Source organism: Sinisalibacter lacisalsi (assembly GCF_014640115.1).
GTDB classification, from domain to species: Bacteria; Pseudomonadota; Alphaproteobacteria; order Rhodobacterales; family Rhodobacteraceae; genus Sinisalibacter; species Sinisalibacter lacisalsi.
Genome location: NZ_BMGI01000006.1, coordinates 1 through 55,543 on the forward strand (window position 1 = coordinate 1; position 55,543 = coordinate 55,543).

Annotated in this window: 52 protein-coding genes and 1 tRNA gene (1 of these 53 cut by a window edge); 26 read left to right on the plus strand and 27 right to left on the minus strand. The window is 68.2% G+C overall.

The window, feature by feature from the left end; genetic code table 11:
* Nucleotides 1-547: 547 nt before the first annotated feature.
* Nucleotides 548-637, minus strand: a tRNA-Ser gene (locus IEW01_RS15810).
* A gap of 221 nt (nucleotides 638-858) precedes the next feature.
* Between IEW01_RS15810 and IEW01_RS15815 the strand changes: the two genes are divergently transcribed.
* From IEW01_RS15815 to IEW01_RS15845, 7 genes are all read left to right on the plus strand, one after another.
* Nucleotides 859-1,713, plus strand: coding sequence for an SPOR domain-containing protein (locus tag IEW01_RS15815; RefSeq protein ID WP_188529583.1), 855 nt, complete (start codon nucleotides 859-861; stop codon nucleotides 1,711-1,713).
* Between the two features lie 60 nt (nucleotides 1,714-1,773).
* Nucleotides 1,774-2,994 carry a D-alanyl-D-alanine carboxypeptidase family protein gene (locus tag IEW01_RS15820; RefSeq protein ID WP_188529585.1) on the plus strand — a complete coding sequence of 407 codons (1,221 nt, stop codon included), beginning with the start codon at nucleotides 1,774-1,776 and terminating at the stop codon, nucleotides 2,992-2,994.
* A 5-nt stretch (nucleotides 2,995-2,999) separates the two neighbouring features.
* A complete protein-coding gene (gene tmk, locus IEW01_RS15825; protein WP_188529587.1) occupies nucleotides 3,000-3,620 on the plus strand; it encodes a dTMP kinase in 621 nt (206 codons plus the stop codon).
* Between the two features lie 102 nt (nucleotides 3,621-3,722).
* A complete protein-coding gene (locus tag IEW01_RS15830) occupies nucleotides 3,723-4,859 on the plus strand; it encodes a DNA polymerase III subunit delta' (protein WP_188529589.1) in 1,137 nt (378 codons plus the stop codon).
* Nucleotides 4,856-5,659 (plus strand): TatD family hydrolase, encoded by an 804-nt coding sequence (locus IEW01_RS15835; protein ID WP_188529591.1) that lies wholly within the window; start codon nucleotides 4,856-4,858, stop codon nucleotides 5,657-5,659. The genes IEW01_RS15830 and IEW01_RS15835 overlap by 4 nt, the downstream gene beginning before the upstream one ends.
* Entirely contained in the window at nucleotides 5,659-6,456 is a 798-nt protein-coding gene (locus tag IEW01_RS15840) for an MBL fold metallo-hydrolase (protein WP_188529593.1), read from the plus strand. Before IEW01_RS15835 ends, IEW01_RS15840 begins: the two co-directional genes overlap by 1 nt.
* 1 nt (nucleotide 6,457) lies before the next feature.
* Nucleotides 6,458-7,387, plus strand: coding sequence for an AEC family transporter (locus tag IEW01_RS15845; protein WP_188529595.1), 930 nt, complete (start codon nucleotides 6,458-6,460; stop codon nucleotides 7,385-7,387).
* Nucleotides 7,388-7,393: 6 nt separating this feature from the next.
* On the opposite strand, the gene IEW01_RS15850 is transcribed toward IEW01_RS15845, so the two are convergent.
* From IEW01_RS15850 to IEW01_RS15860, 3 genes are read right to left on the minus strand one after another with little or no spacing between them, the layout of a single operon-like run.
* The gene (locus tag IEW01_RS15850; RefSeq protein WP_188529597.1) at nucleotides 7,394-8,185 is read right to left on the minus strand and encodes a metal ABC transporter permease; all 792 of its coding nucleotides are present in this window, start codon (nucleotides 8,183-8,185) and stop codon (nucleotides 7,394-7,396) included.
* Nucleotides 8,178-8,924, minus strand: coding sequence for an ATP-binding cassette domain-containing protein (locus IEW01_RS15855; RefSeq protein WP_188529599.1), 747 nt, complete (start codon nucleotides 8,922-8,924; stop codon nucleotides 8,178-8,180). The genes IEW01_RS15850 and IEW01_RS15855 overlap by 8 nt, the downstream gene beginning before the upstream one ends.
* Nucleotides 8,921-9,412, minus strand: a complete 492-nt coding sequence (locus IEW01_RS15860; protein ID WP_188529601.1) for a transcriptional repressor — start codon at nucleotides 9,410-9,412, stop codon at nucleotides 8,921-8,923. Before IEW01_RS15860 ends, IEW01_RS15855 begins: the two co-directional genes overlap by 4 nt.
* Before the next feature lie 82 nt (nucleotides 9,413-9,494).
* Between IEW01_RS15860 and IEW01_RS15865 the strand changes: the two genes are divergently transcribed.
* Nucleotides 9,495-10,472 (plus strand): zinc ABC transporter substrate-binding protein, encoded by a 978-nt coding sequence (locus IEW01_RS15865; protein WP_188529604.1) that lies wholly within the window; start codon nucleotides 9,495-9,497, stop codon nucleotides 10,470-10,472.
* Between the two features lie 48 nt (nucleotides 10,473-10,520).
* Here IEW01_RS15865 and IEW01_RS15870 read toward each other — a convergent pair whose 3' ends face one another.
* On the minus strand, nucleotides 10,521-14,111 hold the full coding sequence (locus IEW01_RS15870; protein ID WP_188529606.1) for a hydantoinase B/oxoprolinase family protein: 3,591 nt from the start codon (nucleotides 14,109-14,111) through the stop codon (nucleotides 10,521-10,523).
* Between the two features lie 117 nt (nucleotides 14,112-14,228).
* Between IEW01_RS15870 and IEW01_RS15875 the strand changes: the two genes are divergently transcribed.
* Nucleotides 14,229-15,215: a hypothetical protein gene (locus IEW01_RS15875; RefSeq protein ID WP_188529608.1), complete on the plus strand. Its 987-nt coding sequence runs from the start codon at nucleotides 14,229-14,231 to the stop codon at nucleotides 15,213-15,215.
* Here the strand turns inward: IEW01_RS15875 and IEW01_RS15880 are convergent.
* From IEW01_RS15880 to IEW01_RS15890, 3 genes are all read right to left on the minus strand, one after another.
* The gene (locus tag IEW01_RS15880; RefSeq protein ID WP_188529610.1) at nucleotides 15,193-16,503 is read right to left on the minus strand and encodes an NAD(P)/FAD-dependent oxidoreductase; all 1,311 of its coding nucleotides are present in this window, start codon (nucleotides 16,501-16,503) and stop codon (nucleotides 15,193-15,195) included. The genes IEW01_RS15875 and IEW01_RS15880 overlap by 23 nt on opposite strands.
* Nucleotides 16,504-16,602: 99 nt before the next feature.
* The gene (locus tag IEW01_RS15885) at nucleotides 16,603-18,000 is read right to left on the minus strand and encodes an aspartate aminotransferase family protein (RefSeq protein ID WP_188529612.1); all 1,398 of its coding nucleotides are present in this window, start codon (nucleotides 17,998-18,000) and stop codon (nucleotides 16,603-16,605) included.
* Between the two features lie 78 nt (nucleotides 18,001-18,078).
* Nucleotides 18,079-18,738 carry a GntR family transcriptional regulator gene (locus IEW01_RS15890; protein WP_229738313.1) on the minus strand — a complete coding sequence of 220 codons (660 nt, stop codon included), beginning with the start codon at nucleotides 18,736-18,738 and terminating at the stop codon, nucleotides 18,079-18,081.
* Nucleotides 18,739-18,903: 165 nt separating this feature from the next.
* On the opposite strand from IEW01_RS15890, the gene IEW01_RS15895 reads away from it, so the two are divergent.
* From IEW01_RS15895 to IEW01_RS15920, 6 genes are all read left to right on the plus strand, one after another.
* Complete coding sequence (locus IEW01_RS15895) at nucleotides 18,904-19,998, plus strand: polyamine ABC transporter substrate-binding protein (protein WP_188529616.1); 1,095 nt, start codon at nucleotides 18,904-18,906, stop codon at nucleotides 19,996-19,998.
* Nucleotides 19,999-20,069: 71 nt separating this feature from the next.
* Entirely contained in the window at nucleotides 20,070-21,218 is a 1,149-nt protein-coding gene (locus tag IEW01_RS15900; RefSeq protein ID WP_188529618.1) for an ABC transporter ATP-binding protein, read from the plus strand.
* Nucleotides 21,215-22,105 carry an ABC transporter permease subunit gene (locus IEW01_RS15905; RefSeq protein ID WP_188529620.1) on the plus strand — a complete coding sequence of 297 codons (891 nt, stop codon included), beginning with the start codon at nucleotides 21,215-21,217 and terminating at the stop codon, nucleotides 22,103-22,105. The genes IEW01_RS15900 and IEW01_RS15905 overlap by 4 nt, the downstream gene beginning before the upstream one ends.
* Nucleotides 22,106-22,223: 118 nt before the next feature.
* The gene (locus IEW01_RS15910) at nucleotides 22,224-23,036 is read left to right on the plus strand and encodes an ABC transporter permease (protein ID WP_188529622.1); all 813 of its coding nucleotides are present in this window, start codon (nucleotides 22,224-22,226) and stop codon (nucleotides 23,034-23,036) included.
* Nucleotides 23,033-24,385, plus strand: a complete 1,353-nt coding sequence (locus IEW01_RS15915; protein WP_188529624.1) for a glutamine synthetase family protein — start codon at nucleotides 23,033-23,035, stop codon at nucleotides 24,383-24,385. Before IEW01_RS15910 ends, IEW01_RS15915 begins: the two co-directional genes overlap by 4 nt.
* Nucleotides 24,382-25,704, plus strand: a complete 1,323-nt coding sequence (locus IEW01_RS15920) for an NAD(P)/FAD-dependent oxidoreductase (protein WP_188529626.1) — start codon at nucleotides 24,382-24,384, stop codon at nucleotides 25,702-25,704. Before IEW01_RS15915 ends, IEW01_RS15920 begins: the two co-directional genes overlap by 4 nt.
* Here IEW01_RS15920 and IEW01_RS15925 read toward each other — a convergent pair.
* The 3 genes from IEW01_RS15925 to IEW01_RS15935 form a co-directional block, all read right to left on the minus strand.
* On the minus strand, nucleotides 25,701-26,354 hold the full coding sequence (locus IEW01_RS15925; protein WP_188529628.1) for an SOS response-associated peptidase: 654 nt from the start codon (nucleotides 26,352-26,354) through the stop codon (nucleotides 25,701-25,703). The genes IEW01_RS15920 and IEW01_RS15925 overlap by 4 nt on opposite strands.
* A 30-nt stretch (nucleotides 26,355-26,384) precedes the next feature.
* Nucleotides 26,385-26,855: a GFA family protein gene (locus IEW01_RS15930; RefSeq protein WP_188529630.1), complete on the minus strand. Its 471-nt coding sequence runs from the start codon at nucleotides 26,853-26,855 to the stop codon at nucleotides 26,385-26,387.
* Nucleotides 26,856-27,004: 149 nt separating this feature from the next.
* Entirely contained in the window at nucleotides 27,005-28,579 is a 1,575-nt protein-coding gene (locus tag IEW01_RS15935; protein WP_188529632.1) for a bifunctional metallophosphatase/5'-nucleotidase, read from the minus strand.
* 150 nt (nucleotides 28,580-28,729) lie between these two features.
* Between IEW01_RS15935 and IEW01_RS15940 the strand changes: the two genes are divergently transcribed.
* The 3 genes from IEW01_RS15940 to arsC are packed head-to-tail and all read left to right on the plus strand — an operon-like array spanning nucleotide 28,730 to nucleotide 30,479.
* Nucleotides 28,730-29,071: a DUF952 domain-containing protein gene (locus IEW01_RS15940; protein WP_188529634.1), complete on the plus strand. Its 342-nt coding sequence runs from the start codon at nucleotides 28,730-28,732 to the stop codon at nucleotides 29,069-29,071.
* Nucleotides 29,068-30,132 carry a quinone-dependent dihydroorotate dehydrogenase gene (locus IEW01_RS15945; RefSeq protein ID WP_188529636.1) on the plus strand — a complete coding sequence of 355 codons (1,065 nt, stop codon included), beginning with the start codon at nucleotides 29,068-29,070 and terminating at the stop codon, nucleotides 30,130-30,132. Before IEW01_RS15940 ends, IEW01_RS15945 begins: the two co-directional genes overlap by 4 nt.
* Nucleotides 30,129-30,479, plus strand: a complete 351-nt coding sequence (gene arsC / locus IEW01_RS15950; protein WP_229738314.1) for an arsenate reductase (glutaredoxin) — start codon at nucleotides 30,129-30,131, stop codon at nucleotides 30,477-30,479. The genes IEW01_RS15945 and arsC overlap by 4 nt, the downstream gene beginning before the upstream one ends.
* Here arsC and IEW01_RS15955 read toward each other — a convergent pair.
* The 4 genes from IEW01_RS15955 to IEW01_RS15970 all read right to left on the minus strand — a co-directional run bounded on the left by IEW01_RS15955 (nucleotide 30,476) and on the right by IEW01_RS15970 (nucleotide 34,471).
* On the minus strand, nucleotides 30,476-32,152 hold the full coding sequence (locus IEW01_RS15955) for a Na/Pi cotransporter family protein (protein WP_188529638.1): 1,677 nt from the start codon (nucleotides 32,150-32,152) through the stop codon (nucleotides 30,476-30,478). The genes arsC and IEW01_RS15955 overlap by 4 nt on opposite strands.
* A 63-nt stretch (nucleotides 32,153-32,215) precedes the next feature.
* Entirely contained in the window at nucleotides 32,216-33,541 is a 1,326-nt protein-coding gene (locus IEW01_RS15960; RefSeq protein ID WP_188529640.1) for an MATE family efflux transporter, read from the minus strand.
* Entirely contained in the window at nucleotides 33,534-34,037 is a 504-nt protein-coding gene (locus tag IEW01_RS15965) for a PaaI family thioesterase (RefSeq protein WP_188529642.1), read from the minus strand. The genes IEW01_RS15960 and IEW01_RS15965 overlap by 8 nt, the downstream gene beginning before the upstream one ends.
* On the minus strand, nucleotides 34,034-34,471 hold the full coding sequence (locus IEW01_RS15970) for a PaaI family thioesterase (RefSeq protein ID WP_188529644.1): 438 nt from the start codon (nucleotides 34,469-34,471) through the stop codon (nucleotides 34,034-34,036). Before IEW01_RS15970 ends, IEW01_RS15965 begins: the two co-directional genes overlap by 4 nt.
* Before the next feature lie 173 nt (nucleotides 34,472-34,644).
* Here IEW01_RS15970 and IEW01_RS15975 point away from each other — a divergent pair, with 173 nt between their 5' ends.
* The 8 genes from IEW01_RS15975 (at nucleotide 34,645) to IEW01_RS16010 (ending at nucleotide 42,931) form a co-directional block, all read left to right on the plus strand.
* On the plus strand, nucleotides 34,645-35,013 hold the full coding sequence (locus tag IEW01_RS15975; protein ID WP_188529646.1) for a MerR family transcriptional regulator: 369 nt from the start codon (nucleotides 34,645-34,647) through the stop codon (nucleotides 35,011-35,013).
* A 139-nt stretch (nucleotides 35,014-35,152) separates the two neighbouring features.
* Complete coding sequence (locus tag IEW01_RS15980) at nucleotides 35,153-35,551, plus strand: MerR family transcriptional regulator (protein ID WP_188529648.1); 399 nt, start codon at nucleotides 35,153-35,155, stop codon at nucleotides 35,549-35,551.
* Nucleotides 35,552-35,594: 43 nt separating this feature from the next.
* Complete coding sequence (locus IEW01_RS15985; RefSeq protein ID WP_188529649.1) at nucleotides 35,595-37,373, plus strand: acyl-CoA dehydrogenase C-terminal domain-containing protein; 1,779 nt, start codon at nucleotides 35,595-35,597, stop codon at nucleotides 37,371-37,373.
* The gene (locus tag IEW01_RS15990) at nucleotides 37,373-37,585 is read left to right on the plus strand and encodes a hypothetical protein (RefSeq protein ID WP_188529651.1); all 213 of its coding nucleotides are present in this window, start codon (nucleotides 37,373-37,375) and stop codon (nucleotides 37,583-37,585) included. The genes IEW01_RS15985 and IEW01_RS15990 overlap by 1 nt, the downstream gene beginning before the upstream one ends.
* A 327-nt stretch (nucleotides 37,586-37,912) precedes the next feature.
* Nucleotides 37,913-39,118, plus strand: a complete 1,206-nt coding sequence (locus IEW01_RS15995; protein ID WP_188529652.1) for an acetyl-CoA C-acetyltransferase — start codon at nucleotides 37,913-37,915, stop codon at nucleotides 39,116-39,118.
* 12 nt (nucleotides 39,119-39,130) lie between these two features.
* Nucleotides 39,131-41,329 carry a 3-hydroxyacyl-CoA dehydrogenase NAD-binding domain-containing protein gene (locus IEW01_RS16000; RefSeq protein ID WP_188529654.1) on the plus strand — a complete coding sequence of 733 codons (2,199 nt, stop codon included), beginning with the start codon at nucleotides 39,131-39,133 and terminating at the stop codon, nucleotides 41,327-41,329.
* Nucleotides 41,330-41,414: 85 nt separating this feature from the next.
* On the plus strand, nucleotides 41,415-42,077 hold the full coding sequence (gene pdeM, locus IEW01_RS16005) for a ligase-associated DNA damage response endonuclease PdeM (RefSeq protein ID WP_188529656.1): 663 nt from the start codon (nucleotides 41,415-41,417) through the stop codon (nucleotides 42,075-42,077).
* 62 nt (nucleotides 42,078-42,139) lie between these two features.
* On the plus strand, nucleotides 42,140-42,931 hold the full coding sequence (locus tag IEW01_RS16010) for a crotonase/enoyl-CoA hydratase family protein (RefSeq protein WP_188529658.1): 792 nt from the start codon (nucleotides 42,140-42,142) through the stop codon (nucleotides 42,929-42,931).
* An 86-nt stretch (nucleotides 42,932-43,017) separates the two neighbouring features.
* On the opposite strand, the gene folD is transcribed toward IEW01_RS16010, so the two are convergent.
* The 12 genes from folD to ybgC form a co-directional block, all read right to left on the minus strand.
* The gene (gene folD, locus IEW01_RS16015) at nucleotides 43,018-43,917 is read right to left on the minus strand and encodes a bifunctional methylenetetrahydrofolate dehydrogenase/methenyltetrahydrofolate cyclohydrolase FolD (RefSeq protein WP_188529660.1); all 900 of its coding nucleotides are present in this window, start codon (nucleotides 43,915-43,917) and stop codon (nucleotides 43,018-43,020) included.
* A 10-nt stretch (nucleotides 43,918-43,927) separates the two neighbouring features.
* Nucleotides 43,928-44,824, minus strand: a complete 897-nt coding sequence (locus IEW01_RS16020) for a bifunctional 5,10-methylenetetrahydrofolate dehydrogenase/5,10-methenyltetrahydrofolate cyclohydrolase (protein ID WP_188529662.1) — start codon at nucleotides 44,822-44,824, stop codon at nucleotides 43,928-43,930.
* 67 nt (nucleotides 44,825-44,891) lie between these two features.
* Nucleotides 44,892-46,568, minus strand: coding sequence for a formate--tetrahydrofolate ligase (locus IEW01_RS16025; protein ID WP_188529664.1), 1,677 nt, complete (start codon nucleotides 46,566-46,568; stop codon nucleotides 44,892-44,894).
* Nucleotides 46,569-46,811: 243 nt separating this feature from the next.
* Nucleotides 46,812-48,734, minus strand: coding sequence for an ATP-dependent zinc metalloprotease FtsH (gene ftsH / locus IEW01_RS16030; RefSeq protein ID WP_188529666.1), 1,923 nt, complete (start codon nucleotides 48,732-48,734; stop codon nucleotides 46,812-46,814).
* Between the two features lie 76 nt (nucleotides 48,735-48,810).
* Nucleotides 48,811-50,079, minus strand: coding sequence for a tRNA lysidine(34) synthetase TilS (tilS, locus tag IEW01_RS16035; RefSeq protein ID WP_188529668.1), 1,269 nt, complete (start codon nucleotides 50,077-50,079; stop codon nucleotides 48,811-48,813).
* Nucleotides 50,070-50,927: a tol-pal system protein YbgF gene (gene ybgF / locus IEW01_RS16040; RefSeq protein ID WP_229738315.1), complete on the minus strand. Its 858-nt coding sequence runs from the start codon at nucleotides 50,925-50,927 to the stop codon at nucleotides 50,070-50,072. The genes tilS and ybgF overlap by 10 nt, the downstream gene beginning before the upstream one ends.
* Nucleotides 50,928-50,952: 25 nt before the next feature.
* On the minus strand, nucleotides 50,953-51,459 hold the full coding sequence (gene pal / locus IEW01_RS16045; protein ID WP_188529670.1) for a peptidoglycan-associated lipoprotein Pal: 507 nt from the start codon (nucleotides 51,457-51,459) through the stop codon (nucleotides 50,953-50,955).
* Between the two features lie 84 nt (nucleotides 51,460-51,543).
* Entirely contained in the window at nucleotides 51,544-52,869 is a 1,326-nt protein-coding gene (gene tolB, locus IEW01_RS16050; protein WP_188529672.1) for a Tol-Pal system beta propeller repeat protein TolB, read from the minus strand.
* Between the two features lie 112 nt (nucleotides 52,870-52,981).
* Nucleotides 52,982-54,055, minus strand: a complete 1,074-nt coding sequence (gene tolA, locus IEW01_RS16055) for a cell envelope integrity protein TolA (protein ID WP_188529674.1) — start codon at nucleotides 54,053-54,055, stop codon at nucleotides 52,982-52,984.
* A 9-nt stretch (nucleotides 54,056-54,064) separates the two neighbouring features.
* The gene (gene tolR / locus IEW01_RS16060) at nucleotides 54,065-54,532 is read right to left on the minus strand and encodes a protein TolR (RefSeq protein ID WP_188529676.1); all 468 of its coding nucleotides are present in this window, start codon (nucleotides 54,530-54,532) and stop codon (nucleotides 54,065-54,067) included.
* 1 nt (nucleotide 54,533) lies between these two features.
* Entirely contained in the window at nucleotides 54,534-55,229 is a 696-nt protein-coding gene (tolQ, locus tag IEW01_RS16065; protein WP_188529678.1) for a protein TolQ, read from the minus strand.
* 119 nt (nucleotides 55,230-55,348) lie between these two features.
* Nucleotides 55,349-55,543, minus strand: the 3' portion of a protein-coding gene (gene ybgC / locus IEW01_RS16070) for a tol-pal system-associated acyl-CoA thioesterase (protein ID WP_188529680.1). The gene runs 195 nt beyond the window's last position; 195 of the gene's 390 nt are visible here — the last part of the coding sequence; its start codon lies beyond the right edge, outside the window; its stop codon occupies nucleotides 55,349-55,351.

The following is a 55,543-nucleotide window of genomic DNA, read 5'->3' on the forward strand; positions in this document are numbered from 1 at the left end:
CAAGCACACGAACAACGGCATGCTGTCGCCCGTTGACTTCGAGATCAGACAGCAGAAACTCAACGAGGCAGGTGTCTAGGAAACTAGGGGCACCTCACTACCAGTTTCTTAGCGACCTGATCGGTGCTCAATAAGATGAGCCTGAGAGTTTCCGAACCCGTCCAAGGCTCTGTCACCCGCAGTCCCCTGATTAGGCTTGGGGCTTCCCGAAAGTGGGCATTCCCGCCACACTGACGGGGCATTATCGATCCAGAAGACGCGATCTGAAGCCCAACGCAGGGACAATGGCATCTTGAAACCCGAAATCAGAATGGCCTTCGATCTACGACCGAAAATACCACGAAACATCTTGGAGGCAGCCCAGACCTACGGCCCAAATCGGCCGGGGGGGAGATTTCCATCTCTGCTGAGTTGAAGCGTTGCTTCCATGCTGACAGCCATCTAACCGCCGACCGCCACCTCAACGTCAGAAATGTATCCAGAATTGTATCTCCACGCACTCTAGATCTGGGAAACCATTTAACAACAAAACACTAATCAAAATTAGTGGCGGAGGAGGAGGGATTCGAACCCCCGGAACGCTCTCGCGCTCAACGGTTTTCAAGACCGCCGCATTCGACCACTCTGCCACTCCTCCGGGCCGAAACATGCGATAGCGCGCCGCGCGCGATTCTGAAAGCGTTCAAGTTTCCGGCCCCGCGCCCGGCGCGCCCGTCCGGTTTCGCGCGAAACCGCCCACCGCGCCCGCGAGGCTTTTCATGTCAGCGGCTTGTGGTTATTGTCCCCCCTAAAGCGCGACAAAGCGCAAACGGGGGCCGTGCGGAGGATCTCCGCACAACAAGGGGCATAGGCACAGACATGGCGAGCAGGTTCCAAAAAGGGTTCATTGCGCTGCTCGGCGCGCTCGCGCTGGCGGCATGCGAGGACGGCGAAGGCCCTGCCTTCCTGCAGGGCGGCGGATCGGACGGCGCGCCTGCGGCCAGCGCCACGACCCGAACGGTCGAGCGCGAGGTCGAGGCGCCGGAAGTGTTCCAGGTGACCGACACGGGGTTGTGGGACGGGCGCCCCTCGCTCGGCGGCGTCTGGGTGGCCCACCCGGATGTGAAGGATCCCGAGCGGGTGATCATCCGCAACGATGAGAACAACACCTTCGTGATCGGCGTGGTCTATCGCCCCGAACGGCAGACGCCGGGGCCGAAGATCCAGGTGTCGTCCGACGCGGCCGAGGCGCTCGAGATGCTTGCCGGCAAACCGGCGCGGCTGAATGTCACCGCGCTGCGCCGCGAGGCAGTGCCGGAGGACGGCCCGGCGGACCCCGACGCCGAAACCGGTACGCTCACCGCCGCCCCCGCCGTAGCCGCGACCACGCTCGACGATCCGATCCTCGCTGCCACCGCCGCGCTCGATGCCGCCGAGGGCAAACCCGCGGCGACCGCCGCGCCGGCCCCGTCGCGGCCTGCCGCCGCCAGCAGCGGCGGGCTCGACAAACCCTTCATCCAGATCGGGATCTTCTCGGTTCAGGGCAACGCCGACAACACCGCCGAGGCCCTGCGCCGCGCCGGCATGGTGCCGACGATCAAGCCGGGCAAGATGAACGGCAAGGATTTCTGGCGCGTGATCGTCGGTCCGTCGGGAAGCACCGCCGAGCGCGCCGCGCTGTTGAAGAAGATCAAGGACCTCGGCTTCAACGACGCTTATTACGTCACCAACTGATCCGGCCGCGCGCCCCGCTCCGCCCGGCCGGAACCAGACAAGCAAAGGACCGACCCGCCCATGCCAAGCTGCCGCGTGTTCGCCACCCTGCTCGCCGTGCTACTGCTTGCCGCTCTGCCCGCGCGCGCTTTCGAAACCGGCGCCACGGGCGCGATCGTCTACGATGTCACCACCGACACGATCCTCCTCGACAAGAACGCCGACGTGCCGCTCCCACCGGCCTCGATGTCGAAGTTGATGACGGTCAACATGCTGTTCGAGGCGCTGCGCGATGGCCGGGTGACGATGGACACGCGCTTCGGCGTCTCCGCCCGGGCGCAGGCGATGGGCGGCTCGACGATGTTTCTCAACACCTCCGACCGGCCCACGGTGGAGGAGCTGATCAAGGGCATCGTGGTCAATTCCGGCAACGATGCCTGCGTTGTGGTCGCCGAGGGGCTCGCGGGCACCGAGGAAGCCTTCGCGGCGATGATGACGGAGCGGGCCCGGGCGCTGGGGATGACGAATTCCAGCTTCGCGAACGCCTCGGGCTGGCCCGATCCCCGCCAACGCATGTCGATGCGCGATCTCGCCATCATCGCCACGCGGCTGATCACCGAGTTTCCCGAGTATTATCCCTATTTCGCGATGACCGAATACCCGTTCGACGGCCGCGCCCCCGACAACCGGTTCAACCGCAACCCGCTGCTGAATCTCGGCATCGGCGCCGATGGCCTGAAGACCGGCCACACCTCGGAGGCGGGTTACGGGCTGGTCGGATCGGCGCTGCAAGGCCAGCGGCGCATCGTCTTCGCGATCACCGGGCTCGACAGCGAGCAGGCCCGCGCCAGCGAGGCGGAAGGCATCGTCAACTGGGCGTTCCGGCAATTCGCGATGAAAAACCCGGCGCGCGCCGGCGATCGGGTGGCGGAGGTGCCGGTGTTTCTCGGGGCGGAAGAGACGGTGGGGCTGGTGCCGCAGACCGACCTGGAATTCCTGATGCCGGTGACCGCGAACAGCGCGCTCAGCGCCGAGATCACCTGGACCGCGCCGCTGCAGGCCCCGATCAGCAAGGGCGACGTGGTGGCGCAGATGAAGATCGAGCGTCCCGGGCTCGCGCCGATCGAGGTGCCGCTCCTCGCCGAGAACAGCGTGGCGAAGGCGGGCTTCCTGCCCCGGTTCAAGGCGGCGGCCGGAAAGGCACTGGCGCTGGCACAGGAGATGACGACGGGCGCCCCCCCGGCCCCGTCGCCGGCCCCCGCCCCGGCGGACGAAACGCCCGGCAACGCGCTGACCAACTGACGCGGATGGCGGGACTGTTCATCACCTTCGAGGGCATCGACGGCTCGGGCAAGTCGACCCAGGCCCGGATGCTGGCCGAGGCGCTCGGCGAAGCGGGCCACGCGGTGCGCTCGACGCGCGAGCCCGGCGGCAGCCCCGGCGCCGAGGAAATCCGCCGCCTGGTGCTCGAAGGCGACCCCGACCGCTGGTCGGCCGAAACCGAGATCCTGCTGTTCACCGCCGCCCGGCGCGATCACCTCGAGCGGGTGATCGAACCGGCGCTGGCCGCGGACGAAGTGGTGGTCTGCGACCGTTTCGCCGATTCCACCCGGATGTATCAGGGTTTGCGCGGCCCGGGCCTGCGCGACGCCGTAGACGCGCTGCACCGGCTGATGATCCGCCGCGAGCCAGATCTCACCTTCATCATCGACATGGACCCTGCCAAGGGACACGCCCGGGCCAAGGGCCGGGGCGGGCACGAGGAACGGTTCGAGGATTTCGGCGCCGGGCTTCAGGAACAGATGCGCGCAGGCTTCCTCGCGCTGGCGGAGGAATTCCCCGACCGTTGCGTGGTGGTGGACGGCGACCGGGCCGAGGGCGACGTGGCCGCCGATGTGACCCGGATCGCGCTGGAGCGCCTGGCATGAGCCGGGCCGTTTTCCGCAACGGAAAACGATCCGGTTTTCGCCGCGAAAACCGTTGCGAATTCCGCCACGGAATTCGCCCCCCCGCCGCGACGGTGCGCCGCCATGGCTGAGCCCGACGACCTTCCCGAACCCGACCGGATCGAGGGTGCCCCGCATCCGCGCGAGACCGGGCAACTCGTCGGACATGCCGCCGCCGAGGCCGCGTTCCTCGATGCCTACAATGCCGGGCGTCTGCACCACGCCTGGCTGATCACCGGCCCACGCGGGGTGGGCAAGGCGACGCTGGCATGGAAGATCGCCCGCTTCCTGCGCGCCGCACCTGCGCCGGGCGAGGTCGGCCTGTTCGGCGAAGCCCCCACCCCCGCCACGCTGGAGATCGCCGCCGACCACCCCGTCGCCCGCCGCAGTCGGGCGCTGGCGGAGCCGGGGATCTTCCTCTTGCGCCGGGGGCCGCGCGACAAGCCCAACGACGACAAGATCGCGGCGGAAATCCTGGTGAAGGAAGTGCGCCGCATGCGGGCGTTTTTCGACCTGTCGGTGATCGACGGCGGCCGGCGCGTGGTGATCGTCGATGCCGCCGACGAGATGAACCCGCAGGCGGCCAACGCGCTGTTGAAAAGCCTCGAGGAGCCGCCCTCGGGCACCGTTTTCCTCCTCGTCTCGCACCAGCCTTCGCGCCTCCTGCCCACGATCCGTTCGCGCTGCCGCGCGCTGCGGCTCGATCCGCTCGCCGCGCCCGATCTCGCCCGTGCGCTCGAAGGCGCCGGCCTGGACGGGGTGGAGAATACCGAGGCCTTGGGCGAACTGGCCGGCGGTTCGGTGGGCGAGGCCCTGCAACTCTTTCACCAGGGCGGGCTGGAAGCCTATCGCGAGATCGTCGCCACCTTCGCCAATGCCCCGCGCTACGACCGGCTGCGCGCCATCGCGCTCGCCAATTCCGCCACCGGCGCGGCCAATGCCACGCGTTTCGATCTGGTGTTGCGGCTGTTCGCGCTGTTTCTCGCCCGGCTCGCGCGGGCCGGCGCGGGCCACCTGCCGGCCTTCGAGGCCGCACCCGGCGAGGCCGCCCTGCTCGGCCGCCTCGCACCCGACGCTCGCGCCGGGCGGGTCTGGGCCGGGCTTCAGCAGGAGTTGACCGCGCGCGCCGCACACGGAAGGGCGGTCAACCTTGACCCTGCGGCGGTGATCCTCGATATGGTCTTCAGGATCAACGAAGCAGCAGAAGCCCGCGTCGCATGACTACCCCCCGGATCACCGACAGCCATTGCCACCTCGACTTTCCCGATTTCGAGGGCGAGCGCGAAGCGATCGTGGCGCGCGCCGCCGAGGCGGGCGTGGCGCGGATGGTGACGATCGCCACCCGGCTGCGCAACGTGCCCGCCGTGCAGGCGATCGCCGAGGCGCACGCGCCGGTGTTCTTCGCCGCCGGCACCCACCCGATGAGCGCCGCCGAGGAGCCGATGGCGACGGTGGAGGATCTGGTGCGGCTCGCCGCGCACCCGAAGTTCGTCGGCCTGGGCGAAACCGGGCTCGATTATCACTACACCGCCGAGAGCGCCGAGGTGCAACAGGAGAGCCTGCGCATCCACATCGAGGCGGCGCGGCAAACCGGGCTGCCGCTGATCATCCACGCCCGCGACGCCGACGACGACATGGCGCGCATCCTCGCCGAGGAACACCGCGCCGGGGCCTATTCCTGCGTGATGCACTGCTTCTCGTCGGGCCGCGCGCTGGCCGAAGCGGCGCTCGATCTAGGCTTCTACCTTTCGATGTCGGGGATCGCGGCTTTCCCGAAGTCCGGCGCGCTGCGCGAGATCTTCGCGGCCGCCCCGGTCGATCGCATCCTCGTCGAGACCGACAGCCCCTATCTCGCACCCCCGCCGCATCGCGGCAAGCGCAACGAACCCGCCTTCACCGCCCATACCGCCCGGGTGGGCGCGGAGGTGTTCGGCATGGATTACGGCGATTTCGCGGCCCGGACGGAGGCGAATTTCGACCGGCTGTTCTGGAAGGTGCCCGCCTACGAGGCCGCCGCCTGATGGCGCGGCTGAGCTTCACCATCCTCGGCTGCGGCTCCTCCGGCGGCGTGCCGCGCATCGGTGGCGATTGGGGCGATTGCGACCCGGCGAACCCGAAGAACGCCCGCCGCCGCTGCTCGCTGCTGGTCACCCGCGAAACCGACGCGGGCGCCACCCGCGTGCTGATCGACAGCTCGCCCGACCTGCGCGTGCAGCTGCTCGACGCGGGCGTGGCCGAGCTCGACGCGGTGGTCTACACCCATTCCCACGCCGATCATGTCCACGGGCTCGACGATCTGCGCCAGGTGGTGTTCAACACCAAGCGCCGCCTGCCGGTCTGGGCCGATGGCGCCACGCAGGACGCGCTGCTCTCGCGCTTCGGCTATGCCTTCGTGCAGCCCGAGGGCTCGTCCTACCCGCCGATCCTTGATCTGCACACGATCCGCGGGCCGCTCGAGATCGACGGCGTGGGGGGCACGATCACGCTCAAGCCCTTCGAGGTGGAGCATGGCAGCATCGACTCGCTGGGCTTCCGGATCGAGGATCTGGCCTACCTGCCCGATGTGTCCGAGATCAAACCCGACTGCTGGCCGCTGCTCGAAGGGCTCGACTGCTTCGTCATCGACGCGCTGCGCCGGACCCCGCACCCGACCCATGCGCATCTTGCCAAGGCGCTGGAGTGGCTTGAAAAATCAGGTGCGAAGCGGGGTGTGCTCACGAATATGCACATTGATCTCGATTACGACACCGTGGCGGCTGAAACGCCCGACCACATCACCCCGGCGCATGACGGGCTGACGATCTCCTACGACCTCTGACATGTCGGTTCTGATCGAGGTCATCCTGCCGGTGTTCCTGGTGATCGGCTTCGGCTTCGGCGCGCGCCGCTTTCTCGGCGCGTCGGACGCCCTGTTCGAGGGCGCGATGGGCTTCGCGACGGGTTTCGCCTTCCCGGTGCTGCTGTTTCGCGGCATCTCGCGGCTCAACCTCGGCGAAACCTTCGATCCCTTCATGCTCACCGCCTTCTATACCGGCGTCGTGGCGGGGTTTTTCGCGGGCCTCCTCGGGGCGCGGCTGATCTTCCGCAGGCCCTGGCCCGACAGCGTGGCGGTGGCCTTCGCGGCGGCCTTTTCCAACGGCGGGCTTCTTGGCCTGCCGATCACCGAACGCGCCTATGGCAGCGAGGCGCTGGCCTACAACTTCGCGATCATCGCCTTCCACGCCCCCTTCGTCTACCTGATCTCGACCACGGCGATGGAGATCGTGCGCGCGGGTGGCCGCAGCCTCGCCGCCACCGTCGCGCAGGTGGGCCGCTCGATGAGCCGCAACCCGATGCTGATCGGGATCGCGCTCGGCGCGCTGTGGAACGTCTCGGGCCTGGCCATGCCGGGGGCTTTGGCCAGCGCCGTCGACCTCGTGGCCGGCGCGGCGATCCCAACCGCGCTGTTCGCGCTCGGCGGCATCCTCGCCGCCTACAAGCCCGAGGGGGACATGCGGCTGGTGATCTGGGTCACAGGCGTGTCGCTGCTCCTGCATCCGGCGATCACCTGGGGCCTCGGCCACGCCTTCGCGATCTCCGAGGGGGCGATCCGCTCCTCGGTGCTGATGGCGGCGATGGCGCCGGGGGTGAACGCCTATGTCTTCGCCTCGATGTATGGCGTCGCCAAGCGGGTGACCGCCACGGCGGTGCTGGTCGGCACGGCGGCGTCGATCCTCACCGCCTGGGGCTGGCTCACCGTGCTGGGCTGAAGCCGCTCACCGGCCGCGCAGACGCCCCAAAAGGGCGGTGACGAGGAAGAACGCGGCGGCGGCGGTGACGATGCTTGGGCCCGCCGGCGTGTCGAATTGCCAGGAGGCGCCGAGGCCCGCCAGCGCCGAGGCCGCGCCGATCCCAATGGCCCCCACCGCCATGCCCTCGGGGGTGCGCGCAAGGCCGCGCGCAGCGGCGGCGGGGATGATCAGCATCGCCGCGATCAGCAACGCCCCCACCACCTTCAGCGCCACCGCCACCACCACCGCGAGCGCCAGCGTCAGCACCAGCCCCTCGCGGTCGGGGTCGATCCCCGAGGCCGCCGCCAACTCGCGCGAAAGCGTCGCGGTGAGCAACCGCGACCAGCGCCAGACGATCAGCGCCACGACAAGCAGCGCGCCGCCCCAGATCACCGCCAGGTCGGACTTGCCCACGGCGAGGATATCGCCGAACAGGAAGGCCGAGAGATCGACCCGCACCGCCGGCACGAAGGAGATCGCCACCAGCCCGAGCGCCAGCGCGGAATGGGCGAGCACGCCCAACGTAGAATCCATCGCGTGACCGCGCGCGGCAAGCCAGCTCACCGTGGCCGCCATCGCCAGCGCGACGATGAGCGTGCCCAGCGTGACCGGCATCGACAGGATCAGTGCCAGCGCCACGCCAAGGATCGCCGCATGGGCGGTGGCATCGCCGAAATAGGCCATCCGCCGCCAGATCACGAAACTGCCGAGCGGCCCCGCCGCCAGCGCCACGCCCACCCCGGCGATCGCCGCGCGCACCAGAAAATCGTCAAGCATGGCCGCCTCCGTGGTCGTGGCCGGTGACAGGATCATGGCTGTGATCGTGATCGTGCTGGTAGAGCGCGAGCGCGCCGTGGGTGCCGTGGCCGAACAGCGCCCGGTATTCCGGCGCGTCGCGCACCACCTTCGGCGTGCCCTGGCAACAGATGTGGTGATTGAGGCAGACCACCCGGTCGGAGGCGCTCATCACCACGTGCAGATCGTGGCTGACCATGAAAACCCCAACGCCGGTTTCCCGCCGCACGGTTTCGAGCAATTCGTAGAAGGCCGCCTCGCCGGGCTGGTCGAGCCCCTGGGTGGGTTCGTCGAGCACGAGGATCTGCGGGTCGGTGAGCAGCGCGCGCGCCAGCAACACCCGCTGGAACTGCCCGCCAGAGAGCGCCGTCATCTGCTGCGCCTCCAGCCCCGGCACGCCCGCCCGGGTCAGTGCCGCCGACACCTTGTCGTCCGGCTGGCGCTTGGGCAGCGACAGGAAGCGCGCCACCGTCATCGGCAGGTTGGCGTCGATGTGCAGGCGCTGCGGCACGTAGCCGATGCGCAGCCCCTTCGCCCGGATCACCCGCCCCCGGTCGGGCGCGATCACCCCGAGCAGCACCTTCACCAGCGTCGATTTGCCCGAGCCATTGGGGCCGACGAGGGTGACGATCTCGCCCGGTTCGATGGCGACGCTCACGCCGTCGAGCACCTTCACCCCCCCGTAGGAAACCTGCAGGTCTTGTGCCGAGATCAGGCTCATGGCCGCGCCTCCCGGCAGCCGGGGCACATTCCCAGCGCCTCGACATTCGCACGCTCGACGCTGAAACCGATGCCTGCCGCAGCCGTTTCCAGTTCCGCGCGCACGTTCTTGCCCGGCGCCTCGGCCACCGCGCCGCAGCCGTCGCAGATCAGGAACACCGGCGCATGGGCATCGCCCGGGTGGGTGCAGGCGGTGAAGGCATTGAGCCGCCGGATGCGGTGCGCAAACCCCTGTTCAACAAGGAAATCGAGCGCCCGGTAGGCCACCGGCGGCTGATGGCCGAAGCCCTCGGCGGCAAGCCGTTCGAGCACGTCATAGGCGCCCAGCGCGCGATGTTCCTCGAGCAGGATTTCCAGCACCCGGCGGCGCACCGGCGTCAACCGCGCGCCCGATGCCGCGCAAAGCTTCTCGGCCTGCGCCATCGCCTCGCTGGTGCAGCGGTTGTGATCGTGCGGCGCGAAGGCACGGGCGGGATCGGGAGAAGACATGGCGCTTGCGGTTCCTGTTTTGTGATGTTATCACTTTGCATTGTGATAATATAACATTACCCAACTCCACGCAAGGTGCCCCATGTTCCGTCTCTCCGCAATCCTTTCCCTCGTCGCCCTGCCCGCCTTCGCCGAGGCGCCGAAGGTGGTGGTCGACATCGCCCCGGTACACGCCCTCGTCTCGCAGGTGATGGCGGGCGTCGGCGTGCCCGATCTCCTGCTCGACCAGGACACCAACCCCCATTCGGTGCAACTGCGCCCCAGCCAGGCGCGGATGCTGTCGGACGCCGACCTCGTGGTCTGGGTCGGGCCGGGCCTGAGCCCCTGGCTCGAACGCGCGCTCGAGGGCCTCGACGTGACCGACCAGATCGTGCTGATGGACCATCCGGCGACGACGCTGCGCCCCTTCGTGCGCCCGAACCCGGCCGAGGATGAACACGGCCACGAAGATGGCGACCACAACGCGCAGGATGACCACGGGCACGACGAGCACGGTGCGGAGGAACACGATGAGCCCGCCCATGACGATCACGACCACGGCGATTACGATCCGCACCTGTGGACCTCGATCGACAACGCCCGCGCCTGGCTGCCCGCCTTCGCCGAAGACCTCGCGGCGCGCGACCCAGAGAACGCCGCCACCTACCGCGCCAATGCCGAAAGCGGCGTGGCGGGGCTGGACGACCTCGCCGCCCGGATCGAGGCGCGTCTCGCCCCCCACCAAGGCACGGAGATCGTGACCTTCCACGCGTCTTGGGGCTATTTCGCCGACCGTTTCGGCATCGAGATCGCCGGCACCGTGCGCCCCGGCGACGCCTCCACCCCCTCGGCCGCCGCGCTCGCCGAGTTGCGCGACATCATCGCCGATCACGGGGTGAAATGCGCCTTCGCCGAACCGGCCTTCGACCCGGCGCTGCTCGAAGCGATCTCGGGTGAAACCGGCCTGCGCATCGGCGTGCTCGACCCGACCGGCACGCTTCAGGAAATCGGCCCCGGTCACTACGAAACCACCCTGATGGCCGCTGCAGGCTCGATTGCCGACTGCCTCGAATCGGAGTGATCCAAACCCGAGACCAATCCCCGCGCCGCGCCAAGAGGCGCGGGGCGGTCACGCCTTGCGCGACCAGTCCCAGCCGCCGCCGCCCGGGGTGCGGATCTCGAACACCCCGCCCACCGGCAAGGCCACCTCGGCGTTTCCGGCGAGAACCTCGCGCCGCCCGTCCGGCCATTCGGCGATGTTCTCGCCCAGCGCCCCCGGTGCACCGCCTTGGCCCCCAAAGGGCGGCACCACGCGCGAGAGCGACAGGGTGGTGACGGTCACCGGTTCGAGGAAGCGCAGCCGCCGCACCATGCCGTCACCGCCATGCCAACGCCCTGCCCCACCCGAGCCGCGCCGGATCGACATTTCCTCCAGCCGCACCGGGAACCGCTTCTCCAGCACCTCCGGGTCGGTCATCCGGGTGTTGGTCATGTGGCTCTGCACCGCGTCGGCGCCATCGAACCCGGGGCCCGCACCACTGCCGCCGCCGATGGTCTCGTAGTTCTGGAAAGCATCGTTGCCCCAGATGAAATTGTTCATCGTGCCCTGGCTCGCGGCCATCGCGCCGAGTGCCCCCATCAGCGCGTTGCACAGCGCCTGGCTCACCTCGGTGTTGCCCGCGATCACCGCCGCCGGCGGCACGGGGTTCAGCATCGAGCCTTCTGGCACGATGATCTCGATCGGTTTCAGGCAGCCCTCGTTGAGCGGGATCTCCGTGCCCACCAATGTTCGAAAAACATAAAGAACCACCGCGCGAGAGATCGAAAGCGGGGCGTTATAGTTGCCTTTGTGCTGTTTTGACGTTCCGCTGAAATCCACCGTCGCAGCCCGCGCCACGCGGTCGACGGTTATCTTCACGCAGATCTGCGCGCCGTGGTCGAGCAGCAGGGTGAATTGCCCATCCACCAGCTTGTCGATCACCCGGCGCACGCTTTCCTCGGCGTTGTCCTGCACGTGCCCCATGTAGGCGCGCACCACGTCGAGCCCGTAACGTGACACCACGCCCAGCAATTCGCGCCGCCCGGTCTCGTTCGCCGCTACCTGCGCCTTGAGATCGGCGATGTTCTGGTCCGGCTGGCGCGCGGGCCAGCGCCCCGAGGCGAGCACCGCGCGCGCTTCGGCGTCGAGAAAACGGCCGCCATCGACGAGCTGCACGTTGTCGATCAGCACCCCCTCCTCCTCGATCCGCGTCGAATCGGGCGGGCCGGACCCCGGCGTGCGCCCGCCGATATCGGCATGGTGCCCGCGCGAGCCGAGCCAGAAGGCGATCTCATCGCCAATGAAGACCGGGGTCACGACAGTCACGTCCGGCAGGTGCGTGCCGCCGTTGTAAGGCGAATTGAGCATGTAGGCGTCGCCCCGTTTCAGCCGCCCCTCGGTTTCACGCATCACCGTGCGGATGCTTTCGGCCATCGAGCCGAGGTGCACCGGCACATGCGGCGCGTTCGCTACCAGATCGCCCGCCTGATCGAAGATCGCGCAGGAAAAATCGAGCCGTTCCTTGATGTTGACGCTCCACGAGGTATTGGCGAGCGTCGCGCCCATCTGGTCGGCCACCGACATGAACAGGTTGTTGAACACCTCGAGCAGCACCGGGTCGGCCTCGGTGCCCGCCGCCAGCGCGCGGGCCATCGGCACGGCGCGCTCCAAGATCAGGTTGCCGGCCGCGTCCACCCGCGCCGCCCAGCCCGGCTCGACCACGTTGGTGCCGGTGGCCTCCGACACGATCGCCGGGCCACGCACCCGCGCGCCCTCGGGCAGCCGGGCGCGATCATGGAGCGGCACGTCGCACCAGCCGTCGAACCAGGCCCGCACCTCGGCCACCGGCGCGCCATCGCCCGAAGGCGCGCGCGCCTCCGCTGCGGCCCCGGTCTCGCCCACCGCCTCGACCGCCAGCATCTCGAACACCACGCCGCGCTCGGGCGAGGCGAAACCGAAGCGTGCCCGGTGCGCCTCTTCGAAGTCCTCCCGCATCGCCCCGGCGCTGGCGAAGTCCACGTCGAGCGGCTGGTGCGAGCCCTCGTAGCGCAGGAACGCCCGCCGCACGAGCCGCACATTGCTTATCCCCTGCGCCCGCACCTCCGCCTCGGCCTCCGCCGCCGGCGCCTCCAGCCGCGCGCCGGCGGCATCCACGTCGGCCAGCGGCGCGTCAAACTGCGCCTCGCGCAAGGCGCGGATGTCGGCCAGCCCCATGCCATAGGCCGAGAGCACGCCCGCCTGCGGGTGCAGAAACACCCGCTCCATCCCCAGCGCATCGGCCACCCGGGCGGCATGTTGCCCGCCCGCGCCGCCGAAGCATTGCAGCGTGTAGCCGGTCACGTCATGGCCGCGCTCGACGCTGATCTTCTTGATCGCGGCCGCCATGTTGTCGACGGCGATCCGCAGGAACCCTTCCGCCACCTCCTCCGGCGCCATCTCGGGCTGGCCGGTGGCCTCGGCAATCTCGCGCGCCATCGCCGCGAAGCCTGTGCGCACCGCCTCGGCATCGAGCGGCGCGTTCGCTTCGGGGCCGAAGACGGCGGGAAAGTGCTCCGGCTGCAAGCGGCCCAGCATCACATTGCAATCGGTCACCGTGAGCGGCCCGCCGTTGCAATAGGCCGCCGGCCCCGGGTCGGCCCCCGCGCTCTCCGGGCCAACCTGGAACCGGCCATCGCGGAAGCTCAGGATCGAACCGCCCCCGGCGGCGATGGTATGGATATCCATCATCGGCGCGCGCATCCGCACGCCCGCCACCTCCGTCTCGAAACTGCGCTCATAGGCCCCGGCGTAATGGCTCACATCCGTCGACGTGCCGCCCATGTCGAAGCCGATCAGCCGGTCGAACCCGGCCGCCTCGGCGGTGCGCACCATGCCGACGATCCCGCCGGCAGGCCCCGAGAGGATCGCGTCCTTGCCCTGAAAACGATGCGCATCGGTCAGCCCGCCGTTCGACTGCATGAAATAGAGCCCGCCGGTGGCGCGCCCGAGATCGAGCGCCGCCTCCACGCGGGCGAAGTAGCGGCGCAGGATCGGCGAGAGATAGGCATCGACCACGGTGGTGTCGCCCCGGCTCACCAGCTTGGCCAGCCGCGACACCTCGTGGCTGGTGCTCACCTGGGAAAACCCCGCCGCCCGGGCGAGATCGGCGGCGCGCAACTCGTGCACCGGGTTCGCATGGCCGTGCAGAAAGGCGATGGCCACCGCCGCGACGCCCTCTGCGCGCGCTTCCGCCAGAGCCGGCGTCAGCGCCGCCTCGTCGAGCGCCGCGATCACCCCGCCGTCCGCATCGAGCCGCTCATCCGCCTCCACCACGCTCTCATAGAGCAGATCGGGCCGCCGGATCGCGAGATCGAACAGCCGGGGGCGGGCCTGGTAGCCGATCCGCAACAGGTCGCCGAACCCCTTCGTGATCACCAGCAGGGTGCGCTCGCCCTTGCGTTCGAGCAGCGCGTTGGTGGCCACCGTGGTGCCCATCTTCACCGCCCGGATCGCGCCATCGGGGATCGGCGCGTCACCTGTAAGCCCGAGACAGCGGCGAATGCCCTCGACGGCAGCGTCATCGTAGTGCCCGGGGTTTTCCGACAGCAGCTTCAGCGTCTCGATCGCGCCATCGGGGCGCCGCGCCACCACGTCGGTGAAGGTGCCGCCCCGGTCGATCCAGAATTCCCACTGCCCGGTCATGCCCGTCTCCCGCTGATGCGGCGCCAAGCTTTGCGAGGGGGGCGGCCGTGTCAAGCACCGAGCTTGATCCGGCCCGGCACCTCGTGCCGTAATCGGGACAACGGGAAAGGACACGCCATGTCGCCAGTGCTTCGCCTCACCTGGGGCCTCGCCATCGCCGCCGCCGTGCTGGCAACGCTGGGCCTGCTCACGATCCGGCCCTTCATCGACCACGTGGCCTTCGCCCCCGACCAGGGCTTCAACTGGTATTACTGGAAACGCCCTGACCCGGACGCTATTTCACGCGCGAGCATGTGGGCGAGCTACATCGCCCACCAGGTCTTCATCTGGGGCGTGATCGCCTGGGCGCAGGCCAACCGCGAGCGCTTGCGCGACCGAAACCGGATGCACCCGGTGAACTGGATCGCGCTCGGCGGCACCGCCGCCTTCGTCGCGCTGCACTACGGCCAGACCGCGCTGTTCTACGACGGGCTGGGGCAAGATCTGCCGGTCATCACCTCGCAGGGTTCGGTGATCCTGCTGCTGGTGATCGTGCTGCTGATGGAAGCGCCCCGGCGCGGGCTGTTTTTCGGCACCGGGCGCGGCTGGTTCGCCTCGATCAAGCCGATCCTGATCCGCTACCACGGCTATTACTTCGCCTGGGCGATCACCTTCACCTACTGGTATCACCCGATGGAAACCACCGCCGGCCACCTGCTCGGCTTCCTCTACACCTTCCTTCTGTTCCTGCAGGCCGCCTTCATCTTCACCCGGGTGCACACCAACCGCTGGTGGACCTTCACGCTCGAAGCCTCGGTGCTGATCCACGGGGTGGTGGTGGCGCTGGTGGCGGGGCAGGAATTCTGGACGATGTTCTTCTTCGGCTTCCTGTTTCTCGTGGTGGTCACGCAAATGCACGGGCTGGGGCTCACGCGCCGCGCCCGCTGGGCCATCGCCGCGCTCTCGGTCGCGCTCATGCTGGCGGTCTATTCGCAGAAGGGCTGGGGTGCGATCAACGAGGTGATCCGCATCCCCGCGATCGACTACCTGCTGGTCTTCGCGATCGGCGGCGCACTTCTGGCCATGCGCAAACTGGGCGTGTTCAAAGCCGGTCGCGCAGACTGAACCAGACCATCGCGAGCACCAGCAGCGGCGTGCGCAACGCCACCCCGCCGGGGAACTTGTGCGTCGGCACCCGGGCCATCAGGTCGAAGCGCCCGGCCTGCCCCTTGATCGCCTCCGCCGCGATCTTGCCGCCCAGCGTCGCCATCGCCACGCCGTGGCCGGAATAGCCCCCGGCGGTGAGGATATTGCCCGCGATCCGCTCGAAATGCGGCATCCGGTTCACCGTGATCCCCAGGGTGCCGCCCCAGGCATGGTCGATCCGCGCGGCGGCGAGCTGCGGAAAGATCTCCAGCATCGGCTTTCGCGCCTTGGCGGCGATGTCGGCGGGAAAGCGGTAGCCATAGCTCTCGCCGCCGCCGAACAGCATCCGTCGATCCTGCGACAGGCGGAAATAGTTGATCACGAACTTTGAATCCGACACCGCCTCGTTACCGGGGATCAGGCTTTGCACCATGGCATCGTCGAGCGGTTCGGTGGCGAGGATGAAATTGTTGATCGGCATCACCTTCGCCGCGATCCGCCGATCCATGTGCCCGAGGTAGCCGTTGGCGGCCCAGAGCAGGTGGCGCGCGGTGATCTTCGCACCGTTCGCGCCAAGCCGCACCGGGTCGGTCTCGGCCACCCAATCCACCCGGCTGTTCTCGAAGATCCGCGCGCCCGCGTCGCGCGCCGCCCGGGCCAGCCCGAGCGCATAGTTGAGCGGGTGCAGATGCCCGCCGCCCATGTCGATCACCCCGCCGAAATAGGCATCCGATCCCACCTTCTCGCGGATCTCGGCCTGCCCGAGCGGGCGAATCCGGTCATAGCCGTAGTCGCGCGCGAGCTTCTCGGCGTAGTCGTGCGAATGGCGCACGAAGCGCGCCTTGTGATCGGCGTGGATCAGGCCGGGCACGAAACCCGCCCCGGGCGCGTGTTTCCCGGCAAGATCCACGGCAAGATCGACGCTCTCGACCGCCAGGTCCCAAAGCCCGCGCGCCATCTCGCGGCCGACCATCCGCTCCAGCCCGTCCTGGTCGACGCGCTGGCCCGGATGCACCTGCCCGCCGTTGCGGCCCGAGGCACCAAAACCCACCCGGTGCGCCTCCAGCACCACCACGTCGAGCCCGGCCTCGGCCAGGTGCAGCGCCGCCGACAGCCCGGTGTAGCCGCCGCCGATCACCGCCACGTCGCAGGAGATCTCGCCCTCGGCCTTCGGGAAGGGCGCCAGCGCCTCCGCCGTCGCGGCGTAGTAGGACTGCGGGTATTCGCCCGGGCGATCGTTCGCGGTGAGAATATCGAGCCGAGCCATCCTGCCCTTCATCCTGGTCCAAATACCTCGGGGGGCGTCACGCCGAAGGCGTGCCTCCGGCACGACGGGCAGAGCCCCCCACCCTGCGCGCCGCAGGCGTTACCCGGCGGTCTTGAGCAGGCCCGCCGCCTTCACGTTGGCATAGCCCTCGTCGAGCGACTTCACCGCGCGCTCGAACAGATCGTCGATGTCGGATTTCGTCATCACCAGCGGCGGCGAAATCACCATCCGGTCGCCGACGTGGCGCATGATCAGGTTGTTGGCGAAGCAGCGCTCGCGCACCATGTAGCCCACCGTGCCCGCCGGTGCCTCGAACGGCTTGCGCACCGACTTGTCGGCGGTCAGCGCCAGCGAGGCCATCATGCCGACGATCTTGGTCTCCCCGACGAAGGGGTGGTCGGCCAGCTGGTGCCACTTCTCGGCGAGGTAGGGCGCGGCCTCGTCGCGGACGTGGTCGACGATCTTTTCCTCTTCGATGATGCGCAGGTTTTCCAGCGCCACGGCGGCGGCCACGGGATGGCCCGAATAGGTGTAGCCGTGGGTGAATTCCTCGCGCCCGATCACGTCGGCCACCTTGTCGGAAACCAGCGAGCCGCCGATCGGCGCGTAGCCCGACGAGAGCCCCTTGGCGATGGTCATGATGTCGGGCTTGAGGTCGTAGGTCTGGCTGCCGAACCAGTTGCCGGTGCGCCCGAACCCGGTGATCACCTCGTCGACGATGAGCAGGATATCGCGTTCGGCGCAGATCCGGCTGACCTCGGGCCAGTAGCTTTCGGGCGGCACGATCACCCCGCCCGCCCCCTGGATCGGTTCGGCGATGAAGGCGGCGACGCGGCCTTCGCCCAGTTCGTCGATCTTCGCTTCCAGCTCGCGGGCCCGGGCGATGCCGAACTCCTCGGGGCTCATCTCGCCGCCCTCGAGATACCAGTAGGGCTGGTTGATGTGCACCACGTCGGGAATCGGCAGCCCGCCCTGGGCGTGCATTCCCTGCATGCCGCCGAGCGAGGCCGAGCCCACCGAGGTGCCGTGGTAGGCGTTCTTGCGGCTGATGATGACCTTCTTGTCGGGCTTGCCCATCAGGTCCCAGTAGCGCCGCACGAGACGGATGTTGGTGTCGTTCGCCTCGGAGCCGCCGGAGGCGAAGAAGACGTGGTTGAGATCGCCGGGCGCGAGTTCGGCCAGCTTGTCGGCCAGCGCGATCGCGGGCACATGCGTCGACATGAAGAAGGTGTTGTAATAGGGCAGTTCCTTCATCTGGCGATGCGCCACCTCGGCGAGTTCGTCACGGCCATAGCCGATGTTCACGCACCACAGCCCCGCCATCGCGTCGAGAATTTCCCGCCCCTCGCTGTCGGTCAGCCGCACGCCGTTGGCGCGGGTGATGACGCGAACGCCCTTTTCGGCAAGCTCGTGGTTGGCGGTGAAGGGGTGCATGTGATGGGCGGCGTCGAGCGCCTGAAGCTCGGCGGTCGGCATGTGATTCGTGATCTTGTTCATCGGGGGCTCCTTTGGGCGCAATCGCGCTTCACAATATGATCAAAAGTTGGGCTGTCAACGCAGAGACCGGGCATTTGATCAATCTCCGCCCGTGCCGAGACCGCGCTGCACCTGGGCGATTCCCTGCTCGATGTCGTCGCGGATCGCCTGCGCCACGCCCTCGGCATCGCGCGCGCGCATCGCCACCAGCGCCTCCTGGTGCTTGTCGGGCAGGTTGGCGGTGCCGTGGCGTCCGAGCATGATCCTGAGCGAGGGTCCCGAGCGCAGCCAGAGCATCTCCGAAATCGCCAGCAGCACCTCGGCGCCCGACAGTGCGTAGAGCCGGGCGTGGAACAGGTGGTTGTTCTCCAGGTAGCCCCGCACGTCGCCGCGCTCGATCGCCAGATCGACCGCGCGGTCAATCGCCGCGAGGGCGGTTACGTCTTCATCGCCCATGTTTTCAACGCCGCGTCGGGCCAGCTCCGGCTCCACCGCAAGCCGCGCGAACGCCAGTTCGCCGTATTCGTCGAGGCTCATCTGCGGCACCTCGACCCGGCGGTTGCCCTTGAACACCAGCGCGCCCTGGCTGGTGAGGCGACGGATCGCCTCGCGCACCGGCGTCATCCCGAGCCCCAGCGCCTCGACCAGCCCCTGGATCGTCACCGGCTGGCCCGGCGCCAACTCGCCGTAGAGCACCATTTCACGCAGGCCGCGGTAGGCGCGCTCGTGGTCCGGCAGTTTGACGGCGGACGGTTTCACCAATCGGCCTTTCCCAGGGAAGTCCATTGCGCTCGCCTCGCGAGTGGATAATCTTGATGCGTAGGGTAGCCCGGCACGGAGGGTTTGACCATATCCGACGAACGGGTTAGTTTTGATCAAAAGTCAAACAGGGCTTCGGCCCAGACCAACGGGAGAAAAAACATGATGACCACCGCGAAAACGAACGCGACGCTGCTGGCCTCCGCGCTCGCCCTCGTCGCCGGCGGCGCGCTCGCACAGGAAGTCCGGGTCTACAACTGGTCCGACTACATCGACGAGGATCTGCTCGCCAAGTTCCAGGAAGAAACCGGGATCACGCTGATCTACGACGTGTTCGATTCCAACGAGGTGCTCGAAACCAAGATGCTCGCGGGCGGCTCGGGCTATGACGTGGTCGTGCCGTCCGGCACGTTCCTGCAGCGCCAGATCACCGCCGGCGCGTTCCAGAAGCTCGACAAGTCGAAGCTGCCCAACCTGGAAAACATGTGGGACGTGGTTTCCGAGCGCACCGAGCAATATGATCCGGGCAACGAGTATTCGATCAACTACATGTGGGGCACCACCGGCATCGGCGTGAACGTCGGCATGGTGACCGAGCTGCTCGGCGAGGACGCCCCGATCGACTCCTGGTCGCTGGTCTTCGATCCGGCCAACATGGAAAAGCTCGCCAGCTGCGGCGTGCATTTCCTCGACGCCCCGGCAGAGATGATCCCCGCCGCGCTGAACTACATCGGCGAAGATCCCGACGACCATGACCCGGACGTGATCGCCAAGGCCGAAGAGGTGTTCGCCCCCGTTCGGCCCTACATCCAGAAGTTCCATTCCTCGGAATACATCGAGGCGCTCGCGAACGGGAACATCTGCGTCGCCGTGGGCTGGTCGGGCGACATCCTGCAGGCGCGTGATCGCGCCGTCGAGGCCGAGAACGGCGTCGAGATCGTCTACCACGCGCCCAAGGAAGGCGCGCAGATGTGGTTCGACCAGATGGCGATCCCGGTCGACGCGCCGCACCCGGACGAGGCGCACGTATTCCTCAACTTCATCATGGACGCCGAGAACATGGCCGCGGCCTCGAACTACGTCTACTACGCCAACGGCAACAAGGCGTCGCAGGAGTTCCTCGTCGAGGACGTGATCGGCGACCCGGCGATCTACCCGGACGAGGAGACGCTGGACAACCTGTTCACCACCACGCCCTATGACGCCCGGGTGCAGCGGGTGGTCACCCGGCTCTGGACCAAGATCAAATCGGGCACCTGATCCCCGACCCCGCCCCCGCGCAACCCGCGCGGGGGCTTTCCTTTTCCCCAACCGACAGTCCCGAGGCGCGCATGGCGGAGAAACCCCGCAAACCCTCCCAGGTCGTCTATGCCCCGTGGGAAGACCCGCAGGCCAAACCGCTCATCGAGTTTCGTGGCGTCACCAAGAAATTCGGCGAGTTCGTCGCGATCGACGACCTGACCCTCGACATCTACGAGCGCGAGTTCTTCGCGCTGCTCGGCCCGTCGGGCTGCGGCAAGACCACGATGATGCGCATGCTCGCGGGCTTCGAGCGGCCGACCGAGGGCGACATCCTGCTCGGCGGCCAGAGCATCGTCGGCGTGCCGCCCAACGAGCGGCCGGTGAACATGATGTTCCAGAGCTACGCGCTGTTTCCGCACCTTTCGGTGTGGGACAACATCGCCTTCGGCCTCAAGCGCGACAAGCTGCCGAAAGACCGGATCACCGAGCGGGTCGAGGAAATGCTGCGCCTCACCCGCCTGGAGAAATTCGGCCACCGCAAGCCGCACCAGATTTCCGGCGGCCAGCGCCAGCGCGTGGCGCTGGCCCGCTCGCTCGCCAAGGCACCGAAACTGCTCCTGCTCGATGAACCGCTCGGCGCGCTCGACCGCAAGCTGCGCGAGGAAACCCAGTTCGAGCTGATGGACATCCAGGAAAAGACTGGCACCACCTTCGTGATCGTCACCCACGACCAGGAGGAGGCGATGACCGTGGCCTCCCGCATCGCGGTGATGGACAACGGCAAGGTGATCCAGGTCGATACGCCGGCACGGGTCTACGAGGCGCCGAACTCGGTCTACGTGGCCGATTTCATCGGCGACGTGAACCTGCTCGAAGGCACGTTCCGGCGCACCGGCCCGGAACGCGGCGAGATCACCTATTCCGAAAACGAGCCGCCGATCGCGGCGGAACTGTTCGAGGATATCCCCGACGGCCAGACCGTCAGCTACGCGATCCGCCCCGAGAAGATCCGGGTCAGCGCCGAAAAGCCAGAAGACCGGGCCAACAGCGCCTGGGGCACGATCATCGACATCGGCTACCTCGGCAATGTCTCGACCTACCACGTCCAAATGGCCGGCGGGCAGATGGTGAAAGCGGCGATGACCAACTCCACCCGTCTCGACCGGCGCGACTTCACCTGGGAAGACGAGGTCTGGCTTTCCTGGCGCGAGACCGCGGGCCTGGTGCTGACCAAATGAGGCGCGCGGCGCTCATAGCCCTGCCCTTCATGTGGCTCCTGGCGCTGTTCCTGGTGCCGTTCCTGATCGTTGCCAAGATCAGCCTGTCGGACATCGCCCTCGCCATTCCGCCCTACACGCCCACGCTCGATCTCTCGCGCGGCTGGGAGGGCATCACCGACTGGGTGACAGGGCTCGACTTCGAGAATTACATCTTCCTCACCACCGACAGCCTTTACTGGAAAGCCTATCTCTCGTCGCTGCAGATCGCCGTGCTTTCCACGCTGATGACCCTCGCGGTGGGCTATCCGATCGCCTACGCGATGAGCCGCGCCGCCGACGAATGGCGCCCGACGCTGCTGATGCTGGTGATCCTGCCGTTCTGGACCTCGTTCCTGATCCGGGTCTATTCGTGGAAGGCGATCCTCGCGCAGGAAGGTTTTCTCAACCAGTTGCTGCTGAGCATCGGGATCATCTCCGAGCCGCTGACGATCCTCAACACCAACATCGCCGTCTACATCGGCATCGTCTATACCTATCTGCCCTTCATGGTGCTGCCGCTCTACGCCGCGCTCGAAAAGCTCGACGACAGCCTGCTGGAAGCGGCCGAAGACCTCGGCTGTTCGCGGATGAAGGCGTTCTGGCTCATCACGGTGCCGCTTTCGAAGCAGGGCATCATTGCCGGCAGTTTCCTCGTGTTCATCCCCGTGATGGGCGAATTCGTGATCCCCACGCTGCTCGGCGGGTCCGACACGCTGATGATCGGCAAGGTTCTGTGGGAGGAGTTCTTCTCCAACCGCGACTGGCCGGTGGCCTCGTCGGTGGCGATCATCCTGCTGGCGATCCTGATCATCCCGATCGTGCTCTTCATCAAGAACGAGGAGAAGCAATGGGAGAGCGAGGTATGACGGGCACGCGTTTTTCGATCCGAAAAACGGCACGGAAAACGTTCGTTTTCCGTCTCGGTTTCCGCACGGAAACCGGTGCGACATCCGCTGCGGATTTCGCCGCCCGGGAGGCGCGCGCATGAGACGGATTTCATGGTTCAACGCCACCTCGCTCACCCTCGGCTTCGCCTTCCTCTACATCCCGATGCTGGTGCTGGTGATCTACTCGTTCAACGCCAACAAGCTGGTCACCGTCTGGGCCGGGTTCTCGACGAGGTGGTATGGCGAGCTGTTTCGCAACGAGGCCTTCCTCGATGCCGCCTGGGTGACGCTGCGGGTGGCGCTGGTTTCGTCCACGCTGGCCACCGTGCTCGGCACCGCGGCAGCTTACGTTCTTGTGCGCGGCGGCAAGTTCTACGGGCGCACGCTGTTTTCCGGCATGCTATACGCCCCGCTGGTGATGCCCGACGTGATCCTCGGCCTTTCGCTGCTGCTGCTGTTCATCTCGATCGGGCTCGACCGCGGCATGATGACGATCGTCCTCGCGCACACCACCTTTTCCATGGCCTTCGTCGCCGTGGTCGTCACCTCGCGGCTCGTCGCCTTCGACCGTTCGCTGGAGGAGGCCGCGCGCGATCTCGGCTGCACCCGGTGGGACGCGTTCCGCTCGGTGACCCTGCCGATCATCTCGCCGGCGGTGATCTCGGGCTGGCTGCTCGGCTTCACGCTCTCGCTCGACGACCTGGTGATCGCCTCCTTCACCTCGGGCCCCTCGGCAACGACCTTGCCGATCAAGATTTTCTCGGCGGTGCGCCTCGGCGTCTCCCCCGAGATCAACGCGCTCTCGGCGATCCTGATCGGGATCGTGACCGTGGGCGTCATCACCACCTCGCTGATCTCCAAACGCGCGATCATGAAGCGCATCGCCGAGGAAAACCGGGCAGACACATGAGCGATTTTCTCACCGAATACGCGGCCTTTTGCAAAGCGCATGGCCGCCCCGACCGACTCGAACTGATGCTGTGCGACATCAACGCCGTCCTGCGTGGCAAGTGGCTGCCGGGCGACGACGAGCAGAAACTGTCGGAAGGCGGCGTGCGCCTGCCGCTCTCGACCTACGCCCCCAACATCCTCGGCGAAGAGGTGGAGGCGACCGGGCTCGGCATCATCGTCGGCGATCCCGACGGGCGGCTCTACCCGGTGCCGGGCACGCTGCGGCCGGTGCCCTGGGCGGCGGGCGGCCAGAACGTGGCGCAGGTGCTGGTGGAGATGGACGACGAGACCGGCAACGTCGCCCAGTTCTCGCCCCGATTCCAGCTCGAGAAGGTGCTCGCCCGCTTCCGCGAACGCGGCCTCACGCCGGTCGTCGCCACCGAGCTCGAGTTCTACCTCTACAAGCCGCGCGACGATCGTGACGAGGCCCCAGAGCCGCCCGAACGCTCGCCGCTCGCGCAGAACTACGACCTCGAGGTGCTCGACCGCACCCAGGCCATTCTCGACGACATCCTCGAAGGCGCGCTGGCGCAGGGCATGGCCCCCGACACGCTGATCGCCGAATACGGGCCGGGCCAGTTCGAGATCAACTTCCACCATACCGACGATGCGCTCGCCGCCGCCGATGACGCGCTGTTCTTCCGCCGCCTCGTGCGCGGCACCGCACGCCGCCACGGCATGAGCGCCACCTTCATGGCCAAGCCCTATGCCGATCATCCCGGCAACGGCATGCACGCCCATGTTTCGCTGATCGACGAGAGCGGCCGCAACGTGTTCGACGAGGGCACCGACGAACCCTCCCCGCTGCTCAAGCAGGCGGTTGCCGGAACCCTCGTCACCATGGCCGACCTGCAGGCGATCTTCGCGCCGCACATGAATTCCTACCGCCGGTTCCAGCCCGCCTCCTTCGCGCCGCACGCGCCGGACTGGGGGATCGATAACCGCGCCGCCGCCGTGCGCCTGCCGGAAGTGTCCGGCCCCGGCGCCCGGCTCGAACACCGCATCGCCGGCGCCGACACCAACCCCTATCTCACGCTCGCGGCGATCCTCGGCGGCATGCTGCACGGGCTGGAAAACCCCGATCTGCCGCTGCCGCTCCCGCTCGACGACGAGAACGGCAGCCATGGCGACCCGCTGCCGGCCGACTGGTCGACCGCGGTGGAGGTTTTCGCCGAGTCCGAGATCGCCGCCACGATCTTCGGCACGCAGTACCGCGACATCTACACCGCCGTGCGCCGTGACGAGATCTCCCAGCTCACCACGGCGATCAGCCAGATCGAGTATCGCACCTACCTTGGCCGGCTGTGACCCGGCTCTGGGAACCCCACGCCTACAGCGATGCGCCCCGGGCCGATTGCGCCTGGGCGCTGGAGCAGGACTGGCCCGCGCTCGACGGTGACGCCGAAACCGATGTCGCGGTGATCGGCGGCGGCTACACCGGGCTTTCGGCCGCCTTGCACCTGGCGAAGGAGGGCACCGCGGTTACCGTGCTGGAGGCCAATGCGCCGGGCTGGGGCGCCTCGGGGCGCAACGGCGGTTTCTGCTGCCTCGGCGGGGCGAAGGCGCCCGACGCCATGCTGGCCCGCCGCTTCGGGCGCGACGAGGCCGATCTGTGGTTCGAGGCGCAGAAACGGGCCATCGCCCTCGTCGCCGACCTGCTCACCGAGCACCGGATCGAGGCCCACACACATTCCGACGGCGAGGTGGTGCTGGCCCACCGCCCGCGCGTATATCAAAGCTTCGGCGCGGAGGCCGCCTGGCTCGAAGCGCGCGGCGTGGGGGCCGACGTGCTGCCCCCGGACGCGCTCGCCGAGCGTGGCCTCGCCGCGCAAGGCATCCACGGCGGGCTACATGTGAAAATCGGCTTCGGCCTCGATCCCGGCGCCTATGCCGCCGGCCTTGCCCGCGCCGCCCGGGCGGCGGGCGCCGATATCCGCGCCCGTTCCCCCGTCACCGCGATCCGCCCGGAGAAGGGCGGCCATCGCCTCGTCACGCCCGGCGGCACACTCCGCGCCCGCCGGTTGCTCATCGCCACCAACGGCTATTCCTCGGAAGACCTGCCGCCCTGGCTCGCCGGCCGCACCCTGCCGCTGCAATCGAGCGTGATCGTCACCCGCCCGCTCAGCGCCGCCGAACGTGCCGCGCAGGGCTGGACCTCCGATCTCATGGCCTACGACAGCCGCGAGCTTCTGCATTATTTCCGCCTGATGCCCGATGGCCGCTTCCTCTTCGGAATGCGCGGCGGCTATCGCGCCACCCCCGCCGCCGAAGCCCGCATCGCGCGCAAGATCCGCGCCGATTTCGCGGCGATGTTCCCCGCCTGGGAAGGGGTGGAGATCGCGCATGAATGGTCGGGGCTGGTCAACCTCTCGCGCGGGCTGACCCCCTTCGTCGGCCCCGTGCCGCGCATGGACAACGCCTGGATCGCCATGGCCTACCACGGCAACGGCGTCGCGATGGCGAGCTACTCCGGCGCGCTGGTGGCCAGCCTGATCCGCGGCCAGGCCCCCACACAGCCCTACCCTTCGGTGATGCAGGCCCCGCTCGGCCGCTTCCCGCTCGGCCGCCGCCGCCGCGCGCTCTTCACCGCCGCCACGCCGCTCCTGTGGCTGCGCGACCGGCTCTAATCCTCGAACGGTTCGATCAGCTGCGGCCCCTCGGCGCGGTTCGAGTTGACCGCGCGTGAGACGCGGTGAAAGGCCAGCACATCCTCGCCCGGCGGGTGCATCAGCCGGGCGGCGCCCTTGCCCGCCTCGCCCAGCCACAGCCCCCAGTCGCCCGCCTCGATCACCACCGGGATGCGGTGATGGATCGGCGCCATCGCCGCGTTCGCCTCGGTGGTGACGATGGCGAAGCTCGGCGCATGGTCCGCGCCCCAGTCCTGCCAGATCCCCGCCAGAACCAGCGGCGCCCCGTCGGCGCGCTGCACGAACCACGGCAGCTTCGCCTCCCCGCTGCGGTGCCACTCGTAGAACCCCGTCACCGGCACGAGGCAGCGCCGCTCGCGGCAGGCGGCCCGGAAGGCGGGCTTCTCGGCGATGGTTTCGGATCGGGCGTTGATCAGGAGCGGTCCGTCGGTCGGGCTGTCGTACCAATGCGGGATGAAGCCCCAGCGCATCGGCCTGAGCCTGCGCCCCGGATCGGCGGTCACCACCGCCACCTGCCGGGTCGGGCAGATGTTGTAGTCGGGCACCGGCGGCAGGTCATTCGCCGGGGCAGCGTCGAACAGCTTCGCCACGGCATCGGGCGGCAGCGTATTGGCCATGCGTCCGCACATGGCCTCAGCCTCGCAGCCGGGCGCGCAAGGTCACCCCGCCACCCGCGCCCGCTCGGCCTGGAACCGCGCATAGGCCTCGGGCCGCCAAACCTCGCTGCGGCGGTAGAACGCCTCGAACGATGGCATGTCCGCGGGGATCTGCACCCAGTCCTGCTTGCTGGAGGTAAAAATATGCACGTCCGGCCGCACCGCGCCGGTGGCCTCCAGCGTGCCCATCTTGACGTAGGAAAACGCCGGCCCCGTGCCGTGATACTGCGCCCAGAGCGCCACGCCGCAATCCGGGCAGCGCATCACCCTCTGGCCCTTGCCCGAGGCGGTGGGTAGTTCCATTGCTTCCGGCGTCCCGCGCGTCACCTCGACATGCCGCGTCTCGATCATCCCGTTCAGCCCGAAGGCCGAGCCGCTCTCGCGCTGGCACCAGCTGCAATGGCAGGCATGCACCACCAGCGGCACCTCCGTCAGCCGATACCCCACCGCGCCGCAACTGCATCTGCCCTGCATCTCCGCCTCCTGTCGCCGCTCCTCCCTTCATCCTGGCACAAATACCTCGGGGAGCGCGAGGGGCAGCGCCCCTCGCATCGGTCGGATTGCGCAGCAATTCGAAAAACCGGCGCGGGCGGCCAGGCCCGCGCCGTCCCCGGCGCCCGCGCTTACTTCGCGGTGATCCGCCCGTCGATGAAGGGCGTGTAAGGCGACCGCTCGGCGAGGTATTCCGCCAGCACGTCGGCCAGGTCGGGGCCGAAGTCGTAGACATCCTCGGCATCGACGAACATCCGGTAGCCGTCGCCGCCGTTGCGCACGTAGTTGTTCGACACGAGGCCATAGCGCGCTTCGGGGTCGATCGGCTTCCAGTCCATCCCGTCGGCGACCATCACGTCCGACACCCGCGCGCCGGGCTCGGCGGCGGCGTCGAAGGCGAAGGTCAGCCCCGCCACCTGCGGGAAGCGGCCCGCGCCTTCCTCGATCTGGCTCACGCCGTTCTCCAGCGCGTCGATCACCGTCTGGCCCGAGACGTAGTAGGTCGACAGCGTGTTCTGGAACGGCAGAACGGTGAGCACCTCGCCCATCGTCACCGGCCCGGCGTCGATCGAGGCGCGCAGGCCGCCGCCGTTCTGGATCGCGATCTCGATGCCCTGGTCGGCGACGCGCGCGAGCATGGCGTCGGCCACGAGCGTGCCCATCTGGCACTCCATCGCCCGGCAGGAGGTCCGATCGCCGTCGATCGGCTCGGCGGTTTCGGCCACCACCTGCTGGCGCATCTCGTCGATCGGCGCGGCCAGCTCGGCCACGCGCGCCTTGATCTCCTCGTCCTCGGCCACGGCGGCGTCGAGCAGGAGCGGCTCTCCCTCGGCCGAGGTCACGTTGCCGGCGTCATCGAAGGTCACCGTGAGCTGGCCGAGATACTTGGAATAGGCATAGGCCTGCACCACCGGCACCTCGCCGGCCATCGTCGGGTAGGGCTGTGCGCCCTCGACGGTGTTCGACATCAGCGTGTGCGAATGGCCGCCCACCACCACGTCGATCCCGGGCACCGCTTCGGCGATCTCGAGGTCATGAGAGAAACCGATATGGGTGAGCGCGATGATCTTGTTGATGCCTTCGCGCTCCAGCGCGGCCACGTCAGCCTTGAGGCTGTCGACGGCATTCTGGAAGATCACGTTCGGCCCCGGGCTCGAGGTTTCGGCGGTGTCGGTGGCCAGCACCGAGATCACCCCGATCCGCTCGCCACCGATCTCGAGCACCACGTGGTTTTGCACCTTGTCGGCCAGGATGTTCGACTGGCTGACGTCGATGTTGCCCGAGATCACCGGGAATTCCACCGCCTCGATCAGCTTGAGCAGACCCTCGGGGCCATCGTCGAACTCGTGGTTGCCCACCGCCATCACGTCGTAGCCGACGCGGCCCATCATCTCCGCCTCGACCGCACCCTTGTGCGTGGTGTACATCAGCGAGCCCTGGTACTGGTCGCCCGCGTCCATCAGCACCACGTTGCCACCGTCGAGCGCGGCGCGCGCCTCGTCGACAGCGGTCTTGAGACGGGCGTAGCCGCCGAAACACTCGCCCGCTTCGTTGTCTTCCGCCGAACAGGTCGAATCGTATTTCGAGATCGGCTCGATCCGGCTGTGCAGATCGTTGGTATGCAGGATGGTGAGCGTGTAATCCGCCCAGGCCGTGCCGGTGGTCAGCGCCAGCGCGGCGACGGATGCGAGAAGACGATTGGTCATGGGTGCCCCCTGAAATTGAACTGGTGCAAGCTTGGCGCGAGTCGGTCACGCCTGTCAAAGCTCAACACGCGGTCACATTGCATCTCGGCGTGACATCCGCGTAACAGCGCCGGCTTGACGCGGGCACGCGGCGCGGGCACATCAGCGGCCATGCTGATCTACAAAATCTTCCGCAGTCCCGAATGGGCGGCCTTCGAAGCGGCCGGCAGCACGCCGGGCGCACCGGTCGATCTGGCCGACGGGTTCATCCATTTCTCCACCGCCGAGCAGGCGCGGGAAACCGCCGCGAAACATTTTGCCGGCGAGGCCGGGCTGGTGCTCGTCGCCGTTGAGGTGGACCGGCTCGGCACCGACCTGCGCTGGGAGCCCTCGCGTGGCGGGGCGCTGTTTCCGCATCTCTACCGTGAGCTCGATGCCACCGACGTGGCCTGGACCGAGCCCTTGCCGCTCGGCTCCAATGGCGCGCATGACTTCCCCGGAGCGATGACATGACTCCCTTCGAACGTCTTGGCATGGCGTTTCTGCACCGGTTCGGCCCCGAGGCCGCGCACGGCCTTTCGCTGATGGCGCTGAAGGCCGGGGTCGCCCCGGTGCCCGGGCTGCGCACCAGCCCGGCGCTGGCGACCACCGTGGCCGGGCTCAAGCTGCCCAACCCGGTGGGATTGGCGGCGGGATACGACAAGAACGCCGAGGTGGTCGACGCGCTGGCGCGGGCGGGCTTCGGCTTCGTCGAGGTCGGCGCGGTGACGCCGCGGCCGCAACCGGGCAACCCCAAGCCCCGGCTGTTCCGGCTTTACGAGGACGGCGCGATCATCAACCGGATGGGCTTCAACAACGAAGGGATGGAGGCCGCCGCGGCGCGGCTGACCCGGCGTTGCCGCACCCACCCGGTGCCGATCGGGCTCAACCTCGGGGCGAACAAGGACAGTGACGACCGCGCCGGCGATTACGTTGCGGTCCTGGCGGCCTGTGGCCCGCATGTCGATTTCGTCACCGTCAACGTCTCGTCGCCCAACACCGAGCGGCTGCGCGATCTGCAAGGCCCGGTCGCGCTGCGCGCGCTGCTCACCCGGGTGCTGGAAGAGCGCGAATCCCAGGACAGGTTCCTGCCCGTCTTCCTCAAGATCGCCCCCGATCTCGGCGGCGAGGAGATCGAGGCGATCGCCGAAGTCGCGCGCGGGACGCGGCTCGACGGGATCATCGCGACCAATACCACGCTGGACCGCGAAGGCTTGAAAAGTGTAAATAAGAGCGAACAGGGCGGCCTTTCTGGCACGCCATTGTTCGAAAAGTCCACGCGCGTGCTCGCGCGCCTCTCGGCGCTCACGCAGGGCCACCTGCCGCTGATCGGCGTTGGCGGGATCTCCAGCGCGGAAGACGCCTATGCCAAGATCCGCGCGGGCGCCTCCGCCGTGCAGGTCTATTCCGCGCTCGTCTACAACGGCTTGAGCCTCGTCGACGATATCGTGCGCGGGCTCGAGGTGCTGCTCGCGCGCGACGGGTTCGCCCACGTTTCGCAGGCGGTGGGCACGGCAAGAGGAGACTGGCTTTGACCGATGACGTGACGATCTGGCACAACCCGAGGTGCAGCAAGAGCCGCCAGGCACTGGCTCTGCTCGAAGAGCGGGGCATCAACGCGGCGGTGCGCCGCTACCTCGACGACGCCCCGAGCGAAGACGAGATCCGCACAGCCCTTGCCGCGCTCGGTCTGCGCCCGATCGAGGCGATGCGCACCAAGGAAAAAGAGTTCAAGGACATGGGGCTGTCGAAGGACAGCGACGACGCGGCGCTGATCCGCGCCATGGCCGAAGTGCCCAAGCTGATCGAGCGGCCGATCGTCTTCGCCGGCGGCAAGGCCCGGCTCGGCCGCCCGCCCGAACAGGTGCTCGAGATTCTCTAGCCCGGCGGCGGCTCGGAGGCGGGCAGTGTTCCGTTCGCTCCCTCCGCCTCGGCCACCTCGCGGGCGATCCGGCGGGTGAGGCGGAAGATATCGTCGAGGATCTCGACCAGTTCCACCTCGCGGGTATAGGTCTGCACCCGGCGCGGCGCCTCCGCCGTCAGCCGCTCGATCCCGTGCAGCGCGATTTCTCGCCCCATCGCGCGCATCGTGCCCTTCATCCCGCGCACCTGCCGCGCCCGCTCCGCGTCGCCGGTCTCGAAGGCCTCTATCGCGCCGTGCAATGCCGCCGCCACTTCCGCATGGAACCGCGCGATCACCCGGCGCGTCGCGGTGCTCACCAGAACCCGATCGTCAAGCCGCTTCTGCGACGAGATCACCACGTCGCGCGCCACCATGTCGGCGATCTGTTCAATGTCGTTGGCCACCGAGATCAGCCTAACCAGCCGGGACGATTGTTCCGGGCTGAGGCGGCGCAGGCTGACCGCGCCGAGGTAATCGACGATGGCGGCGTGCAACCGGTCAACCGGCTTGTCGGTGGCCGCGAGGGCATCGAGTTTCACCCGTGGCCCCTCGATCGCCACCGGCAGCACGCTCTCGACCATCCCGGCCACCCGGTAGCCCAGACGGGCGATCTCGCGGGCCGCGGCATCGAGCGCGATGGCGGGCGTGTCAAGCAGCGCCCGGTCGAGGAATTTCGGCGAGCCCTCGGCGTCGACGACATCGGGCCGGTCGGGCACCAGCCATTCGACCAGCCGCGCGAAGGGCGCGGTGAAGCCGATCAGCACGAGCATGTTGACGACGTTGAAGATCGTATGCGCCCAGGCGAGGCCGCGCGCGCTATCGCCCGCCGGCGCGATCGCGCTGGCCACCAGCGCGAGCTGCGGGATGAACCAGACCCAGGCGAGAACACCCGCGACGTTGAACAAGGTGTGCACCAGGGCCGCGCGCACCGCCTCGCGCGGCTTGCCCGTCGCGGCCAGCAACGCCGTGATGCAGGTGCCGATGTTCGCGCCCAGCGCCGCGCCGATGGCCGCCTCGAGGCTCAACAGCCCCTGCCCCGCCAGCACGATCAGAATGCCGGTGGTGGCCGAGCTGGATTGCACCAGCGCGGTGAAACCCGCCCCCACAAGCAGCGCCAAAACCGGCGCGTCGAGCGAGGCCATGGCGCTCAGGAAGCCCGGGTATTGCGCCAGCGGCGACATCGCGTCCGACATCACGGCCATGCCGTAGAACACCAGTCCGAGCCCGATCACGGCCTGCCCGTATTCCTGCCACACCCGGTCCTTGGCGATGAGCATCGCGGCCACGCCGAGCGTTACCATCGGCAGCGCCAGCGTGGTGATCTTGAAGGCGAGGATCTGCGCGGTGACGGTGGTGCCGATATTGGCCCCCATGATCACCGCCACCGATTGCGCCATCGTCATCACGCCCGCCGAGATGAAACCGACCAGAAGCACCGTGGTCACCGACGAGCTTTGCACGACCGCCGTCACCCCCGCCCCGAGCAGAACGCCCTTCAGCCGGTTCTCGGTCAGCCGCGCCAGCAGCGCGCGCATCCGGTCGCCGGTGACCCGCTTGAGCGCGCGGGTCAGCAGGTCCATCCCGAAGAGAAACAGCGCAAGCCCCCCGAGCAGGCCGGTCCAGAGCTCGAAATTGGCGAAGATGTCCCTCATGGCGCGCCGCCCGGCCTCCCTTGGGTCCAGCATAGGCGGCGCGCTGGGGCTTGCACAGGGGGGTCAGCGGTCGGCCTGCGCCTCCAGCGCGGGGTAGCGCAGCCCGAGCCCTACGCCGCGCGCGACGTAGGAGAGCAGGTAGGCCACCCAGAGCCCGTGGTTTGCGAAAGGCGGGATCAGCAGCGCCAGCGCGGCGAGGAAGACGAGCCCGGCCAGGGCAGTGGTGTTGCGCATCTCGCGGGTGGCTGTGGCGCCGATGAAGATGCCGTCGAGCATCCACGGCGCCCAGCCGAGGATCGGCGCGGCCACCATCCACGGCAGGTATTCGCGCGCCGCCGCCTGCACCGCGGTGTCTTTCGCCATCACGTCGATGATCAGCCCACCGGCGACGAGAAAGCCTGCCGCCATCGCCAGCGCCATCACGCCCCCCCAGATCGAACTGAGCTGCGCCGAGCGCCGCAGCGCCGCGCGGTTTTTCGCACCCAGCGCCTGGCCGACGAGGCTTTCGGCCCCGAAGGCGAAACCGTCGAGCGCGAAGGCGGATATGTGCAGGAACTGCACCAGAACCTGGTTGGCCGCCAGCGTCACGTTGCCGAAGCCCGCGCCGAAGAACATGAAGCTCACCACGATCGCTTCCAGCAGCAGGCTGCGAACCAGGATATCGGTGTTGACCCGGGTCATCCGGGCAAGCCGCACCCGGTCAAACACGCGCGGCCAGTCGCGCCACGCGGGCTGGCGGAAGGCGGCGCGGCAGAGCCACAGGCCAAGCCCCAGCCCCAGCCATTCGGCGATGAAGGTGGCAAAGGCCACGCCCTCGACCCCCCAGTCGAGCACGAGCACGAAGAGCAGGTCGAGCACGATGTTGACGAGGTTCATCGTCACCTGAACCGCCAGCAGCGCCCTTGTGCGCTCCTGCGCGATGAGCCAGCCCATGATGCCGAACAGCGCGATCGCCGCCGGGGCCGACCAGACCCGGATGCCCATGTAGCCCTCGGCCAGCGCCTCGACCTCGGCGGTGGCGGGCGAGATCAGGAACGCGCCGAAGAACAGCGGCGTCTGCAGCAGGATCAGGCCGATGCCGGCGGTGAACCCGATCATCAGCACCCGGGTGAGAAGCGCCGCCACCTCGGCGCCGTCGCCCGCGCCCTTCGCCTGCGCCGTCAGCCCCGCCGTGCCCATGCGCAGGAAGCCGAACATCCAGTAGATCGCGGTGAGGATCACCGCGCCGATGCCCACCGCGCCGATCGGTACCGCCTCGCCCAGCTGCCCCACCACCCCGGTGTCGACCGCGCCGAGGATCGGCACCGAGATATTGGCCAGCACCACCGGCACGGCGATGTTGAGTACGCGGCCGTGGGTGATCGGGCGGGGCGCGGCGGCCTCAGTCATCGCGCGCCGGCATCAGGAAATGCCCGGTGGCGGCGGCAAAGAGCTTGTCGCGGTTATCCTGCCAGGCCTCCACCTGGACGCTGGCGTAGCGCCGCCCCGAGCGCACCACGCGGGCCCGGGCATAGGCGTCGCGCGGGAGGCCCGCGCGCAGGTAGTCGACCGTGAAATCAATCGTTTTCGGCAGGCGCGGCATGGTTTCGGCGGTGATCTGCTCGGGATCGAGCTGTTTGCTCTCGACCTCGGCCCAGAGCATCTGCCACGCCAGTTCCATCGTCGCCGTGGATTCGAGGAAGGCCGCCGTCACCCCGCCGTGGATCGCCGGCAGCATCGGGTTGCCGACGAGCTTGTCGGTGAAGGGCAGCGTCGCGGTAAGCTCGTCGCCCTTGCGCTCGAACTCGATCCCGAGCCAGGCGATATAGGGCACGCCGCTCACCAGCCGCGCCAGCGCCGTATCGCGCCGCTGCTTGATGACCTGCACCGGTTCGGGACGTTTCACGACAGCGCCTCCGTGCTCGGTCGGCGGTCTTCGCCCGCTCCCGCCGTGAACGCCCCCGCCGCGCTCGCCACCGGCGTTTCGGCGTCGTCGTCATGGGCGACGGCGCGCACGAAGGCCACCGAGCGGGTCACGTGATAGCAGGTCGCGCGCGCCACGATGCGCTGGCCCGGCGTGGCCGGCCGCATGTAGTCGATGCGCAGGTCGAGCGTGGCGGTCACGCCCGGCGTCTTCTCCGCCGAAATCACCGCCGCGCCGCAGCAGGTGTCCATCAGCGCCGAAACCGCGCCGCCGTGAATCACCCCGGTCTTCGGGTCGCCGACGAACCGCGCGTCCCACGGCATCGAGACCACCGCGTAGCCGCCCCCGATCTCGTCGAGCTGCATTCCCAGCTCGCGCGAATGCGGGATCGCTTCGATGAACTGTCGCGCAATCATGGCCTTACGGTCCGGATCTGGTTCCGACACGGTGATCTCCCCGGCTTGTCCTGCCTCGTTTATTCGCTCTCGCGGCGCGCGGGGCAAGCCCCGAAGTGCGCGCGGCCGCGCCCGCACGCTTGCCAGCCCCGGCCAGCGCGCCTAGGGTCCGCGCACGAACCGGGACCAGGGCGATGACAGAGGAAAAGCTCAGCTTCAAGGAGATGTGCGCGCGCTTCAAGGTGACCCCGCGCACCCTGCGCTACTACGAATACATCGAGTTGCTCACCCCCGAGAAACAGGGCCGCAGCCGCCATTACGGCCCGCGCGAGGTGGCCCGGATGACGCTGATCATGCGCGGCCGCCGCTTCGGCTTCTCGCTCGAACAGGTGCGCCAGTGGCTGGAGATCTACGACCACCAGGGCACCGAGGCGCAGATGCGCACCTGGGTCGAGGCCGCCACCCGGCAGCTCGAAACCCTCGACGCCCAGATCGCCGACCTCAGCGCCGCGCGCGCCGAACTGGAAGCCCTGCGCGACGAGGTCGCCCGCGAACTCGACTGACCCGGTCACCGGCTTTCACATCCACGCGAGACGCAACGTCACACCGCGGTGACCCCGTGTCTTGACGTTGACGTAAAGGTCAAGCCGTGCATCATGGCCCCCGATCCGCCGCCACGCGCGGCTTTCGAACGAGGCCCGGATGACCCGCGACATGATGACGATCCGCGAGATGTGCGACACCTTCGGCGTGACGGCACGGACACTGAGATTCTACGAATCCAAGGAACTTCTTTCCCCCCTGCGCGAGGGCCAGAAACGGCTGTTCACCCGCCGCGACCAGGCCCGGCTCAAACTCATCCTGCGCGGCAAGCGTTTCGGCTTCCCGCTCGAGGAGATCCGCCAGTTGCTCGATCTCTACGACATCGGCGATCAGCAGCAGACGCAATACCGCGCCACGATGGAGCGGGCCCGCCAGCACCTCGCCGATCTCAAGGCCCAGCGCGCCGAGCTCGACGAGGCAATCCGCGATCTTTGCGAACAGATCGAATGGGGCGCGCGGATGCTCGCCTCTATGAGCCACGACGACGCCGCCGAATAGGCGCCCCTGCCACAGAAGGGCCGAAACGAGGAGGTTACGACCCATGCCGAGCTATACCCCACCCACCCGCGACATGGCCTTCGTGCTGCACGAGGTGCTGCGCGCCCAGGAGGCCGACATTCCCGGCTACGACGCACTCGATGCCGAAACCACCGCCGCGATCCTCGAGGAAGGCGGCAGGTTCGCATCGGAGGTGTTCCAGCCGCTCAACCAGGTCGGCGACCGCGAGGGCTGCCGGCTGGAGAACGGCGTGGTGCGCACCCCCACGGGCTTTCGCGACGCCTTCGACCAGCTGCGTGACGGCGGCTGGACCACGCTGGACTGCGATGAGGACTACGGCGGGCAAGGCATGCCGCACCTGATGGGCACCGCCATGGGCGAGATCTTCGCCGCCTCAAACATGGCGCTCAACATGTATCACGGCCTCACCCACGGCGCCTATTCCGCGATCCGGGCGCATGGCACGGAGGCGCAGAAGCGCAAGTGGCTGCCGAAGATGGTCAGCTGCGAATGGACCGGCACGATGAACCTGACCGAGCCGCACGCCGGCACCGACCTCGGGCTCATGCGCACCAAGGCCGAACCGCAGGAGGATGGCAGCTACAGGATCACCGGCACCAAGATCTTCATCTCGGCGGGCGAGCACGACCTTGCCGAGAACATCGTCCACCTCGTGCTGGCCAAGATCCCCGGCGGCCCCGACGGCGTGAAGGGCATCTCGCTGTTCATCGTGCCCAAGGTGCTGGTGAACGACGATGGCTCGCTCGGGGCGCGTAATGCGGTGAACGTGGGCAACATCGAGGAGAAGATGGGCATCCACGGCAACGCCACCTGCGTGATGAACTACGATGGCGCCACCGGCTACCTGCTGGGCGAGGAACACAAGGGCCTGCGGGCGATGTTCACGATGATGAACGAGGCCCGCCTCGCGGTGGGGGTGCAGGGGCTGGCGCAGGCCGAAGCCGCCTACCAGAACGCCGTGGCCTATACCCGCGAACGCCTCCAGGGCCGCGCGGTGACGGGGCCGGAAAACCCCGAAGGCCCGGCCGACCCGATCATCGTCCACCCCGACGTGCGCCGGGTGCTGATGGAGGGCAAGAGCTTCATCGAGGGCGCGCGCGCGCTCACCTTCTGGGCCGCCGAACTGATCGACCGGTCCGAGCGGATGGGCGACGCCGAGGCCGAAGCGCTGGTGAGCCTGCTGATCCCGGTGATCAAGGGCGTGCAGACCGACCGCGGCTTCGAGACCGCGGTGCAGGCGCAGCAACTCTACGGTGGCCACGGCTACATCGAGGAACACGGCATGAGCCAGTTCGCCCGCGACGCCAGGATCGCGATGATCTACGAGGGCGCCAACGGCATCCAGGCGCTCGACCTGGTCGGGCGCAAGCTCGCGGCCGATGGCGGCAGGCCGATGATGGCCTTCTTCGAGATGGTGAAAGGCTTCATCAAGGAAAACGAAAGCGACGACGCGCTGAACGCCGAGTTCCTCGAACCGTTGAAATCCGCCTCGAAAGACCTCCAGGCGGCGGCGACCTACTTCCTGCAATCGGGCATGAAAGCCCCCAACAACGCCCTCGCCGGCGCCTATGACTTCATGCACCTCTTCGGCCACGTGGCGATCGGGCTGATGTGGGCGAAGATGGCGAAGGCGGCGAGGGCGGCCCTAGACGAGGGCCGCGGCGATCCCGCCTTCTACGAAACCAAGCTCGCCACCGGCCGTTTCTACATGGCCCGCCGCCTGCCCGAAACCGGCGCCCTGCGCGCCCGGATCGAGAGCGGGGCCGAGCCGGTGATGGCGCTGGCGGCGGAGGCGTTCTGATGCCCAAGCGTTTCCGCCTCACCCGCCGCTTCCAGGTCGGCATGACCGAGGACGGCTACCGCCGGCTGAAACGGTTCGCGCAGGAAGCCGGCCTCGACGAAGGGGAAGCCCTGTCCTTCCTGTTCGAGCATTTCGACAGCGTGATGGACGAGGAGAAACTCACCCACCGGCTGAGATTGTTCAACACCGAGCTGGAGGCGCGGAAACGGTGAGGCCATGCCGGGCGGATATCTCCGGAGCGGGGGTTTCACACCCCCGCACCCCCGTGAGGTATTTTCGCCAGGATGAAGGGGCGAGGGCAGATCCACCCCGGCACGCGCACTGTGCCAATCCAGTCCACGCGCGCCGGGGCTTCACCCTGGGCGGTCATCGGCTCCTCAGCCTGTCCCGCACCTCCAAGCATGGCACGTTAACCTTAACGCCGGGTAAATGGGCACCCATGCCCCTTCATCCTGGCTGAAATACCTCGGGGGGTCCGGGGGGCAGCGCCCCCCGGCCTTGCCCGCCGGAGCACCCGGCACGAGACGAAAGGGAGAGACATGACAGACGCCTATATCTACGACGCCCTGCGAACACCCCGCGGCAAGGGCAAGCCGGACGGCACGCTGCACCAGGTGCCCGCCGTGCGGCTCTCGGCGCTGGTGCTCAACGAACTGGCCCGACGCAACCAGCTCGAGGGCCATGCCGTCGAAGACGTGATCTGGGGCAACGTCACGCAGGTCGGCGAGCAAGGCGCCTGCCTTGCCCGCGCCGCAGTGCTCTACTCCGATCTCGACGAGCGCATCCCGGGTGTGAGCATCAACCGCTTCTGCGCCTCCGGCCTCGAGGCGGTGAACATGGCGGCCAACCAGATCAGGGGCGGCGCGGGCGAGGCCTTCATCGCCGGCGGGGTGGAAAGCATGAGCCGGGTGCCGATGGGCTCGGACGGCGGCGCCATCGCGGCCGACCCGTTCCTCGCGATGAAATCCTATTTCGTGCCGCAGGGCATCTCGGCCGACATCATCGCCACGACCTTCGGCTTCTCGCGCGAAGATGCCGACGCCCTCGCCGTGGAAAGCCAGCGCCGCGCGAAGGTGGCCACCGAGGAGGGGCGCTTCAAATCCCAGATCCCGGTGACCGACATCAACGGGCTGCCGATCCTCGAACACGACGAAATGATCCGCGAAACCAGCGCCGAAACGCTCGCCGCGCTCAACCCCAGCTTCAAGCAGATGGGCGAGGTCATGCCCGGGTTCGACCAGGTCGCGCTGATGAAATACCCCGAGCTCGAGCGCGTCGAGCACATCCACCACGCGGGCAATTCCTCCGGCATCGCCGATGGCGCGGCGGCCGTGCTGGTGGGCTCGAAGGCCTTCGGCGAGCGCCACGGGCTGAAGCCCCGCGCCCGCGTCGTCGCCACCAGCCGGGTCGGCACCGATCCCACGATCATGCTCACCGGCCCGGTGCCCGCCACCGAACGGGTCTTGGCCGCCGCGGGAATGCAGTTTTCCGATATCGATCTCTTCGAGGTCAACGAGGCCTTCGCCTCGGTGGTCTTGCGCTTCCTGACCCATTTCAACGCCGACACCGCAAAGGTGAACGTCAACGGCGGCGCCATCGCGATGGGCCATCCGCTCGGGGCCACCGGCGCGATCATCCTGTCGACGCTGCTCGACGAGATGGAGCGCACCGACCGCGAAACCGGCCTTGCCACGCTCTGCATCGGCTCGGGCATGGGCGCGGCCACGATCATCGAACGCGTGTGAGGAGGACGAACCATGGCTGATTTCACACTGAAAACCGGCACGGACGGCGTTGCCGTCATCACCTGGGATTGCCCGGGCAAGAGCATGAACGTGATGTCCTTCGAGGGCCTCGCCGAGCTTGACGCCTGCATCGACGAAGTGCTTTCCGACGACAGCATCAAGGGTGCCGTCATCACCTCCGGGAAAGACAGCTTCGCTGGCGGCATGGACCTCAACATCCTCGCCTCCTTGCGCGACGCCATCGAGGGCGATCCGGCCAAGGGCGTGTTCGAGGGGGTGATGCGGATGCACGGCATCCTGCGCAAGATCGAGCGCGCGGGCATGGACGCCAAGAGCCACAAGGGCGGCAAGCCCATCGTGGCGGCGCTGCCCGGCACGGCGATGGGGATCGGCTACGAGTTGCCGCTCGCATGCCACCGCATCTTCGCCGCCGAAACAAAGGCCAAGATCGGCCTGCCCGAGATCATGGTCGGCCTCTTCCCCGGCGCGGGCGGCACCACGCGGCTGGTGCGCAAGCTGGGCGCGATGGCCGCCGCGCCCTACCTGCTCGAAGGCAAGACCCTTGCGCCTGCCAAGGCCAAGGCGGCGGGGCTGGTCGACGAGGTGGTCGCGCCCGGGGAGCTTCTGGCCAAGGCCAAGGACTGGGTGCTGAACGCCAGTGACGCGGACCTTCTCAAGCCGTGGGACGCGAAGGGCTACAAGATGCCCGGCGGCGCGCCCTACACGCCCGCCGGTTTCCCCACTTTCATGGGGGCGGCGGTGATGGTGCATGGCAAGACCAAGGGGGTCTACCCCGCCGCCCGGGCGCTGCTCTCGGCGGTTTACGAGGGCGCGCTGGTGAGCTTTGACGAGGCGCTCAAGATCGAGGCGCGCTGGTTCACCAAGATCGTGCTCGATCCCACCTCGGGCGCGATGATCCGCTCGCTCTTTCTAAACAAGGGCGCGCTCGAGAAGGGCGCGGTGCGGCCAGAGGGGGTGGAGGATCAGCGGGTGCGCAAAGTGGGCGTGCTCGGCGCAGGCATGATGGGCGCAGGGATCGCGCTGGTTTCGGCCATGGCGGGCATCGAGGTTGTGCTGATCGACGCCAGACAAGAGGCCGCCGACAAGGGCAAGGCCTATGCCGAAAGCTACATGGACAAGGGCATTTCGCGCGGCAAGGCGACGGCTCAGAAGAAGGAAGCCACGCTCGCCCTCATCACCGCCACCACCGATTACGCCGCGCTCGAAGGCTGCGACCTCGTGATCGAGGCGGTGTTCGAGGATCCCGGCGTGAAGGCCGAGGTCACGGCGAAGGCCGAGGTGGTGCTGGGCGAAGACGCGATCTTCGCCACCAACACCTCGACCCTGCCGATCAGCGATCTGGCCAAGGCCAGCGCCCGGCCCGGGCAGTTCATCGGCATCCACTTCTTCTCGCCGGTCGAGAAGATGAACCTTGTCGAGATCATCCGCGGGCGCGAGACCGGCGACCGCGCGGTGGCCAAGGCGCTCGACTACGTGCGCCAGATCCGCAAGACACCGATCGTGGTGAACGATGCGCGCTTCTTCTACGCCAACCGCTGCATCCTGCCCTACATCAACGAGGGCATCCGCATGGTGGGCGAAGGGGTCGCGCCGTGGATGGTGGAGCATTCGGCCGAGCTTCTGGGCTTCCCGGTGGGGCCGCTGCAGCTCACCGACGAGGTTTCCATCGACCTCGGGGTGAAGATCGCGAAGGCCACCAAGGCGGCGATGGGCGAGGCCTACCCAGATGCAGACGTGGACGACGTGGTGTTCTGGCTCGCCGATCAGGGCCGGATGGGCCGCAAGGCGGGTGCGGGCTTCTACGCCTATGACGACAAGGGCAAGCGGCAAGGGATCTGGCCGGGGCTGGTGGAGAAGTTCCCGCTCGCCGAAGACCAGCCCGAGCTTGTGCAGGTGCAGCACCGGCTGATGATGGCGCAGGTGCTCGAAGCGGTGCGCGCGCTCGAAGAGGGCGTGCTCACCGATATCCGCGAGGGCGACGTGGGCGCGATCCTCGGCTGGGGCTTCGCGCCGTGGTCGGGCGGGCCGTTCTCCTGGCTCGATATGATCGGCGCGGGCAAGGCGGTGGAGATCTGCGATCGCCTGGAGGCCGCCCACGGCCCCCGCTTCGCCGCGCCGAAGCTCCTGCGCGAAATGGCCGAGGCGGGCGAGCGGTTCTACACCCGGTTCGACCCGGCCCGCGCGGCCTGACGCGGCACGACGCCAACCGGCGCGCATCACGCGCGCCGGTTCACCCACCCTTGCTTTTTCAGGCCGGATGCTGTCAGAACGAAGCATGAACGCCTATAGCTTCACCCTCTGCGGCGCGTCGCTCGCGCTTCTGCCCTCCGGCGCGCTGTTCTGGGGCGACGAAGGGCTGCTCTGCGTCTCCGATCTGCACCTTGGCCGCTCGGAGCGGTTCGCGCGCAATGCGGGCGCCCTTTTGCCGCCTTACGAGACGCGCGACACCCTCACCCGGCTGGAGGCCGATATCGAGGCCACCGGCGCCAACTGCATAGTCTGCCTTGGCGATTCCTTCGACGATGCCGCCGCTGCGAAGGGGCTCGACGCGGAGGCGCGCAACTGGCTCACCCGGCTGATGGCGGGGCGTGACTGGGTCTGGATCGAGGGCAACCACGATCCCGGCCCGCTCGACCTCGGCGGCACCCACCGCGCCGAGTTGCACCGCGGCCTCCTCACCTTCCGGCACATCGCCGAGCCGGGAGCATTGGGCGAGATCTCGGGGCACTACCACCCCAAGGCGCGGCTCTCGGCAGGCGGGCGCGGCGGGGCGCGCCCCTGCCTGCTGGTCGACCACGCGCGCGCGATCCTGCCCGCCTACGGCACCTATACCGGCGGGTTGCGCAGCGACGATGCCGTGCTTGCCACCTTGATGGGCCCGGGCGCGCTCGCGGTGCTCATCGGCCCGGTGCCGCGCCCGATCCCGATGCCACGCTGAACGCTGCGTCAGTCTTGCCCCAAGGCCCGGCCACGGCCATCCTTCGCCAAAGGGAGAAATCCATGACCGACCGTGTCACCATCACCCGCGACGGGCCTGTCGCCACCGTGGCCCTGAACCGGCCCGACAAGCTCAACGCGCTTGATATTCCGCTGATCGAGGCGCTGGTGCAGGCGGGCGAAAGCCTCGCGCGCGAACCCGCCATCCGCGCCGTCGTGCTCACCGGGGCGGGTGTGAGCTTCTGCGCCGGGCTCGATACCGCCGCCATGCCCGAGATCGCCCGCCTTGCGCGCGAGGTTGGATTCATGACCCGCAGCCACGGCGCCTCGAACCTGTTCCAGGCCGCGGCGATGGTCTGGGCAGACCTGCCCCAGCCGGTGATCGCGGCGGTGCGGGGGCATGCCTTCGGCGGCGGTTTCCAGGTGATGCTCGGCGCCGATATCCGCATCGCCGCCCCCGATACCCGCTTCGCGGTGATGGAGACACGCTGGGGCCTCGTGCCCGACATGGGCGGCATGGTGCTGATGCCCCGTCTCGCCCGGTCCGACGTGATCCGGCGGCTGACCTACACGGCCGAGATATTCGGCGCCGACAGCGCGCTCGACTGGGGCTTCGTCACGGAACTGGCGGATGACCCGCGCGCCCGCGCCACAGCTCTGGCCGGGGAGATCGCCACGCGTTCGCCCGACGCGGTGCGCGCCGCCAAGCGGCTGATCGGGGAGACGGCGCTGATGCCCGCCGCCGATGCGCTGCTCGCCGAGAGCGCCGCGCAGGAGGCGCTGGTGGGCCAGCCCAACCAGGTCGAGGCGGTGATGGCGGGGCTTGAAAAGCGCCCACCGAAGTTCACCGACTGACCACGCTGGCTTTCAGATTTCCGACATTCCAATGCAAAAGGGCGGGCCATTGCGCCGCCCTTCTTTACCTTTTCCTGCAATCGCGCTCAGGCGGTCAGCCCCTCGGGCTCGGCCAGCCCATGCGCGCGGCAGGTGGCCGTGAGGGTGTTGGCGAGCAGGCAAGCGATGGTCATCGGCCCCACTCCGCCCGGCACCGGGGTGATCGCGCCCGCGACCTCGGCCGCGCTCTCGAACTCCACGTCGCCCACGAGACGGCCCTTGCCGCCCTCCTCCGCCGGCGGCAGCCGGTTGATGCCAACGTCGATCACCGTGGCGCCGGGCTTGATCCAGTCGCCCGTCACCATCTCCGCCCGGCCCACGGCGGCAACGACGATGTCCGCGCCGCGCACCACCGCCTCGATATCGCGGGTGCGCGAATGCGCCACCGTCACCGTACAGCTGTCGCGCAGCAGCAGTTGCGCCATCGGCTTGCCGACGATGTTCGACCGCCCGATCACCACCGCGTTCAGCCCCGAAAGGCTGCCGTGGTGCTCGCGCAGCAGCATGAGGCAACCGAGCGGCGTGCAGGGCACCATTGCCTTCTGCCCGGTCGCCAGCAGGCCCACGTTGGAGATGTGGAAGCCGTCCACGTCCTTCGCCGGGTCGATCGCGTTGATCACGAGGTCTTCGTTCAGGTGCCCGGGCAGCGGCAGTTGCACGAGGATGCCGTTCACCGCGGGATCGGCGTTCAACCGGTCGATCAGTGCCAGCAGATCGGCCTCAGAGGTGTCGGCGGGCAGCTTGTGCTCATAGGAGTTCATCCCCGACTCGATGGTCTGCCGCCCCTTGGAACGCACGTAAACCTCGCTCGCCGGGTCTTCACCCACCAGCACCACCGCGAGACCCGGGGTGATCCCGTTTTCTTCCTTCAGCCGCGCCACGTGCTCGCCCACCCGGCCCCGCACCTCGGCCGCGAAGGCCTTTCCGTCGATGATTGTCGCCGTCATGGCGCCCTCCTCAGAAATCGGTTTTCGCAAAGGCGTCGCGGTAATGCGCCATCTGCATCCGCGTCGCAAGCACGGCGTTCTTCATCAGCGTGGCCACCGTCACCGGGCCGACGCCGCCCGGCACCGGGGTGAGCCAGCCGGCCACCTGCGCCACGCTGTCGAAATCGACGTCGCCCACCGTCTTGCCGTCGACCCGGTTGATGCCGATGTCGATCACCGCGGCGCCCGGCTTGATCATGTCGCCCGTCACCAGCCCGGCCTTGCCGACGGCGACGAACACCGCGTCCGAGGCCCGGCTGTGCATCGCCACCGAGCGCGTCATGTGGTGGCAGACCGTCACCGTCGCCCCCAGCCCCATCATCAGGAAAGCGATCGGCTTGCCGACGATCTCGCTGTGCCCGATCACCGTCACGTCGAGCCCCTCCACCTTGAGCGGCAGGGTTTTCAGGATCTCCACCGCCGCCACTGCCGTGCAGGGGCCGAGCGCGAGATCGTTGTAGACGATGTTGCCGATCGAAGCGGGGTGCATCCCCTCCACGTCTTTCAGCGGATGCACCGCCTTCTGCAGCGCCTTGACCGGGATATGGTCGGGCAAGGGCCGCTGGATGATGATGCCGTTCACCCGCGGGTCGGCGTTGAGGCCCTGAAGGATGCCGACGAGCTGTTCCAGCGAGGTTTCGGCCGGGTAGCTGCGCGCCTCGAAATCGACGCCCGCGTTCTCGGCGTGCTTTTGCTGGTTGCGCACGTAGAGATCGGCGGCCGGGGTATCGCCGACCGAAACCGAAACCAGGCGCGGTGCCCAGCCCTGCTCGCGCAGGGTGGCCGCCTCGGCGGCCACCTCGCGTGTGATATCGGCCGCGATGGCCTTTCCGTCGATCAAAGCGGCGCGGGGGGCGCGGTCTTGCATGATGTCCTCCGGGGTTCTGAGATCGGGTTCATCTCGGCCTCGCCGCCGGTATACATCCGCATACCGTTCAGAACAAGCCCTCGACCTCCCCCGCCGCGTTCAGCCCGATCGACATCGCCGCCGGTTTCGACGGAAGGCCCGGCATGGTCATGATCTCGCCGCAGATCACCACGACGAATCCCGCCCCGGCCGAGAGCCGCACCTCGCGCACCGGCACCGAATGGCCGGTCGGCGCGCCGCGCAGGGAGGGGTCGGTCGAGAAGGAATACTGCGTCTTGGCCATGCAGATCGGCAGGTGGCCGAAGCCGGCCTCCTCCCAGGCGCGCAGCTGGTCGCGGATCTTCTTGTCGGCCAGCACCTCGTCGGCGCGGTAGATGCGCTTGGCAATGGTCTCGATCTTGGCGAAGAGCCCCATGTCGTCGGCGTAGAGCGGCGCGAAATGGGCGCTGTCCTTGTCGGCGATCTCGGCCACGCGGGTGGCCAGTTCGGTGATCCCGGCCGAGCCCTCGGCCCAGTGCCGCGCAAGGATCGCCTCGGAGCCGTGCTCGGCGACATAGGCCTTGATCGCCTCCACCTCGGCCTCGGTATCGGTCACGAAATGGTTGATCGCCACCACCACCGGCACGCCGAAGCTCTTCATGTTCTCGATGTGGCGGCCAAGGTTGGCGCAGCCCGCGCGCACCGCCTCGACGTTCTCGGTGCCAAGGTCTTCCTTGGCCACGCCGCCGTTCATCTTCATCGCCCGCACCGTGGCCACGAGCACCACCACGGATGGCGCGATCCCGCCCTTACGGCACTTGATGTTCATGAACTTCTCGGCGCCGAGATCGGCCCCGAACCCGGCTTCCGTCACCACGTAGTCGGCGAGCTTCAGCGCGGTGCGGGTGGCGATCAGGCTGTTGCAGCCATGGGCGATGTTGGCGAAGGGGCCGCCGTGCACGAAGGCCGGGTTGTTCTCCAGCGTCTGCACCAGGTTGGGCTGCATCGCGTCACGCAGGAGCACCGTCATCGCCCCGTCGGCGCCGATCTGGCGGCAGGTGATCGGGGTGCGCTCGCGGGTGTAGGCGACGATGATGTCGCCGAGCCGCTGCTGCAGATCGTCAAGATCCTGCGCGAGGCAGAGGATCGCCATGACCTCGGAGGCCACGGTGATGTCGAACCCGGTCTGGCGGGCGAAGCCGTTCGACACGCCGCCGAGCCCCACCACCATGTCGCGCAGGGCGCGGTCGTTCATGTCCATCACCCGGCGCCAGGTGATCCGGCGCTCGTCGATCTCCAGCGAATTGCCCCAGTAGATGTGGTTGTCGATCATCGCCGAGAGCAGGTTGTGGGCGCTGGTGATGGCGTGGAAATCGCCGGTGAAGTGGAGGTTCATGTCTTCCATCGGCACCACTTGCGCGTAGCCGCCGCCGGCCGCGCCGCCCTTCATCCCGAAGTTCGGGCCAAGGCTCGCCTCGCGGATCGCGATCGCGGCTTTCTTGCCGATGGCGTTGAGGCCGTCGCCGAGGCCAACGGTGGTGGTGGTCTTGCCCTCGCCCGCGGGCGTGGGGTTGATCGCGGTGACGAGGATCAGCTTGCCATCGGGCCGGCTTTCGAGCTCGTTGATGAACTCCTGGCCCACCTTGGCCTTGTCATGGCCATAGGGCAGCAGGTGCTCGGTTGGGATGCCCAGCTTCTGGCCGATCTCCTGGATCGGTTTCTTGTTGGCTGCGCGGGCGATCTCGATATCGGTCTTGTGGCTCACGGGTTCATTCCTCCTCGGCTGCGACACCCTGTCCCGTGGGGTATAGCCAGCACAGCGCGGGGGAACAGGGAGAAAACCGACATTTCCGCGGGTGGTTCCGCCTTCGAGGGAAATCGGCGTCACCGATGGGAAACTCGCGTTCCGCTCGGGCACGGCGGCGACTGCGACACCGCCTCTCCCCCAATAGAGAAGGCCCCGGAAGCTCTGCGCTGCCGGGGCCTTCGGTCATGTTCGTGGGTGTCTTCAGGTCGGCTCGGGCTCGAGCTCCCCGTTATCATCCCGCGGCTTCTTGCGCGGCCGCGTCTTGGGGATCGAGAGCACCGAGGGCTCGTCGTCCGCCTTCTCCGCGCTGCCGCTTTCGTCGTCGTCGACGTGCGGCGGCTCGCCCGCGATCACCCGCTTGATCTCGTCGCCGGTGAGGGTCTCGTATTCCAGCAGCCCCTGCGCCAGGCGTTCCCAGTCATCGCGACGTTCCTCGATGATCGACTTGGCGCGTTCGTAGCCGGACTGAACGAAGCGGCGAACCTCTTCCTCGATCAGCTCCTTGGTATTGGCCGATACCGAGAACCCGGCGGTGTTGCCCGAATAGCCCTCGGCCGCCTCGGCGTAATCGATGTTGCCCACCTTGTCCGACATGCCCCAGCGCATCACCATCGCGCGGGCCAGCTGGCTGGCCTGCATGATGTCGCCAGCGGGGCCGTTCGACACTTCGTCTTCGCCCCACTTGAGGATCTCGGCGGCCTTGCCGGCCATGGTCATGGCAAGCTGTTGCTCGCACTGGTCCTTGTGCCAGTTCAGCCGGTCCATTTCGGGCAGGCTTACCACCATGCCGAGCGCGCCGCCGCGCGGGATGATCGTCGCCTTGTAGACAGGGTCGCACTTCGGCAGGCTGAGGCCGACGATGGCGTGGCCCGCCTCGTGATAGGCGGTGTGCGCCTTCTGCTCGTCGGTCAGCACCATCGAGCGGCGCTCGGCGCCCATCATCACCCGGTCCTTGGCCTGTTCGAAATCATGCATCATCACGAAGCGCCGGCCAACGCGCGCCGCCGTCAGCGCCGCCTCGTTCACCAGGTTGGCCAGGTCGGCGCCGGAGAACCCGGGCGTGCCCCGCGCGATCAGGCGCAAGTCCACGTCGGGCCCAAGCGGCACCTTGCGGGCATGCACGTTGAGGATCTTCTCACGGCCCTTGATGTCGGGGTTGGGCACGGTCACCTGCCGGTCAAAGCGGCCCGGGCGCAGCAGCGCCGGATCGAGCACGTCCTTGCGGTTGGTCGCGGCGATGATGATCACGCCCTCGTTCGACTCGAACCCGTCCATTTCCACCAGAAGCTGGTTCAGCGTCTGCTCGCGCTCGTCATTGCCACCGCCATAGCCGGCGCCACGGCTGCGGCCCACGGCGTCGATCTCGTCGATGAAGACGATGCAGGGCGCGTTCTTCTTGGCCTGCTCGAACATGTCGCGCACCCGGCTCGCGCCGACGCCGACGAACATCTCGACGAAATCAGAACCCGAGATGGTGAAGAAGGGCACCCCCGCCTCGCCCGCGATCGCGCGCGCCAGAAGCGTTTTACCGGTGCCCGGCGGGCCGACGAGCAGCGCACCTTTCGGGATCTTGCCGCCAAGGCGCGAGAACTTCTGCGGGTTGCGCAGGAATTCGACGATTTCCTCGAGCTCTTCCTTGGCTTCGTCGATGCCGGCGACGTCGTCGAAGGTCACCCGACCCTCGCGCTCGGTCAGCATCTTGGCCTTGGACTTGCCAAAGCCCATCGCGCCACCGCGCCCGCCGCCCTGCATCCGGTTCATCATGAAGAACCAGAAACCGATCAGCAGCAGCACCGGAAGCAGCAGCGACAGGAGCGAGAAGAACCCCGATTGCGCCTGCCGTTCGGCCTCGACGGTGATGCCCTGGTCGATCAGCCGGTTGGTGATCTCCGCATCGCCGGGCAGGACCGTGGTATAAACCTTGCCCTCGGCGCCGACGTAGCGGACCGTTTCTCCGTCGATCGTGGCCTTGGTGACCTCGCCCGCATCCACGGCGGCGACGAATTCGGAATAGTTCACCTGCTGCGACGCCATCGTCGACGAGTTGTTCGAGAACAGGTTGAACAAGGCCAGGATCAGCACGAACAGCACGATCCAGAAGGCGAAGTTTCTCGCGTTGCCCAAGTCGGTCTCCCTTGAAGAGTGCTCCGCCGGGGCGTGCCCGGAGGTTTCTCTTAAAATAGGCAGGATGCGCCCATGTTCAATGCGATAAAAAAGATGTGACGAAATCACCCGCCGGATGGTCGATTTCCGCCGAGATTCCGGCGCCCAGCCCTGCCACGGGTGCGGCGACGAGGGTTTCACCGCGCCAGAGCGCGGGCGTGGCCATCAGCGCGGCGCGCGCCAGCCCGGCGTCGCGCCAGCCCGGGCAATCCTTCAACGCCGCACCGAGGGCGCGGATCTCCAGCCCGTCTTCCGCCGCCCCCCGCGGACCGGTGAGGCGCCAGCGCCCGTCCCAGCGCGCCCCGGTCGGCGCGACCGTGTGGCGCACCGCGGCGTATTCCCGTCCAAGGCGCAGGTCATGCCCGGCACTGGAGACGAGGCAGCCGTGGAGCGTTTGCGTCCGGCCGTCGCCGATCGCGGCTTCCAGCCCCGCCAGCGCCTCGCGCCGCGGCGGGTAGTCGGCCCCCGAAACCCAGACGATCGCGCGCGCCAGCAGGCGGCGGCGAATCTCGGGGTCGGCGGCGAGAAAGCCGGCGCGATCGAAGACCACGTCGCCCGCCGCGTCGACCCGGGCGATATGCCCGGCGGTTTCGCCGGCGCAGCGCCCCAGCGCGCGGCGCGCGGCGGCGAGGTTGGCGGCGACGTTGCCCAGGGTCTCGGCGCCGATACCGAGCGGGGCGAGGGCTGACAGAACCTTGCGCGCCTTCACGCGGTCGAACCCGGTATCCTCGTTCGACGGGTCATCGCGCCAGCCAAGGCCGTGGCGGGTGAGAAACCCGCGCAACGCCTCTCGGCCCAGCCCCAGCGCCGGGCGCCAGAACCGCGCGCCGTCGCGCTCGAAAACCGGCTCCATCGCGGCGAGGCCGTCGACCCCCGCCTCCCGGCCAAGGCGCATCAGGAAGGTCTCGGCGACATCATCCATCGTGTGCCCCAGCGCCACCCGGTCGAGCCGGTTCCGCCCGGCCCAGTCGGCGAGCAGGCGGTAGCGCGCCGCGCGCGCCTCGGCCTGCAGGTTTCCGCTGCCCGTCCAGCCGTCCCAGCGCAGGGATTCATGGCCGATGCCGAGTGCCGCGCAGGTTTCGGCCACGAAGGCCGCCTCCTCGCCCGCCTCGGGCCGCAATCCGTGATCGACGGTCGCGGCCAGAACCGGCACGCCGTGTTCCCGAGCGCAGGCGCTCAGAAGATGCAGAAGCGCCATCGAGTCGCCGCCGCCGGACACCGCGATGCCGAGGCGGCGCAGTTCCGGCCAGTGCGGCGCGGTGCAAAGCTGGTCTTGAAGGTGCCTGTCGGCCGCGCTCAGTCGCATCCCAGGCTGGCCCGCGCCGCCTGCGCCTCGGCCACCGCCGCGGCGCCGGGGAAACGGTTGGCGACCTCGCCCAGCGTCACGCAGGCCTCGTTGATCTGGCCAAGCTCACCCAGCGCCGCGCCGAGCTTGAACAGCGCGTCGGCGGCCTTCGGTCCCTGCGGGCTGCCGGAATAGGACGCGAGGTAGGCGCGCGCGGCCTCGGCCACCATGCCCAGATCGGTCAGCGCCTCGCCGCGCAGGTAATGCGCTTCGCCGGTGAGCGGCCCGCCGGGGTAGGCTTCGACGAAACGGCCGAACAACTCGGCCGCCTCGGTTGCGTTGCCCGCCTCGAGAGCCGCCTGAGCGGCATCGAAATCGTCACGTTCGGCGACCGCGAGTTGCCCGGTTCCGGTGCCGGCGGCCGGGTCGGGCGTGGCGGCGATCGCCGAGGCCGCCGGGCCGGTCACCTCCGGCAAGCTGCCGCCGCCGAGCGCGGGGGTTTCGCCGAGCTTGGAAATGTCGCAATCCGCTTCCAGTTCGCACAGCCGGAATTCGAGATCCCCGACCCGGTTGGTGCCATCACTGACCACTTGGTTGATGCGGAACTCGAGCTCTTCGGACTTGGCGGTGAGCCGGGTCACCTGCGCCTCGATCGCGTTCACCCGGTCGAGCATCGAACCACCGCCCGACGCCGCCGAGGCGCCGCCGGTGGTGTTCAACTCGCCCTTGAGGCGCTGGATCTCGACGTAGAGCACGGTCAGCTCCTGCCGGATGTCGGCCAGAGTCTGGGCGCGGTCCTGCGCCTTGAGCGGCATCGCCAGCAACAGGAGCGCCAGCGTCGCCGCGATCATCCGTGCCCAAACCGCCATCGTGCCGCCTCCTGCGCCGGTTGCCTCAGCTCGTGCCCGCGCCAGCGGTGAGCACCGTCACCGCCCGGCGGTTCTGCGCGTAGCAGCTCTCGTCGGAGCAGATCGCCAGCGGACGTTCCTTGCCGTAGGACACGGTTCTGAGCCGGTTCGGGGCAACGCCCCGGTCGATCAGGTAGGCCTGAACGGCACTGGCGCGACGCGCACCGAGCGCGAGGTTGTATTCACGCGTGCCCTGCTCGTCGGCATGGCCCTCGACAATCGCGGAAAACTCGGGGTTTTCCATCAGCCAGGTCGCCTGCTTGGCGAGCACGTCCTGCGCCTCGGCGCTGAGCGTCGACTGGTCGACGGCAAACAGCACCCGGTCACCGATGGTTTGCTCGAAATAGGCCGGCGAGGTGGGATCGGAGGGCGAGCCCGGCACGATGCCGCCTGCACCCGCGGTCGCAGCGTCGTCGCCGAAGCGGCTGTTCCTGTCGCAAGCCGAGAGCGCGAGCGCGCCGATCAGCATCGCAGCCATGGTGAAGTGTTTCATCGGATTTGTCCTGTTTCAAAAGGTGTTCTTGTTGCCCGTTTTGTTCAGTGTAGCAGATCGCGGGCCCATTGGGAATCGGGCGCTTCAGTTCTGCAGCGGCCCCCAGGCCGGATCGGAGGCCGCCGAGGGGGTTGCCACGCGGCGCAGGTTGCGCCCCGAGATGTCGACCGAGTAGAGCGCCGGCGCGCCGCTTTCGCCCTGCGTTTCGCGGGTGAACATGATCACCCGGCCGTTGGGCGACCATGTCGGCCCCTCGTCGAGGAAGGAGGCCGTGAGCAGCCGCTCTTCCGAGCCGTCGGTGCGCATCACGCCGATGTGAAACCGCCCGGCGTTCTGCTTGGTGAAGGCGATAAGGTCGCCGCGCGGACTCCAGACCGGGGTGCCGTAACGCCCGGGGCCGAAGCTGATCCGCTTGGCCTCGCCGCCAGAGGTCGGCATGACATAGAGCTGCTGGGTGCCGGACCGGTCGCTTTCGAAGACGATCCGGCTGCCATCGGGCGAAAAGCTGGGCGCGGTTTCGATCGAGGGCGCATCGGTGAGCCGCCGCATACCGCTGCCGTCGAGCCCGACCGTGTAGACATCGGTGTTGCCGCCCTGCTCGAGCGAAAACACCACCGATTGCCCGTCGGGCGAGAAGCGCGGCGCGAAGGTCATGTTGCCGCCCGAGGTATCGAGCGCCACCCGGCTGACCGAGGCCACGTCGAGCACGTAGATCTGCGGCCGCCCGGTCTCGTAGGAGGTGTAGAGCACCCGGTCGCCGGTGGGCGAGAACCGCGGCGCGAGCACGAGATCGTCCGAATCGGTGAGGAACTGGACGTTGGCCCCGTCGTAATCCATCAGCGCGAGCCGTTTCAGGCGCGCGTTCTTCGGCCCCTGCTCGCTGACGAAGACCACCCGGCTGTCGAAATAGCCGCCCTCGCCGGTGATCCGGCTATAGACCACGTCGGCCACCTTGTGGGCAATCCGCCGCCATCCCTCGACGGTGCCGGAGAATTGCAGCCCCTCGCCGAGCGCGGCCCCGGAAAACACGTCGAACAGGCGAAACTTGATCACCAGATTGCCGCCCCCGGCCATCTCGACCGCACCTACCACCAGCGCCTGCGCATTGATCGCCTTCCAGTCGGCATAGGCCACCGGGGCGTCGAAGCTGGTGACCGACGAGATATGCGCCGAAGCCGGGATTTCGCGGAAAAGCCCGGTGCCGGTGAGATCGGCGGCGATCACCCGGGTGATCTCGGCGGCGTATTGCGCCGCCTCGCCGCCCGCCGCGACGAACGTGGGGATCGCCACCGGCAAGGGCTCGATCACGCCCTCGTCGATCACGATCCGCAGCGGCTGCGCGTGGGTTGCGGTCTGGGTCAGACCGACGATGGCCAGAGCCATGATCAGGATGCGAATTGGTTTCATCATGTCCTCTCGGTCTCCCGATTATCCCCGTTTTCGTCGACGCGCCACCACCCGGGGCCCGGCTTCGGCGGGAATCGGCCAAGCCCCCGCCCGTTCTTATACACAAACATGACGCTCACCTGATCCTCATGTTTCCGGGATCGAAGGTCATCTCGATCTCGCGCCACTGGTCATACTTCTCGGCCGGCAAGCCGTAGCCCGAGGTGCCGCAGCGGATCACCGCGCGGCGGGCCGCCTCGTAGGCGATGCGCGTGGCCTCCTGGGTCGGCCCGTTCGACGAAATCATCTCGATCCCTTCCGGCCGCCCGTCGCGCGACATCTGCACCAGCACCACCACCGTGGTGTTGAGCGCATCGGTGGAGGCCGAGCCGAGGTTCCAGCAGCGCGACACCGCCACCCGCAGCCCGTCGCGCTCGCCGCTGGTGAGCGGCGGACCGGAGGGGCCCGGCGTGCCCGCCGCCTCGCCAAGAACATCCGCCAGCGCGTCGTTGACCGCGCTGTCGATGGCGGCGTTGTTCGGTGGCGTCGGCTCGGGCGTGGGCGCGGGCTCGGGGTCCGGCGCGGGGGCCTCGACGGTTTCGGGCCGCGGCGCGGGCCGGTCGGGGCGGCGCGGCGGGCGCGGCGAACTCGTCGGGGCGGCGTCGGGCCGGTCGGCCTCGGTCACGATCTGGGTTGTCGAGGCTTCCGGCGCCTGCGCCGGCAGTTCCTCGACCGGGGCCTGCGGCTCGGTCGCCTCGGCAGGGGCGCTTTCCTCGATCAGAACCGGCCCCTCGGGCAACGGATCCTCAGGGGCTTCAACAACCTCGTTCGTCACCCGGTCGGCGGCGGGCGGCGTCACTTCCGGCGCCGGTGCCGGCGGCTCGGGTTCAGGCTCGGGCTCCGGTGCCGGCGGCGCGGGTTCCGGCTCGGGCTCAGGCTCGGGCGCGGCGGGCTCGGGGTCCGGTTCCGGCGCGGGCGGCGCCGGGCGCCGCGGCGGCGCGGGCGAGGTTTCCGGCGGCGAAGGGGCCGGGGCGGGCCGGGGCGCCTGCGCTGCCTCGTTCAAAGCGGCGAACTCCGCCCCCGAGATCAGCGACACCTCAGACACCCTGAGCGGCGGCTCATCCGGCCCGCGCAGGAACAGCCCCCCGAACAGGAGCCACAGCATCAACAGCCCGTGCCCGATGCCGGATATGATGTAGCCCGTTCTCATCGCAGCGATCTATCGCCCGTCCATCGACGGCCCACCGGTTTCGGTCACGAGGCCGATGTTGTTGAACCCGCCGGCATTGAGCGCGCCCATCACCTGCGCCACCACCTCGTAGGGCACCCGCCCGTCGGCGCGCAGGAAGACCTTGTTGTCTTGCCGCTCGGCGGCGATGGCGCGCAGCTTTTCGATCAACTCGTCGCGCGCGATCTCGGTCTTCATCAGCGTGATCGTGCCCTCGGCAGTGATCGACACGGTAAGCGGTTCCTCCTCCACCGATGGCAGCGGCGTGGCCGACGTTTTCGGCAGTTCCACCGGCACGCCCACGGTCATCAGCGGCGCGGCCACCATGAAGATGATCAGGAGCACCAGCATCACGTCGACAAACGGCGTGACGTTGATCTCCGACATCAGCGCGCCGTGGCGGCCACGGCGGCGCCCGCGCCGGGCGCGCGGTTTGAATTGTGCAACGCTTCCGCCCATCTCAACTGTCCAACTGGCGGCTGAGAATGGTGGCGAACTCGTCGGCGAAAGCCTCCCAGCCGGCGACGATGCCGTCGCTCCGGGCGGTGAGGTTGTTGTAGAAGATCAGCGCCGGGATCGCCGCGAGCAGGCCGAGGCCGGTGGCGAACAGCGCCTCGGCAAGGCCGGGGGCCACCACGGCAAGGTTGGTGTTCTGCTGCTGCGCGATCTCGATGAAGCTGTTCATGATCCCCCAGACGGTGCCGAACAGCCCGATGAAGGGCGCCGACGAGGCCACCGTGGCGAGGAACGACAACCCCTTGTTGAGCTCTTCCGCCTCCTTGGCGATCGCCACGTCCATCGACCGGTCGATCCGCGCCTGCGCGCCCGCGATCAGCCCGCCATCGGCGCGGTGCGAGCGGTGCCACTCGGTCATGCCCGCCGCGAACACCCGTTCCGGCGGCGCCGCCGGATTGGGGCCGAGCGTTTCATAGAGCTCGTCGAGCGGTTCGCCCGACCAGAACGCGCGGTCGAACTCGGCCGACGCGGCCCGGGCGCGGCGATACTGGATGAACTTGGTGACGATGATCGCCCACGAGTAGAACGATGCCGCCACCAGCAGCAGCATGACCAGCTTCACGACCAGCGTTGCGCGAAGGAACAGCGAGAAGAAGGAGAAATCCATCTCCTGCGCCAAAGCGAGAGTTTCCGTTTCCATGATCCCGATCCGCCTGCCTCTTGGGGTCCGCCTCTTTCGGGCGGCAATTTCCCCCAGAAATAGCCCAGATCAACGGGGAAATCCAATGAAACCGCCGCGTCGGCGGGATTTGCGGCGCTTCAGTGCAACAACAGGCGGATATTCGCCGGAAGCCGCGCCGCCTGCCCGGCCTCGTTCAGCGCCGCCAGCACCACGCGCGCCGAAAACAGCTTCTGGCCGTCGCGGAAGACCTCCTGGCGCATGGTGATCCGCGCCCCGCCGACGCTCTCGATCGAAGTTTCCACCTCCAGCTCGTCGTCGAGCCGGGCGGGCGC

Bases quoted from the DNA above. Each gene is read 5' to 3' on its own strand.
- IEW01_RS15815 (WP_188529583.1), top strand. From the start codon at position 859: ATGGCGAGCAGGTTCCAAAAAGGGTTCATTGCGCTGCTCGGCGCGCTC.
- IEW01_RS15820 (WP_188529585.1), top strand. From the start codon at position 1,774: ATGCCAAGCTGCCGCGTGTTCGCCACCCTGCTCGCCGTGCTACTGCTT.
- tmk (WP_188529587.1), top strand. From the start codon at position 3,000: ATGGCGGGACTGTTCATCACCTTCGAGGGCATCGACGGCTCGGGCAAG.
- IEW01_RS15830 (WP_188529589.1), top strand. From the start codon at position 3,723: ATGGCTGAGCCCGACGACCTTCCCGAACCCGACCGGATCGAGGGTGCC.
- IEW01_RS15835 (WP_188529591.1), top strand. From the start codon at position 4,856: ATGACTACCCCCCGGATCACCGACAGCCATTGCCACCTCGACTTTCCC.
- IEW01_RS15840 (WP_188529593.1), top strand. From the start codon at position 5,659: ATGGCGCGGCTGAGCTTCACCATCCTCGGCTGCGGCTCCTCCGGCGGC.
- IEW01_RS15845 (WP_188529595.1), top strand. From the start codon at position 6,458: ATGTCGGTTCTGATCGAGGTCATCCTGCCGGTGTTCCTGGTGATCGGC.
- IEW01_RS15850 (WP_188529597.1), bottom strand. From the start codon at position 8,185: ATGCTTGACGATTTTCTGGTGCGCGCGGCGATCGCCGGGGTGGGCGTG.
- IEW01_RS15855 (WP_188529599.1), bottom strand. From the start codon at position 8,924: ATGAGCCTGATCTCGGCACAAGACCTGCAGGTTTCCTACGGGGGGGTG.
- IEW01_RS15860 (WP_188529601.1), bottom strand. From the start codon at position 9,412: ATGTCTTCTCCCGATCCCGCCCGTGCCTTCGCGCCGCACGATCACAAC.
- IEW01_RS15865 (WP_188529604.1), top strand. From the start codon at position 9,495: ATGTTCCGTCTCTCCGCAATCCTTTCCCTCGTCGCCCTGCCCGCCTTC.
- IEW01_RS15870 (WP_188529606.1), bottom strand. From the start codon at position 14,111: ATGACCGGGCAGTGGGAATTCTGGATCGACCGGGGCGGCACCTTCACC.
- IEW01_RS15875 (WP_188529608.1), top strand. From the start codon at position 14,229: ATGTCGCCAGTGCTTCGCCTCACCTGGGGCCTCGCCATCGCCGCCGCC.
- IEW01_RS15880 (WP_188529610.1), bottom strand. From the start codon at position 16,503: ATGGCTCGGCTCGATATTCTCACCGCGAACGATCGCCCGGGCGAATAC.
- IEW01_RS15885 (WP_188529612.1), bottom strand. From the start codon at position 18,000: ATGAACAAGATCACGAATCACATGCCGACCGCCGAGCTTCAGGCGCTC.
- IEW01_RS15895 (WP_188529616.1), top strand. From the start codon at position 18,904: ATGACCACCGCGAAAACGAACGCGACGCTGCTGGCCTCCGCGCTCGCC.
- IEW01_RS15900 (WP_188529618.1), top strand. From the start codon at position 20,070: ATGGCGGAGAAACCCCGCAAACCCTCCCAGGTCGTCTATGCCCCGTGG.
- IEW01_RS15905 (WP_188529620.1), top strand. From the start codon at position 21,215: ATGAGGCGCGCGGCGCTCATAGCCCTGCCCTTCATGTGGCTCCTGGCG.
- IEW01_RS15910 (WP_188529622.1), top strand. From the start codon at position 22,224: ATGAGACGGATTTCATGGTTCAACGCCACCTCGCTCACCCTCGGCTTC.
- IEW01_RS15915 (WP_188529624.1), top strand. From the start codon at position 23,033: ATGAGCGATTTTCTCACCGAATACGCGGCCTTTTGCAAAGCGCATGGC.
- IEW01_RS15925 (WP_188529628.1), bottom strand. From the start codon at position 26,354: ATGTGCGGACGCATGGCCAATACGCTGCCGCCCGATGCCGTGGCGAAG.
- IEW01_RS15930 (WP_188529630.1), bottom strand. From the start codon at position 26,855: ATGCAGGGCAGATGCAGTTGCGGCGCGGTGGGGTATCGGCTGACGGAG.
- IEW01_RS15935 (WP_188529632.1), bottom strand. From the start codon at position 28,579: ATGACCAATCGTCTTCTCGCATCCGTCGCCGCGCTGGCGCTGACCACC.
- IEW01_RS15940 (WP_188529634.1), top strand. From the start codon at position 28,730: ATGCTGATCTACAAAATCTTCCGCAGTCCCGAATGGGCGGCCTTCGAA.
- IEW01_RS15945 (WP_188529636.1), top strand. From the start codon at position 29,068: ATGACTCCCTTCGAACGTCTTGGCATGGCGTTTCTGCACCGGTTCGGC.
- IEW01_RS15955 (WP_188529638.1), bottom strand. From the start codon at position 32,152: ATGAGGGACATCTTCGCCAATTTCGAGCTCTGGACCGGCCTGCTCGGG.
- IEW01_RS15960 (WP_188529640.1), bottom strand. From the start codon at position 33,541: ATGACTGAGGCCGCCGCGCCCCGCCCGATCACCCACGGCCGCGTACTC.
- IEW01_RS15970 (WP_188529644.1), bottom strand. From the start codon at position 34,471: ATGATTGCGCGACAGTTCATCGAAGCGATCCCGCATTCGCGCGAGCTG.
- IEW01_RS15975 (WP_188529646.1), top strand. From the start codon at position 34,645: ATGACAGAGGAAAAGCTCAGCTTCAAGGAGATGTGCGCGCGCTTCAAG.
- IEW01_RS15980 (WP_188529648.1), top strand. From the start codon at position 35,153: ATGACCCGCGACATGATGACGATCCGCGAGATGTGCGACACCTTCGGC.
- IEW01_RS15985 (WP_188529649.1), top strand. From the start codon at position 35,595: ATGCCGAGCTATACCCCACCCACCCGCGACATGGCCTTCGTGCTGCAC.
- IEW01_RS15990 (WP_188529651.1), top strand. From the start codon at position 37,373: ATGCCCAAGCGTTTCCGCCTCACCCGCCGCTTCCAGGTCGGCATGACC.
- IEW01_RS15995 (WP_188529652.1), top strand. From the start codon at position 37,913: ATGACAGACGCCTATATCTACGACGCCCTGCGAACACCCCGCGGCAAG.
- IEW01_RS16000 (WP_188529654.1), top strand. From the start codon at position 39,131: ATGGCTGATTTCACACTGAAAACCGGCACGGACGGCGTTGCCGTCATC.
- pdeM (WP_188529656.1), top strand. From the start codon at position 41,415: ATGAACGCCTATAGCTTCACCCTCTGCGGCGCGTCGCTCGCGCTTCTG.
- IEW01_RS16010 (WP_188529658.1), top strand. From the start codon at position 42,140: ATGACCGACCGTGTCACCATCACCCGCGACGGGCCTGTCGCCACCGTG.
- folD (WP_188529660.1), bottom strand. From the start codon at position 43,917: ATGACGGCGACAATCATCGACGGAAAGGCCTTCGCGGCCGAGGTGCGG.
- IEW01_RS16020 (WP_188529662.1), bottom strand. From the start codon at position 44,824: ATGCAAGACCGCGCCCCCCGCGCCGCTTTGATCGACGGAAAGGCCATC.
- tilS (WP_188529668.1), bottom strand. From the start codon at position 50,079: ATGCGACTGAGCGCGGCCGACAGGCACCTTCAAGACCAGCTTTGCACC.
- ybgF (WP_229738315.1), bottom strand. From the start codon at position 50,927: ATGGCGGTTTGGGCACGGATGATCGCGGCGACGCTGGCGCTCCTGTTG.
- pal (WP_188529670.1), bottom strand. From the start codon at position 51,459: ATGAAACACTTCACCATGGCTGCGATGCTGATCGGCGCGCTCGCGCTC.
- tolB (WP_188529672.1), bottom strand. From the start codon at position 52,869: ATGATGAAACCAATTCGCATCCTGATCATGGCTCTGGCCATCGTCGGT.
- tolA (WP_188529674.1), bottom strand. From the start codon at position 54,055: ATGAGAACGGGCTACATCATATCCGGCATCGGGCACGGGCTGTTGATG.
- tolR (WP_188529676.1), bottom strand. From the start codon at position 54,532: ATGGGCGGAAGCGTTGCACAATTCAAACCGCGCGCCCGGCGCGGGCGC.
- tolQ (WP_188529678.1), bottom strand. From the start codon at position 55,229: ATGGAAACGGAAACTCTCGCTTTGGCGCAGGAGATGGATTTCTCCTTC.